Here is a 56,708-nt window from a genome sequence, read left to right as displayed (position 1 = left end):
GGCTCCTGCCTGTTCGGACCGGGGCCGCCGGTAGGCCAGGTAGAACCCCGCCGCCAGCGGGGTCTGATGACGCAAGCCAGCCTCCAATTTCAGGCGGTTGGTGCGGTTGTCGAGGATCGCGGATTTCTTCGTTCTGCCCATGCCGTTCCTGCTTGCGGCACGTGTCCCTCACGTGTCCAAAACATGTTCCCGGATGGGCTCGGACGGCTCAATACCGAATTCGTATTAATATCTTTATTTTCAATACATACGCACATTGTAAGTGCTGCAAAGTCGTGGAGAAACACCCCATGCCGGCTTTGACACGGTAGGGGTCGGTGGTTCGATTCCACTTGCGCCAATCAGCAAACAGAAAAAACAGGCCACTTCTGAGTGGCCTGTTTCTTTGTCTGGTGGTTTAAAAGCCTCCGTGTCCGCGACAATTCCAAAGGCCTCAGCCCCGTAGGATGATCCGATTCGCCTTTAGATCATGGCAGCGGTGTATGTGACGGCCGTCCGTCGCCGTTTCCTGGAAGAGGCCATCCAGGAAACCCGGTGCGTTTCCTCCACAGCAATGGACCAGCCTGGCGTAGGTGAAGCTCTCGTTTGTAACCGATTGTCGTGTTTTTTTGATAAAAAACTTGACATGCCTGACCTGCAAGCGAAACTGGGGCATGGCCGATCATGCCCCAACTCCCCAGGTCCCCCACGGGGCCAGCGCCTGCATCCGAGAACGGATCGAGTCAGGCGGTGAGCGTTTGTGGCGGATGGAAGACTTCAAGGACCTGCCCTTCGCCGCCGTCGCGCAGGCCTTGTCGCGCCTCACCCGGGAGGGTCTGATCGAACGGCTGAGCAAAGGCATCTATTACCGCCCGCGGCCCACCGCCCTGGGCGAGAGCCGACCCCAGCCCACCAAACTCCAGCAACTTGCAGCCGCCAAAGGACCGGTATTCCCTGCCGGGCTCGCGGCGGCCAACCTCCTCGGGTTTTCGACCCAGTCGGCTGGAAGGGCCGAGGTGGCCACCAGCAAGGGCAGCCTGCCACGCAAATTGTTAGGAAGGGGTGCGGTGGTCCATACCCGCAGGCCCGAGGCCTGGGCCCGTCTCTCGGAACGTGAGGCGGCCTTGTTGGATTTCCTTCGCAACGGCGGGAAGCATTCCGAACTCCCCCCCGCCAAGACGTGTGAGAAGGTGCTATTCCTCCTGAATGAACCCGGACGATTCGAAAAGCTCTTTGAAGTGGCCACCTCTGAGCCTCCCCGCATCCGCGCACTGCTGGGTGCACTCGGGGAGCGCCTTGGCAAATCCACGGAAATGCTCAACCTCTTACGAGATTCCCTGAACCCCTATTCCAGATACGATTTCGGCCTGCTGAGCGTTTTGCCCAATGCCAAGGCATGGCAGGCCAAGGAGCAACATTCATGAGACTTTGCCAGCATCCTGATTTCGACCAGGCCATCCTCCAGGCTGTAGACCATTTCCGCGATCGTGGCCTGCGGCCGGCCCTCATCGAGAAAGACTACTACGTCACCGAGGCCTTGCGGATCGTTGCCTCTACGCAGGTGGACGGTTTGATCTTCAAGGGCGGGACCAGCCTTTCCAAGGGCTGGAACCTCATCCAGAGGTTCTCCGAGGACATCGACCTGTTCCTGGATCCGGAGGCTTTCCAGCCCCCCCTGGGCACCCGAGCCATCGACCGGAAATTGAAGCGCCTGCGGGATGCCATCGCCGGGCATCCAGCGCTGACGCTGGAGCCGGGCGAAGGCCAGACCATCGGCGGCTTCGGCCGCAGCGACCGTTTCTCCTATCACCAGCGCTTTGGTGGCATCGGTGATGTGGCGAATCGAGTCCTGATCGAGGCCGGCACGGCCAGTGGCCGCCAACCGACCGAGACGGTGGAACTGGGATCCCTGGTCGGGGAATTTCTCGAAGTCAAAGGCGCGACCCTCGGCGCGACCGACGAGGGGCGGTTCCCCATGCGCCTGCTTCACTTCCGGCGGACCTTCGTCGAGAAGATGTTCGCGATCCACAGCAAAATCGAACTGTTCAAGCGTGATCGCCGCCCCCTGGGAACGTATGCCCGCCATTACTACGACCTCTACCAACTGGGCGGACGCGAGGAAGTCGTGGCCATGCTCAGGGATGCCGAGTATGGCGAGATCAAGGCGGACTACGACCAGATCAGCAGGGCACACTTCCCGCGCAGCTACTTCGCCCCGGAGGGAATGCGATTCGCCGCCAGCGACGCTTTGTTTCCTACGACAGCTTTGGCATCGATGATCCGCTCAGAATTTGAATCGCAGTGCCGACTGCTTTGCTATGGCCAGCCGCCGACCTGGGACCAGGTGCAGGGCCGGTTCGAGCAGCTCAAGGATCTCCTGTAAGCGCTGGTCGCTCCTGGGGTGAGTGTTGGCTCGGTGCTGGTATGTTCCCATCGTAAAAGGTCAAGGTTGCGGGGGATCGTCAGTTCCGATTCGCATTTCCCCCGAGTTCATGGCAGACTCTCCTGCTGGACCCGGAGGCCGAAGGCTGCGGGATCCCGGAGGAGCGAAATGATCAAGTAGGACCTGGAACCGGAACGTCGCCCACTGAATCGTTTCAGCCGTGGATGGTCCGGGAGGTTCCAGGCGGGGCCGCTCTGTTCGCACCGTCCCAGGACGGCACTGCCCCCAGGATCCGACCGCCATCGGAAAGGTCCTTGTGCATCTCTCTTTCTCGAATGTCTCCTACGCCTATGACGGCGTCCCCGAACCCGCCGTCCAGGGCCTGACCTTCACCCTTCGCCCAGGATGGACCGGGGTGGTCGGCGCCAACGGGAGCGGCAAGACGACCGTACTTCGCCTGGCCGCTGGCCTTCTGGGGCCGACCGCCGGCCACGCCTCCCTCCGGGGGATGAGCGTCCACTGCCCCCAGCGCACGGACGATCCCCCCGATGGCCTGGAAGCCTTCCTGGACGATCCCGGTTCCAGGGCTTGCCAATTGCGGCAGATCCTTGGCTTGGCCGCGGACTGGCCCCGGCGGTGGGGAACCCTCAGCCACGGGGAGCGAAAGCGCGCCCAGGTGGGCGCCGCCCTGTACCTCGCCCCGGAGGTGCTGGGAATGGATGAGCCCACCAACCACCTGGACCGGGAGACCCGGGATCGGGTGCTGCGGGCCTTGGAGTCCTTCCGCGGGATCGGTCTCCTCGTGAGCCACGACCGGGACCTGCTGGACCACCTGTGCGCACAGTGCCTCTTCCTACACGGAGGCGAAGGCGTGATGCGTCCCGGAGGCTACGGGGAGGGTTCCCGGGAGGAAGTCAAGGAACGCACCGCGCAGGTTCGGGCCCGGGACAAGGCCAGCCGGGAGGTGAAAAAGCTTCACCGGGAGCTGGATCAACGCCGGGAGCAGACCGCCAAGGGCGAACGGCAGCGGTCCAAGCGCGGCCTGGCCAAGGGCGACCGGGACGGGAAGGCCAAGGTGGACGCGGCCCGTTGCACAGACAGCGGCAGCGGCCAGCGCCTACGCCAGCTTGAAGGCCGGATGCGCCAGGCCCTGGAGCGTGAATCCGGCCTGAATGTGGCCCGGGACTTCACGCTAGGGCTGGGCATTGCGGGCCAGCGTTCCCCCCGGGACCTCCTCCTGGCCATCCCATCCGGAACCCTGGCGCTGGGCGGAGGGCGCCAACTGGAGGTGCCGGCCCTGGTGGTGCGCCCCGAGGACCGGATCGGCCTGGAAGGCCCCAATGGCACCGGCAAGAGCACCCTGGTCCGGCGGGTGGTGGAGGAGCTGCTTCGCACCGGGGTGCGGGTCTACGCCAATGGGGAAATGAAACCGCGCTGGACCGACACCTGCTATGTGCTATCCGGGCGGTCCCTGATCAAAGAACTGCCCAAGGAGGAAAGGTCGGATCGGGCCATCCAACTCCGGGCCTCCCTCCAGAAAGCAATCCTGAAAATCCTTACGGACCTTGAGGAGATACCGGGTTTTCCCGCTGGCACGCGGAAGCGTTTGAGCGGCGATGGCACCCTCAAGGAAATGATCAGGGCCGATGCCACGCATGGGTAGGTCTCAGGGCTGGGGCCAGCGGCCACCTCGCCTTGGACGTGGATGGGACTCCCCTGGACAACTCGCAGTCGAAGCAGGAGGGGATCGGCTACAGCTCCGCGTGAACGGTCAGTCACCCGCACGGATTCCGGTAATATAAGACATGGGTTAACTCTGTCCCGGATGATTTGTGGGGTCAAAGTTAAAGGTTTTCCTTTGCTGTAATTACAAATGATTCGGGTAATCAATTCTCCAAATAACACATCAATAACTGGTGAAGGCCATGAGAACTCTAAAGACCTCATTTTCAAAGCCCTCTGTATTGATTATGGGGATGATGTCGCTACTACCATGTGTATTTTACGGTCAAACAAACGAAAAGCCGATGGCGCTAAGTACTATTGCCTTGTTGGCAAATCCAGAAGCCTACCACGGAAAATTGGTGAGGGTTGTTGGCTTTATTAGCATTGAAAAGGAAGGCACAGCAATTTATTTTCACAAAGAGGACAGGGCTTTTTCGATTCGAAAAAATGCCTTCGCATTGCACTTGAGAAAGGAGGACTATGCGAATGCCATTAAGATAAATGACAAGTATGCCCTCGTTGATGGTGTTTTTGATGTAAACACAGGTCATATGGGACTATATTCTGGATCGATTCATTCTGTAATTCGTGTATCCCCTATGGGGAATCCGAATCGGATGAAAAGTCGCGACTAGAAACGAATGGCTGAAGGTTATTTCTGTTTTGAGTTTATATCATGCTAATCAGAGATGCTGCCATCTCGTCTCGATGGTGCGGTGGGCTCGCCCGTAACGATTGAAGCTCCTGGGTGTCCTTCCGGCGTTTCTGTCTGAAAGCAATTTGGTCGGCTTCCGAATTGGGCTGGGACATCATCACCCTGGACCCGATGGTTTGCCAGCGCGAGATTACCCTCGGAACCAACGCCAAGAAGGCCAACTACGTCCTGGCCGTCAATGGCAACCAACCCAGCCTCCTCAAGGCGATCCTGGGAGGCTTCCAGAAGCTCGACGCCGATCCGGAAAGCATGACCCACTTCACCAGCGGTTCCACGGAACGCCACCACAGCCGCATGGAGGCTCACAAGCCCTGCGGATTACCGGGCCTGGGCCAGGAGCCGCCGAAGGTAGTTGGCCTGTCCCAGGTGGTAGGCCAGGTGGATGGTGAGACGAAGTAGAAAAACCTCGGTGGTGAAACGCCTGCCATCCTTCGTGAAGGGAAACTCCTTCTGGAGAGCTTCGTCCGTGAGCGTTGGCAGAGCCGCCTCCACGACCTGGCGGGCCCGGTCCAGTTCGCGAATGACCTCCTGCCGGGTCCCGGATCGCCGGTTGAACTCCTCCTCCCGGTTCCTCTGGTACCCCGTGCCACCCAGCATGCCGCCCACGAAGAACTGCAGGTTGCCTGCAACATGCAGGGCCAGGTTGCCTGCGGAGTTGGCAACACCCTGGGGGGCCAGCCAGAGTCCGGCGTCGTCGGGAAATGCCTCGACTTCCCGGGCGAATGCCGCAAGGTCTTTCACGAGTCGCGATTGAACATGCTCGATCACTGGATTCATATGAGGGCTATCCAAGGAAGGTGGTACATGAACAAACCATCCGCATTGTCGCATCAAGCCAGGACAACCGTCCTGAAAAGGCCGATGCAGCTCCTTTGTCAGGCGTAGGCCACCCACCCCCGAAACGCGAAGCCCACATAGAAAAGACTGACGCGGCTGAACCCGGCGTCACGCATCATCCGCTCGTCCTCCTCGGGCGACAGGATCGGCAGTCGCTCGGAGATCATGGCCTTCCCTTTCTCCGCCTGGGACGCATCGACCCCGGAGGCTGCCGCAAAGGCGGCATACCGCGTCAGCCACAGGTCCCGCTCAGCCGCCCCGTTCGGAATGCTGAAATGGGCTGCCACAAAGGGTGCGCCGGGTTTCAAGCGACGCCGGACCTCCTTGAGCGTGCGCAACCTCTCCGTCCCTTCAACGAAATGGAGGGTCAAAATGGAGGTCGCCCCGTCGAAAGGTCCTTCCGGCGCACAGTCGATGAGCCCATGGTGAAGTCGAACCCGCGGACCCGGTGAACCAATGGTTCCCATCGCTAGATCCAGCATTTCCCGGGAGGGATCGACGCCGTCAAACCCCCAGCCGGGCTGCGCTTCGGCAAAGGCCTTGATCTCAAGTCCACCCCCGGCGCCAAGCACCAGGATCCGGGCGTCGACAGGCGCCCTCTCCGCGAGAAGCACCATGGCCATCCGATGCAACCCCGCGAAGCCGGGCACCAGACGCGGAGGGCCCTCGGCATAGCGTTCAACGGCATTGCGGTCGGAGAAGGCGTCCATGGCAAGACCTTATCACAGGGGAAGGAAGCAGCCGCGGGCACGGCCATGCTCAGGCCTAGCCTCGGTTTGATGGCAAAATACCAGGTTCTCAATGAAGAAGACTCGGTTGGGGAAGGCCCCTTCCCGGGTCACCCGCTGGACTTTTTCGTCCAGGGAAGGGGATGGGGCTCGGCCAAGGAACTTTGCCTGGGCCAGGGGGCATATGGGCGAGCGGTCGTGAAACGGCAGGGACGCTGCCTGGGGTGGGGATGTTCCTGGTCACGAGGTTTCCGCCAGGATCCAGCGGGCCTCTCCCGCTGGCTCAATGACCCATCGGCGGGTGGCGAGGCGGCGCAGGAATCGGGCGTCGTGGCTCACCATCACCATCGCCGCGGGAAAGTCGGCCAGCGCCTCTTCCAGGCATTCCACGGCTGCCACGTCCAGGTGGTTGGTCGGCTCATCCAGGACCAGGATGTGGGGAGGCGCGGGGTGGGAGGCCAGGAGCAGCTTGCGCAGCTCCCCAGGGCTCGGTTCGGCGCTCTGGAGCAGGCGCGAGGGGTCCGAACCCAGGCGGCGCAGGAGGGCCATGGCCCGGCCGAGCTGGTCCGGGGGAAGATCCAGGACGTTCTTCAGGATCCTCCGAGCGTCCGCCGCGGTGGTCTCCTGGGGCAGGTAGGCGAGCCGGTCTTCGAGGACCGCGGGCGCCGAGAAGGAACCGAACAGGGCGCTCCCCCCGATCCAGAAGGCGCTTTCTTCGAGCAGTTCGTATCCGCCATGGCCCACGGCCAGACGGGTATTGTGGACCAGCAGACCCGTGCCCACCCCCCAGGCCACGCCGGAGGCAATGCCGTAGACGATGTACTTGGTGCGGATCTCACCCAGGTCGGTCACCACGAGTTCCAGGCGGTAGGGTGCATCCGGCGTGACCGCGATTCCGCACGCCGTGGCTTCCGTCTTGAACGCGGATTCCAGCCACCGGCCATGGCCATCCAGGGCCTTGCGCCTGACCTCGGGCGTGTTGTCCACCGCGGGCCCCGTCTTCGTCAGGCGCTTGAGCTGTCGGCTGTGATCCTCGACCGCCACGGAGGTCAAGGCGATGGAAGGGCCGCCTTCGATGGGTTTCAATCGGGTCAGGGGGGACTTGCAGGCGAGGACAAGTAGAAGCAAGCAGAGAGGGATCAATCGATGCATCGTGCGCTTTCATCACAAGAACCGGATCCAACACGGTCTCGTACTGGGGACGGTTCGCCAAGCGCAATGGAGGGAGCCACAAGCGGGGTACCCCAGCGCCATCGAACAGCAGGCAGAATTGTCCAGGGGAACCCCGATTTCCGGCATGGTAGCCTACGAAGATCCCATGACAACCCCACCCACCGATGCCCCGCCCGAACGCGACCTGGACCTAGTGCAGCTCTATCATGTGGCTCTGGGGGACCCGCCAGGCACCGTGGACGAGGCCACCTGGCAGGACCTGGCCATGGACGAGGTCTTCCAGAAGATGGATCACACGGCCAGCTGGGCCGGGAGCCAGGTCCTCTACCGGTGGATGCGGGTGCTTGAACCTGAGGATCGGATCCTGGAGGGCCGGTCCCGGACTGCCGCGATCCTGGGGGGGCACCCGCTGTGGATGAAGCAGGCCAGGGCGGCCCTGAAGCCCCTTGGGGAACCCGGCAGCGCCTTCCTGGCACCCTTCCTTATCGTCGGGCTCCCGGATCAGCTCCCGCGCCCCTGGCTCTACCTCCTCTGCGCCCTGCTCCCCCTGCCCTGCTTCCTGGGGACGACCCAGGTTCCCTGGCTGTTCCTTCCCGGGCTCGCGTTTCTTTGCTTGAACATTCTCGTCAACGAACTCATGGGCCCGAAACTGGCCCCGTACTATCCGGCCTTCTCCAGGATCCACGCCCTGATCAAGGCGGGCGAATCGGTCGCGGCCCTGGGGGACGCGCCTCCCCTTCCGGAAATCGATCAACTGCGCCAATGCCGCCCGGCCATGGCACGGGTCAAGGCGCGCCTGAGCACGCTGTCCGTGGATCGCAGCCAGCTGTCGGAACTGGCCGCGGCGTTCTTCGGCTACCTGAACATGCTGTTCCTCATGGACATCATCTGCTTCCTCCGGGCGGTGCCGGCCCTGCGCCGGAACCGGGAGGAACTGCGGCTCCTCCTGGAAGCCCTGGGGGCCCTGGATGCGACCATGGGCCTGGTTCGCTACCTTGATGAGGTTCCTGGGGGCCATGCCGTTCCTGAATTCACGGCCAACCGGGATCTGGACATCGCGGGCGCCTGTCACCCCCTTCTTACCCGCCCGGTGCCCAATGATCTGACCCTCCAGGACCGGTCCTGCCTCATCACCGGTTCGAACATGGCCGGCAAGACCACCTTCATCAAGACCCTCGGGATCAACATCCTGCTCGGGCAGACCCTTCACTTCTGCCTGGCCCGCCGGGCGCGCCTTCCACGCCTGATGGTGCAATCCTCGATTCGGCGCAGTGACCACCTGGAGGCAGGCCAGAGCTACTACCTGGCCGAAGTGGACCGGCTGCGGCAGTTCGTCGCCGCCGGACCGGACGATCCGCCGCAGGTGCTGCTCATCGACGAGATCTTCCGGGGCACCAATACCCTGGAGCGCCTTGCGGCCGCCACCGCAGTCCTTGGGGATCTCCAGAAACGCCACCTGGTGGTGGTCACCACCCATGACCTTGAATTGGGCGATGCCCTCGCGGGCCGTTTCGACCTCTACCATTTCTCCGAACAGGTCGTTGATGGGACCTTCGGGTTCGATTTCAAGCTCCGCCCCGGGCCCGTCTATTCGCGCAATGCCATCCGCCTCCTGGAACTCCGCGGGTTCCCCGCAGCCATTACGGAGGAGGCGCGCAGCCTCATCAACGCGGGGCGATTTGGGATGGGCAGCAAGGTGCCATAGGGTGGCGGGCCTTGAAGGCCGTCATGTCCCCGTCATCGAGGCATTTCGAAATGAAAAGACTATCGCCGAGGCGCCGAAGCCGCCGAGGATCGCCGAAAAAGATCTTCTTTTTTCATCGGCGATCCTCGGCGTCTTCGGCGCCTTGGCGATAGGCCCTTCGATGGAGTTTGCAGGATTCACTGGGTAACAGGTCGGCAGCAGCAGACCTCAGGCATCTTGGGTTTGCCTACGGCTACCGGCACGAGGCCCACTTCTTTCTCAAGATCCGCCCGGCCTTCCCCGGAGTTCCGTGAAGAAACAAAATTTCTGTTCCCGTGGTTCTCCGGGCAATCCAAGCGCCGAGTACCGGCGTTGGGGTTGAATCGGAGGTGTACGTGGACCAGGGAGCCCAGAGCCAAGGTGCGGCGAGGCCCGCCTATCCCCTCACGTCCGCCTCGGTCACCTTCGGCCTCATCCACCTGGCGGCCCTGGGGACCCTGGCGTTCCCCTTCCGCCCCGCCCTGGCCTGGATGGCCCTTGCCCTCTACCTCATCCGCATGTTCGGGGTCACAGCGGGCTACCACCGCTACTTCAGCCACCGTTCGTACCGCCTGGGCCGGATCCCCCAGTTCCTCATGGCCTGCCTGGCCCAGGCGTCGGGGCAGAAAGGGGTGCTCTGGTGGGCGGCCCATCACCGCAACCATCACCGCACCTCCGACACGCCCCTGGACATCCACAGCCCCGTGCAGGCGTCCTTCTGGTGGAGCCACGTGGGCTGGATCCTGTCGAACCGCCATGACCGCACGAACCTCGCCAGGGTCCGGGATCTGGCGCGGTACCCGGAGCTTCGGTGGCTGGACCGCCATCACGGGGTCCCCGCCCTGACCCTGGCGCTGGGCGCCGCGGCCTGGGGCGGCCCGGCCGGACTGGCCTGGTGGGCCCTCTCCACCGTGGTCCTCTACCACGCCACGTTCTCCATCAACAGCCTGGCCCACCTCTGGGGCACCCGGCGCTTCGCGACTCCCGACCGCAGCCGAAACAACGCCCTCCTGGCCCTCCTCACCCTGGGGGAGGGCTGGCACAACAACCATCACGCCTTCCCCGGCGCGTGCTCGCCACGGCTGCGCTGGTGGGAGGCGGACCCCACCCAGGCCGGGCTCCAGGCCCTCCGGGTGCTCGGGGTCGTCCGGGACCTGCGGCCATGAAGGTCGCGGTCATCGGCGCCGGCATCTCGGGCCTGGGGGCCGCGCGCGCCCTGGCGCTGGGGGGCGCCGAGGTGCATGTCTTCGAGAAGGCGGCGCGCCTGGGCGGCCACACCCGCACCGAGGTGCTGCCGGACGGCACGGCGGTGGACACCGGCTTCATCGTGCACAACCGCCAGAACTATCCCAGGTTCGTCAAGCTGATGGAGGAGCTGGGCGTTCCCACCTGCCCTTCGGACATGAGCTTCGCCTTCGCCGGGCCCGAACTCTCCTGGTGCAGCCGCGGCCTGAATGGCCTTCTCGCGGAGCGCTCCAACGCCTTCCGTCCGCGCTACTGGCGCCTCTGGGCCGAAGTGGTCCGGTTCAACGCCTGGGGCAACGCCCTGGCCCTGGATTCCGCGGCCGTGGAGGTGCCCCTGGGCAAGGCCCTGGACGCGGCGGGGTTCGGCAGGGACTTCCGGCAGGCCTACCTGTATCCCATGGCCGGAGCCGTGTGGTCCACCCCGCCCGAAGCCATGGAACAGTTCCCGGCCCTGGCCCTCCTGCGGTTCTTCCGCAACCACGGCATGCTGGGCTTGGCCACCCAGCGGAAATGGCGGACCATCCCCGGCGGCACCTCCGGGTACCTCCATCCGCTGACGCTGCCCTTCGCACAGCGCATACGCACGGGCGCCTCCGTGCGGGGGGTGTGGGGGGACGGCGCCGGTGCGGAGGTGCTGGTGGAGGGGGAGGGGCGTCTGCGCTTCGACGCGGTTCTGCTGGCCTGCCACGGCGACCAGGCCCTGGCGCTGCTGGAAGGCCCGGATGACCTGGAACGGGAGGTGCTGGGCGCCTTCCGCCCCAACCCGAGCCCCGTCTGGCTGCACACCGACGCCTCCCTCCTGCCGCCCCGGAGGCGGGCCTGGGCCAGCTGGAACTTCCGAAGGGTCCCCGGGAGCCCCCTCCTCGTGACCTACCACATGAACCGCCTCCAGCCCCTGGTGGGCCGGAGGGACCTCTTCGTGACCCTCCACGGCGGGGGGCGCCTGGACGAGGCCCAGGTCCTCGCGAGGTACGACGACGAGCACCCGCGCTTTGACCTGGCCGCCATCAAGGCCCAGGCCCGGTGGCAGGAGGTGGACGGGAGGCGGAGCCTGCATTTCGCCGGCGCCTACTGGGCCAACGGCTTCCACGAGGATGGCCTCGCCAGCGGCCTGCGGGCGGCGGACGCCATCCTCGGGAGGCGCCCCTGAGCGCCGCGGCCGTTCTGCCGGACCGGTCCCTGGCCGCTTCACCCGGGGCCCCGGCGTGGTCTAAAGTGAGAGGGCGAAACGGCATTGCCATGACCCTCCCCCTCCCGAGCCCCCCTGACCTGGCCGGCTTTTCCGACGAGGGGCTGCTTGCCCGGATTGCGGCCCAGGAGCAGGAGGCCCTGGCGGAACTCTTCCGCCGTTACGGCGGCCGGGTCCTGGCCTACGTGCGCGCCATGGCCTCGCCGCCCTTCCCCCACGAGGACGCGGTCCAGGAGATCTTCCTCTCCCTCTGGCGAAAGGCGGGGCTCTACGCCCCGCAGGGCGAGGGGGCGGCCGGCTGGATCTTCACGGTGACGCGGCACAAGGTTTTCGACATCCAGCGGAGCCTGGGGCGCGTTAGGGAGACGGGCGATCTCGACCCGGACATCCTGGGCGGCGCCCCCGGGGAGGCGGATCCGACGCTGGCCCCGTCCATCCAGAAAGCCCTCGCCATGCTTCCCGACGACCAGCGCGTCCCCATCCGATTGGCCTACTACGGTGACTTGACCTACGACGAAACCGCCCGCAGGCTCGGGCTCCCGGTGGGTACCGTCAAGACCCGCATCCGCGCCGGACTCTCGGCGCTCAGGACCCTGCTCCAGCGAAGGGGAAACCCATGAACCCCCGGTTCCACCCCACCGAGGACCACTGGCTGGACTACGCCTCCGGCCAGATGGAAGGCGCCTCCCGAAACCTCCTGGAGGCCCACCTGGCCTTCTGCGAGACCTGCCGGCGGCAGGCCGCGCGGGACCTCGCCCCCGGCGGCCTCCTCCTGTCGGAGGTGCCGCCGGCTCCCGTGCCCACCGGCCTGCTCGGGGGGATCCTTGCCCGCCTCACCCCGCCGGAGCCCCCCCGGGTGGGCGCCGAGGTCCTTCCCCTGCCCCCCGACCTCTGGCCCCTCCTCCCCCCCCTCCGCGGCGCCTCCTGGCGGGGGGCCCTCACCCGGGGGTTCCGGTTCCTGGAAGCCTCCCCGGGACTCTTCCTCATCCACATGCGGAACGGCCGCCCCTTCCCCGAGCACATGCACCTGGGCCTGGAACGCTCCGTGATCCTGGCCGGGGGCCTGGAGGACGCCGGCACCATCCTCGGAGCGGGCGACTTTGACGAGGCGGACGGTTACCGGGTCCATGCCCCCGTGGCCCTTCCCGACGAGGACTGCTGGATCCTCGCGAGCCTCGCGGGCCCGATCCGCTTCACGGGCTGGCGGGGCGGCCTGCAACGTTTGGCCGGCGGCTGAAATCCAGACGGCGCTTTCCACCGTTGGGGTATGCGGAGGTTGATCCATGAAGCTGCCGCCGCTTCTGAAGTTGTCTGCCCGGGACCAGGTCCATAGATTCGAGACGATCATCCCCCTACCCCGGGCGGCGGTCTTCGGTTTCTTCTCGGATCCCGGGAACCTGGAGCTCATCACGCCACCCTGGCTCTCCTTCCGGATCCTGACGCCGCCGCCCCTGCCCCGGGGCCGGGGCGCCATCTACGACTACGCGCTCCGCGTCCACGGTCTATCCCTGGAATGGCGCACCGTCATCCGGCGGTGGGAGGAGGGGCGGCGCTTCGAGGACCTCCAGGTCCGGGGCCCCTATGCGAAGTGGCACCACGTGCACACCTTCGAGAACGCTCCGGGGGGCGGCACCCGCATGGTGGACGAGGTGAGGTGGAGGCTGCCCTTCGGCTGGGTGGGGGCCTTGGCCCTGCCTTTCGTGCGGCGCGACGTGGCGCGCATCTTCAGGCACCGCGCCCGCGTGCTGCGGGAACTTCTGTCCCGGATGCCGTCCCGGTGAACGCCCTGTACCTGGGCACGGTCCGCCACCGGCGCTTCGCCCCGAAGCGCCACGCGTTCACCTACCCGGTCTTCATGGCCTTCCTGGACCTGGACGGGCTGGAGCGGGCCATGGGGGTCTCCCGCCTCCTGGGCTTCAACCGCTTCGCCTGGGCCTCCTACGATGACCGGGACCACCTGGGCGGTCCGGGCCTCCCCCTGCGGGAGCGCCTCGCGGCCAGCGCGCGGGCCCAGGGGATGGATTTCCCCGCGGGCCGCGCGGCCATCCTCACGAACCTGCGCTTCCTCGGGTACGGCTTCAACCCCGTGAGCTACGTCTACGCCTGGGACAAGGACGGGCGCCTTTCCCTCATCGGCGCCGAGGTGACCAGCACACCCTGGAAGGAGCGGACCCTCTACTGGATGCGCCCCGGAGACGCGGCCCGGGGGTACGGTTTCGACGTGCCCAAGCGCATGCACGTATCGCCCTTCATGCCCATGGACCTCCGCTACCGCTGGACCTTCACCCCCCCGGGCGAGGATCTGCGGGTGCGCATGGCCCTCCACCGGGGCGCCGACTTCATCTTCGATGCCGACCTCCGCCTGGAGCGCCGGGACTGGACGGCCCCGGAGATCCGGAGGGCCCTCCTCGCTTTTCCTCTCCACGCATTCAAGGTCATCACGGCCATTCACTGGGAGGCACTGAAACTATGGCTCAAGCGCGTGCCGGTCTTCTCGAAACCGGGTCCCTCCGTCCCGGCCTCCTCGCCGCTGCGGCCCGGAGTCTGATGCTCAGGGCCCTGGGGGGCCTCCGGGATGGCTGCCTGGAACTGCACCTGCCCGACGGCGTCCGCGTCTTCGGGGATCCCGCCTCCGGCCTCCGGGCCCAGGTGGCCATCCTCGACCCGAGGACCTTCCTCAAGGGGGTCCTGGGGGGTGAGGTCGGCCTGGGGGAGGCCTACGTGGAGGGCTGGTGGAGCAGCCCCGACCCGGTCGCCGCGGTGCGGGTCGCCCTGCGCAACATGGCGGCCCTCGACGGCGGCCCCATGGCCCTGGCGGCCAAGGCCCTGGGCCGCATCCGGCACCGCCTGCGCGCCAACACCCGGCGCGGCGCCCGCGCCAACATCGCCGCCCACTACGACCTGGGCAACGCCTTCTACCAGCTCTGGCTGGACCCCACCATGGCCTACAGCTCGGCCTACTTCCCGGAGCCCGGAACCTCCCTGGAGGAGGCCCAGGAGGCCAAGTACCGAATGATCTGCGGCAAGCTGGACCTTGGCCCCGGGGACCGTCTCCTGGAGATCGGATCGGGCTGGGGCGGCCTGGCGATCCATGCCGCGCGGGTGCATGGGTGCCGGGTCACCACGACCACCGTCAGCCGGGAGCAGTTCGACCTGGCCCGGGAGCGCGTGCGGGAGGCGGGGCTCCAGGACCGGATCGAGGTGCTCCTGGAGGACTACCGGGACCTGCGGGGGACCTACACCAAGGCGGTTTCCATCGAGATGTTCGAGGCGGTGGGCCTCGGGAACTACGACGCCTACTTCGGCGCCGTGGACCGCCTCCTGGAGCCGGGCGGAACCTTCCTCATCCAGACGATCACCATGAACGAACCCCACTTCGAGGCCTACCGGCGGGGCGTCGACTTCATCCAGCAGCATGTCTTCCCGGGGTCGGAACTGGCGAGCCTCCTGGGGATCCACAGGAGCCTGGCCCGTGCCACCCGCCTGGCGGTGCGCGGCCAGGAGGACCTGGGCCTCCACTACGCGCGCACCCTGCGGGCCTGGCGCGAGCGGTTCCACCGGCGCCACGAGGACATGGCCGCCCTGGGCTTCGACGAACGCTTCCGCCGCTTCTGGGACTACTACCTCGCGAGCTGCGAGGGGGCCTTCCTGGAGCGGCACGTCAGCGTCGTCCAGTTGCTCCTGGAGAAGGACGGGGGGCGGCCATGACCCCCCTGGCGCTGGCGGTCCTGGCCCTGGCCCTGGGCCTGCCCTTCCTGGCCTGGCTCTGGTACCTCCGCACGGACCGCGCGGACTGGATCGACGTGGCCTGGGCCTTCAGCCTGGGGGGCCTCGCCCTGGTCTTCGGGGCCCTGGGCACGGGCGATCCGGTCCGCCGGACGATCCTGGCGGCCCTGGGGGGCGCCTGGGGCCTCCGGCTGGGTTCGCACCTGGCCCGCAGGCTGGTCCGGTCGAACCGGGAGGACGGCCGCTACCTCGCGCTGCGGGAGGCCTGGGGCGAGCGGCCCCAGGCGCGGTTCCTCGGCTTCTTCCTCCTCCAGGGGGTGCTCAACCTGGTCCTCTCCCTGCCGTTCCTGCTGGGATCCATGGACCCTGACCCCGGGCCCCCCATCTGGACCCTGGCCGGGGCGGCCGTCGTGCTCCTGGCGGTGGCCTTCGAGACGGCCGCGGACCAGCAACTCCAGGCGTTCCGGGCCCAGGCCGGGCCCGGCCAGGTCTGCCGGCGCGGCCTCTGGGGGTGGAGCAGGCATCCCAACTATTTCTTCGAATGGCTCGTCTGGGTGGGCTTCGCCGTGGCGTCCCAGGGCAGGCCCGCGGCCCTGGCCGCCTTCCTTTCGCCGGCCTTGATGTACCTCCTCCTGACCCGGATCACCGGCATCCCCCCCACCGAGGCGCAGGCGCTCCGGACCAAGGGCGATGCCTACCGGGAGTACCAGCGCGACGTCAGCGCCTTCCTGCCCCTTCCCCCCAGGCGCGGGAACCGGACCTAACGGGCTCGACACCCCGTATGATCAATCGGGAACCCGTGGAGACGTTCCACGGGACAGCGCATCCGGGAACGGAGGGGGATGTGAACCGAGCCTTCATTAAGGATCCCGACGACGCGGCCCGGCCGGAGGTGCCGCCGGAACGTCCCCAGAGCCCCCACCCCAACTACGTCACCCCCGCCGGGCTCCAGCGGCTGCGCGCCCAGGCGGCGGATTTGGCAGCCCGCCTGGACGAGGCCGGCCCCGCCATGGATCCATACGAACGGGCGCTCCTGCAGCGGGACCTGCGCTGGGTGGAGGGGCGGCTGCAGCGGGCCGTCCCGGTGGATCCGGCCGCCCAGGCGCCGGACCGGGTCCGGTTCGGAACCACCGTGGAGGTGCGCCACGAGGACGGAAGCACCGAATCGCTCACCATCGTGGGGGAGGACGAGGCCGATCCGGGCCGCGGCCGGATCAGTTGGCTGTCGCCCCTGGCGGAGGCGCTTCTGGGCGCGGAGCCCGGCGACGAGGTGGCCTGGCGGAGGCCCGCGGGGAAGACGCGCCTGGAGATCCTGGGGGTGCGAAGCTCCTGAGACTTCGCCCGGAGCACCTGGGCAACGGAGGTGTCCGGCGCGCCCGGCCCCGTCCCGGCCGGGGTGGAGTAGTGACTCTATATTCCTTGAAATACAAAGGAACCCGGACTAGAGTACGGCCGCTCCAATCAACAGTTTTTTGGCCTGCATGCTTTCTGGGAGGTGCCCATGGCCCGTCAGCGGCTCGGACTCCGGACGCGGTACGCCACGCTCGCCCTTATGGCGGCCCTCGCCGCCGGCTGCGGCGGCAGTTCGGGAGGGGGCCCGACGCCCCCCGCGGACCCGTCGATCACGGCCTTCTCCGCCACGCCGGCCCTGGTGACCCGCGGCGCCACCGTGGACCTGACGGCCACCTACCGCGACGGCACCGGCACCGTGGACCACGGCGTGGGCGCCCTGGCCAGCGCGGCCACCGCCCACGCGACGCCCCAGGAAACCACCACCTACACGCTGACGGTCACGGGCAACGGCAAATCCGTGACCCGCACGGCCCAGGTGGATGTGGCCGCGCCCCCGATCCAGCCGGTGGTGCAGGCCGCAGCCCAGGCCACCGAGGGCCAGATGGCCCTGGCCGCCTCCGTGCCGGCCCAGAGCGGGTGCACGTTCACCTGGACCCTGACCTCCGGCACCGTCACCGCCGGCCAGGGCACCGCGCAGATCACCTTCACCGCCGGCGTCCCCGGCAGCCTGGGGATCTCCTGCGTGGCCACCAACGCCGCCGGCACCGTCTCGGAGCCGGGCACCGCCACCTGCACGGTGGTCGCCGCGCCCCGGGTGACCTCCTTCCAGGCGTCGCCGGCCATCCTGACCCAGGGCGACACCTGCAGCCTCACCGCCACGTTCACGGGCGGCACGGCGGTGCTGCAGCCCGGGGCCGTCGCCCTGGTAAGCGGCCAGGCCGTCCAGGTGGCGCCCACCGCGGAGACCCACTTCACGGTGACCGTCACCAACCCGCTGGGCGTCAGCGCCGCCCTGGGACTGGATGTCCAGGTGGTGGCGCCGCCCGTAATCACCGCCTTCTCGGCGGCGGGGGACTGGCTCCCCATGGCCCAGGGCCTCACGCTCAACGCCACCTTCACCGGCGGCACGGCGGTGGTGCGGCCCGGAAACCGCACGATCGTGAGCGGCACGGCCCTGCCCTGGACGGGGCCGATGCCCGATCGCTTCGAACTGGCCGTCACCAATGCCGCCGGCCGGGTGGCCACCCTGCGCGCCCAGGCCCGGCCCCGCCGCGCAGTGGCCCTGGCCCGGAGTGGCTCGTGGATGCTCAAGGACGACGGGACCCTTTGGGTCTGCGGCCAGAACGCGACCCAGGTGCCCATGGGGTATCCGGACTGGACGCCGGACACCTCGGTGCCCACCCGGAACGACGCCCTGACCGGCGTGGTCAGCCTCGCCGGCAACAGTCTGGAAGCCCTGGCCCTGAAGGCGGACGGCACCCTCTGGCACGTGGCGGCCAACGGCACGTTCGCGCCGACCCGGATCCCGGACCTGCCCGCCATCACCTCCGTCGCCTCCACCTACTCGCACAACCTGGCCCTTGCCGCGGACGGCACGGTCTGGGCATGGGGAATCAATGCCGCCGGCCAATTGGGTGACGGCACCACCACGAATCGCGCCACCCCGGTCCGGGTGACGGGCCTTCCGGCCATCGTGGGCCTCCACGCCGGATACAACTGCAGCTTCGCGTTCGGAGCGGACGGCACGGTCTGGGGCTGGGGCAGCAACTACTACGGGCAATTGGCCCGGGCATCCTGGGCCAGTGAGCTCACCCCGGTCCAACTTCCGGGCCTGCCCTATCCAGCCTCCCTGGCCTCCACCCGCCTGGGCACCTTTGCCCTGGACTTCGAGGGGCGCCTTTGGGCCTGGGGCGCCTTCCCCGGCAGCACCAGCGACACGGCCGTCACCAGGCAGGCGGACATCCCCGGCGCCGTGCGCCTGGTCTCCGCATCCGCCATGACCGCCGTTCTGACCCTGGACGGCAGTCTGTGGACCTGGGGCGAAAATTTCTCGGGCTGTCTCGGCGCCGGGGACTTCACGGATCGGTCGTCCGCATTCAAGGTCGACCTGGGACCCGCCCTGGATCTGGCGACCGATGGCAGGTCCACCCTCGCGCTTCTCCAGGACGGCAGTTTCTACACCTGGGGCGGCAACACCGCCGGGCAGTTGGGCGACACCTTCCCCCTGGACCGCACCAGCCCGGTCGCCCTGAACGTCTCCAACCCCCTCATCACCCTGGCGGCCTCCACCCACTCCACCGCCGCCGTGACGGCGGATGGGGGTCTCCTGTTGTGGGGCCAGGATCTCCGGCTCCCGACCTATCCCATTCTGGCCGTGCCCACCACCGCCCCGGGTTTCGCGCCCCTGGCCAGGCTGGCCCTGGGCGAGCAGCAGGGCCTGGGCCTGCGCGCGGACGGCACCCTCTGGCGCTGGGGCTGGGGCAATCCGGTCACCGAGGGGGACGGCCCGTCCGCCCAGGCGCAGGTGACCGGACTCGGGCCCGTGGCCGACATCACCTCGGTCGGCTGGTCCACGTTCTTCGTGCTCCAGGACGGAACGCTCTGGGCTTACGGCAGCAACAGCACCGGGAACCTGGGCGACGGTTCCACCACCACCCGGACCACGCCCGTCCAGGTGACGGGGGTGACCAACGTGCGCAAGGTCGCGGCGAGCCCCTGGCACACCCTCGCCCTCGACGCCGCCGGCCAGGTCTGGTCCTGGGGCGACAACGCAAATGGCCAGTTGGGGGATGGAACGCTCACCCCCCGGACCTCCCCGGTCCCGGTCCCCGGCATGACCGGCGTGACCGCCCTCACCGCCGGGGCGACCTTCTCCGCGGCCGTGCGGGCCGACGGCATGGTCCTCGTCTGGGGCTGGCTGCCGCCCTTGGGCCAGACCCCACCCACCGTGCTCCCGGGATCGGCCAACACGACGGCCCTGGCCGCCGGCGAGCAGCACCTGCTGACGCTGCACGCGGACGGGACGGTGCGCTCCATCGGGTATGCCGTGAACGGGCAGACCGGCCAGGGCAACCGCGATGACCTGGCCGTACTGACCCCGATCCCGGGCCTCACCGGGGTTCTGGGCATCGCCTGCTCGGGCTACACGTCCTTCGCCTGGGGCGCCACCTTCGCCAAGGGCTGGGGCCAGGACGCGTGGGGCAACCTGGGCCTGGGCCGCATCGTCGAGCGGCCCGCACCCGCGCGCATGGAGGGACACACCGCCTGGTGAGGCCGGGGGACCCGAAGACCCTCCGGCCCGCCTCCACCCCCGGAATCCTTCCCCGGGGTAAGGGTGGTCTGCGCAACGCGGCCCACCGGGTTGCCCGGTCCAACCCGCCACCCCATCCTGGGTTCCACGGCCCGCCCCGGGCCCGGGAGGCTGCCATGCGGATCCTGATCGTAGGCCTCGGCGCCCTGGGTGGGGTCATCGCCACGCGCCTGACGGCCGCCGGGGTGCCGGTGCACCTCGCGGTGCGCAGCGCCGAGGCGGCGCACCGCCTGAAGGTCGCCGGGCTCAGGGTGACGGGCGCGGGCGGGGACGCCTCGGCCCCGGCGGCGCACGTGGCCACCCTGGACGGCGTCGCGGGGGCGGCGCCCTTCGACCTGATCCTCCTGGCCACCAAGGCCCAGGACGCGCTGGCCGCGGCGCCGGCCCTGCCCGGGGTGCTCGCCCGGGACGGTGTGATCCTGCCGATCCAGAACGGCTTCGTGCCCCGGATGATCGCGGACCGCCTCGGCGATTCCCAGGTGGTGGGCGGCCTTTCGAACCTGGGCGCCACCATGACGTCGCCGGGCGTCTACGAGCAGCGCAATGCCGGACACCTGCTCATCGGGGAACCGGCCGGTGGCGAGGGCAGCAGGGCCGCGCCCATCGCCGGGCTCCTGGGCAAAGGGATCGAGGTCCGCGTCACCGGCAACCTCCCGGGCGCCGTGTGGTCCAAGCTGCTCCTCAACTGCGCCGTCACGACCCTCGGCGCCATCGCGGGACTCACGATGCGCCAGTTCCTGGCCCTTCCCGGCGGCCGGGACCTGTTCATCCGCACCTACGACGAGGCCCTTGCCGTGGCCCTGGCCAGCGGGGACCGGCCGGAACGGATGGTGGTGGAGCCCCTGCCCCCCCGCTGGGAAGGACGCAGCCGGCCCGGCCCGGCCTTCGACGCCTGGCTGGGGGGGATCCTGGCCTTCTACGGCGACATCAAGCCCTCCATGCTCCAGGACTTCGAACAGGGCAGGCCCACCGAGATCGATTTCATCAACGGCCACGTCGTGGCCGTGGGCCGCCGGCAAGGGCTGGCGACGCCGGTCAACGGGGCGATCACTGACACCGTACGCGCCATCACGCGCGGAGAGGCGGTTCCCGGTCCCGGTCTGCTGGCCGGGATCGCGGCGGGAACCTCCGGGAGCTGAGCGCCTCTCAGGGCGCGGTCCAGGCCACACGGGTGCGCAGGCCGTCCTCCTCGAAGGTCATGTCCACCCGCACCTCCCGGACGCCCTCGAACAGGCCGAAGTCCTCGCCGGGCTTCCGCTCCGGGAGGAGGGGGCGCCAGGGCGTGCCGTAGCGCAGGTTGCGGGGCATGGAGCCGGGGCCCAGGTCGGCGGCGGGCAGCAGGGGGGCGCCGCCGAAGACCTGGCGGCTGCGGGCCTTGGCGGCCTCAATGTCCAGGCCGGAGGCGAGCCAGGGGGAAAGCCACCGCTGGTCGGCCCAGGCCCGGTCCGCCTGGCCTTCCACCGCCGCCTGCCAGGCGGAGGGAAGGCCCAGGTTCAGGTCGCAGGGCCGCAGGGACAGGGCGGCGTGGGAGGACGCGCCGGGGGCGGAGCCGGAAACCAGGGGGGCGGCCTGGGAGGTGTCGTTGCACACCACCAGCCAGTCGTCCTCCAGGTCCAGGGAGAACCGCAGGGTCACCAGGCCCAGGAGGGAGGCGCTGAGGATCAGGCGCCGGTCCGTCTCCTGGTGGACCCGCCATTCCAGTTCCCGCGGCAGGCCCTGGCGAAGGGCGGCGCTCTGGGCCAGGCGCCCGAAGCCCTCCCGGGCCGCGGCGGGGTCGCGCACGGGGATGGCCAGCGCCACGGGACGGGTGAGGGGGCCCAGGAGGAGCGGGGCCAGGAAGAGGAGCCCCCCCTGGGCGAGGCGGTCCTGGGAGGCCATGAGCCCTGCCGGAGAGCCGCCCCCCACCTGGAGCACGGGGGCCGCGTCCAGGAAGGCCAGATGCGCCTCCCCGCCCAGGGCCCCCAGCAGTTCCCGGGGCACGGGAACCGGGGACGTGCCCAGCAGGCCCGCCCAGTCCGCCGGCAGACTCAGGGTAGCCACCTGGGGCCGGGCCCACCGGGGGGCCACGGCCAGGGCCGGCGCGGGTCCCGGCTTCAGGAACCGGCGGAGCTGGCGGTAGGCGCTCTGGTCCAGCAGGGGGAGGATGAAGGTGTCCAGCCCGTAGGCGCCGTCCCGGGCCTCCAGGCGCAGGGCGATGGGGTCGAAGTAGCGGCTCCAGTACTGGCTGTAGTTCCGGCGGAAGGCCTCGTAGGCCTGGGCCTCCCAGGCCTCCACCTCCACGGGGGGCGCCTGGGGGCGCATGCGGTCCAGCCGGCCCCACACCCGGCTGGCCACCACGCCGTCCCGGACGGAGAGGCCGGACAGGTCCAGGCCGGGCTCCAGGTAGCCCAGCTTGCGCAGCCTGGGAAGGTCCAGGGGGCTGCCGGGCGCGTCCAGGCGCCGCAGTTCCACGGCGGCCGCCACCGCCTCCAGGTCGCGCCGGGCGGCGGCCTGGCGCAGCTGCCCGATGCGCTGGGCCGGGCCCACCAGGCGGCGGATGAAGGGGTCGGAAAGGTAGGCGTAGGCGCGGGTGGCTTCGGTGGGGGCCAATTTGGTGAGCATCACCTTGAACTCGTCCGAGGCGCCCAGGGACCCCTGCCCTCCCGACCGGTGGAGGGCCAAGGCCCGGTCCAGCTCCGCGCGGGAGGTGGACAGGAAGACCCGCCCGCCCTCCCGGGCGCGCCAGGCCTCGCCCCGGGGGGTCGCCACGGCCCGGGGCCCGCCGGCGCCGAACCGGGCGGCGGCCGCGGGGGTGAGTTCGGCCACCACGGTGAGGTCGGTGCCGCCCAGGAGGTTCAGGTCCGGCAGGAAGACCGCGGCCGCGGAGACCGCGCCCAGCAGGCTCCGGTCCACGCCCAGGTCCTCCAGGGCCCGGGCGATGAGGTCCCGGTCCAGGGTGCCCTGGCGGCCGAAGGCGCTCACCCGGGTCAGGAACGCCGCTCCGCCCCCCGCCAGGCCATCCAGGGCCGCCGCGGGTTCCGGCAGGTACAGGAAGGCCCGGTCCGGCGGCACGCACCGGGCCAGGGGTGGAACGGCGGGCTGGCGCCCGCCCAGCATCTCGGCCCAGGGGTGCGCGGCCACGTCGACCCCCGGGAGGGAGGCGAGGGGCACCCGGGGCGCGGCGGCGCCGGGGGCGCCCTCCAGCCCGCGGTCCAGTTGGAGCGTCTCCTCCACGGCGGCGCGGCCCCCCAGCAGGCTCAGGAGGCTGGGGCCCTCCTCCCGGCGGCGGGGGGCAGCGGGTTCGGGCTCCTTCCCTCCGAGGAAGAGCCGGTTCTGGATGGCCCGAAAACCCGCCACCAGGGGCGAGGGGTCGCCGGCCCCCTGCTCCCAGGCGCGGGCGCGGGCGCGGGCCCACTGCTCCAGCAGGGACCGGTCCCCCATCGCTCCCCCTTCCAGGTTCCAGGCCAGGACCCCCGGGGCCCCCTCGAGGCGGGCGGCCTTGGCGCCGGGCACGCGCAGGGCCAGCACGGTGACGGGCCGCGGACCCGGCCCGCCCTGGGCCGCGGGCACCAGGAAGACCTGCCGCACTCCCGCCACGGCCACCAGCTGGGGCCAGGGCTGGCCGGGCGCCAGAACGAGCTCGGCCTTCACCACCTCCAGGCCAAGCGCCGCGTCGCGGTAGCGGGCCACGGTGGCCAGCGGGACCTGGGCCGCCAGGGCCAGCGAAAGGAAGGGCACGGCCAGACGGAGCGGGTTCATGGGATCACCTCACCGCCACCCTACGCGAAACCCCGGTTTTTGCCAATCCGCCCGCTTCCGAGGCACGCGCTTCCCCTTGCGCAACCGGGGCCTTCCTGCTCTCATGTTCACACATCCAAGCGTGAACGCCATGTCCGATCCGTCCGGCAAGCCTGGCCCGAACCCGCGGCTCCTCGCCTGGGCCCTGCTGGCGGTCGTGGGCCTGGCGGGCGCCGGTTGGGCCTTGGCCGCGCGCCGCCCCGGACCCGGGTACCTGGGCCTGGGCCTGGCCCTGGCGGCCGGCGTGGGAATGGCGGCCAGCCTGGCCGCGGGCCGCAGGGACCTGGAGGCCCGCCAGGACCGGCTGCGGGAACTGAACCGGAGCCTGGACGAGCAGGTGCAGGGACGCACCGCGCGCCTCATGCAGACCATCGAGGACCTGGAGTCCTTCAACCGCATGGTCACCCACGACCTCAAGTCCCCCCTCACGGGACTGCTGCTGGGCATGGACAACCTGCAGGAGCGCCTGGGGGACGACCGGCCCGACCTCCTGCGCCACCTGGACCTGTTGCGCGCCGGCGCGGACCGCATGCAGCAGCTGCTGGACGGCCTCCAGGCGTTGGCCCTGATCTCCGGGCGTCTGCCCACGGTGCAGCGGGTGGACGTCTCCCACCACGCGCACCTGGTGTTCCTGAACCTGCAGGAGAAGGAACCGGAACGCAGCGTGCGCTGGGACATCGAGCCGGGGCTCACCGTGCTGGGCGACCCCAACCTGGTGCGCATCGCCCTGGAGAACCTCCTGGGCAACGCCTGGAAGTACACCCTGGGCCGCGCGCCCGCGGAGATCACGGTGCGCGGAGACGCCGGGCCCGGCACCGCCATCGAGATCCGCGACAACGGCATCGGCTTCGACACGGCCCAGGCCGAAGCCATGTTCCGGCCCTTCCAGCGGCTCCATTCGGATCCGCGCATTCCGGGCCACGGCATCGGCCTGTCCATCGTCAAGCGGGTCATGAGCAAGCACGGGGGCACGGTGACGGCCCAGGGCTGGCCCGGGCAGGGCGCCCTGTTCCGCCTGGATTTCAACGCCCCAGGCCCATCGTAGGCGACCCGGCTCAGGGGGTGTTGCCCGACTGGGTCACCCCCGAGGACCTCACGATGGCCAGGCCCGCGGTGCCGTTGCCCGTGAGGACGTTGCCGGTGAGCACGGGGCTGGTGCTCTGGTAGACGAACAGTCCGTACTTGGCATTGCCGGTTGAGGTGTTGGCGTTCACCGTGGTGGAGGTGTCGTTGTAGATCTCGATGCCCGCGCCGTCCCCGCCCGTGCCCGTCCCGGACACGGTGTTGCCCTGGACCAGCGTGCCGTTCATGCCGTCGTGGATGTAGATCCCGAACGCGGATTCCGAGCTGACGGTGTTGTTCACCACCCAGCTGCGGGTGGTGTTCTCGCCGTTCAGGCCCGATTGGTTGCCCGAGACCGTGTTGCCGATGACGAACACATCGCTGGTGCTGGCGTTCGCCGCCTTCAGGATGCCCCAGGCGAAGCCCGCGGACCGGTTGCCGGTGAACCGGTTGTTGGCGGCCAGCACCATCCGGATGGACTCGTTGGCGTTGGCCTCCACGTCCACGCCACAGCCGTTGACCATGGGCCCGCCGGCGGTTTCCACCGAACCGGTGGCCCCGTGGAAGGTGCTGTTGACGAGGTGGAACCCCTGGCCGGAGGTGATCGACATGCCGTGGCGCCGGTTGAACCGGCTCGTGATGCCGCAGACCGTGATGTTGGCGGAATCGTCCCCCACGTAGACGCCGTCGTTGAACGCGTTCTGCACCACGCACCCTTCCACCACCACGTTCCGGGAACCGACGATGTGGAGGCAGTCGCCGGCCTCCACCGTGGTGGGCGTGGGGATCGCGTTGTCGAGGTTGTTGCCGTTGAACGTGCCGCCGGAGATGTTGACGTTGGAACAGCCCGACACCGTGACCAGCGCGTAGTCCTGGGTGGACGTGGACCGGGCCTGCAGGACGGCCTGGGGATCCAGGAGCAGCGTCATGTTGCTGCCCAGGCGGATGCCTCCGGTCTGGTTGGCGGTGGGATCCACGAGGTAGGTGCCCGCGGGCAGGTACACCGCCTTGCCCGTGCCGGCGACGGCCTTGACCGCGGCCGAGATGGCCGCGGTGTCGTCCGTCACGCCGTCGCCCGCGGCGTTGTAGGGCGAACTGCGGACGTTGGCGCCGATGGGGATGCTGCCGGCCGGGACGAGGGTCGCGGTGACCGGGATCGTGAGGGTCGCGCTCCGGCCGGGGGCGGCCACGCTGGTGGCCGTCAACCGGTGGGAACCGGTGGCGGCCGGGGCCGTGTAGACGGCGGTCCCGCCCGAGGGCGGCGCGAACACGGTTCCCACGGAGGCGTTCCCGTTGGGCACGCCGTCCACGGTCCAGGTGACGGACGTGTCCGGATCGCCCGTGACCCCCGCCGTGACCAGCATGGACCCGGAGGGCACCATGGTGCCCGGGCCCACCGCGGCCAGCGTCACCACCACGCCCGACGGGGCAACCACCGAAACCGAGGCGGAGGCGCTCCGGGAGGTGTCCGCCGAACTGGTGGCCGTCACCGTGTGGGTCCCGGCGGTGGCCGGGGCGTTGTACACCACGCTGAGGCCGCTGCCGGTGATCGTCCCGGCCGAGGCGGAGCCCCCCGCGACGCCGTCCACGGACCAGGTCACCGCGGTGTTGGGGGTGCCCGACACCGCCGCCGTGAAGGAGACGGTGCCTGAGGTGTTGACCTGGGTGGATCCCGACGGGGTCAAGGCGATCGCCACGTCGGGGACCGTGACCGTCACGGTGGCCGAGGCCCGCTTGGCGGTGTCCGCGGCCGCGAAGGCCGTCACGGTGTGCGAACCGGCGGTGGCGGGCGCCGAGTAGGTGGCGCTGGCCCCGGTGCCCACCAGGGTGCCCACGGCGGCGCTGCCGTTGCTGACGCCGTCCACGAGCCAGCCCACGGAGGTGTTGCTGGACCCGGTCACGGTGGCGGTGAACATCTGGGTGCCCCCCGGACCGAGGCTGACGGTGCCCGAGGGGCTGAGGGCCAGGGCCACCACCACGGGCGCGGCCACGGTGACGGCGGCCGAGGCGCTCTTGGACGGGTCGGCCACGCTGGTGGCTGTCACGGTGTGGCCGCCGGCGGCCATGGGGGCCGTGTAGGTCCGGGTGGCGCCGGATCCGGACAGGGTCCCCGTGGCCGCGCTGCCCGCGGTGCCGTCCACCGTCCAGGTGAGGGAGGCATCGGTGGCGCCCGAGACGGTCGCCTGGAAGTCCAGGGTGGCGCCGGCCGCGAGGCTGGCCGATCCCGGCGCCAGGCTCACCCGCACGACTTCCGGGGCCGGCGCTTCCACGGTGAGGAGGGCGGTGGCCTTGACCGCCGCGTCCGAGGCGCTGGCGACGGTGACGGCGTGCTGGCCGGCCGCGGAAGGGGCCGTGTAGGTGACCGACGTTCCCGTGCCGCTGAGGGTGCCGGACGTGGAACTGCCGCCGGGCGTCCCGTCCACCGCCCACGCCAGCGTCGGCGCCGGGCTGCCCGTCACCTGGGCGGTGAGCGTCAGGCGGCTGCCCACCTGAAGGGTGGACGTGGCGGGCGTGACCTGGAGCGTGATGGGCTGCACCACCGGTGTCTGGACCACGGCCGTTTTGCCGCCACACCCCAGAAGCCAACCGGCAATCAGGAGGCCCGCCATCGCGAACCGGTTCGGCAGGGCGGCCCTGATCGCCATGGGATCCTCCTCAGGTGCCTGGGACTTCGATGGGTTTTTTCGGGTACGTCACATCGGGTAGGGCCCATTGTAGCCATCCCGCGGCGAACCGGATACCTTTGACCCGCAAGGATCCATAAGGAAAAAACCAATGAGAAGTAACTTATTTGCACCTTTTAGCGCAGCGCGGGCCGAAAGGACTGACTAAAGCTTCCCCAGCCGCCTTTCCAGGTCCGCCCGATGCCGCCTGCTGAGCACCACCTGGCTTCCGGTGCTCAGGTGCACCCGGAATTCCCCGTGCTCCAGCGGCTCCAGACTGGCGATGCGGGCGAGGTTCACGAGGGTGGAGCGGTGGATGCGGACGAAGCGGCCGGGATCCAGCCTGGCTTCCAGGGAGCCGAGGCTCTCCCGCAGGAGGTGGCTCGCGCCGCGGGCATGGACGCGCACGTAGTTGTCCTCGGCGGCGACCCAGTCCACGTCCTCCACCGGCAGCACGAGGATGCGGCCCCGCTGCCGGACCGTGATGTGGTCCGCGGGCGCGGACGTGCGCAGGAACGGCAGGGCGGCGTCCAAGCCGACGCTCCGGAGGGACATTCCCGCGCCGTTCCAGTGGGACCGGATCCGTCCGAGGCACCGGTCGAACCGTTCGTCGTCGAAGGGCTTGAGGAGGTAGTCCAGGGCCTGGGCCTCGAAGGCCTTGAGCGCGTGCGCGTCGTAGGCCGTCACGAACACGACCACCGGGGGGAGGTGGGCCGGGTCCAGCAGCCGCAGCACCTCGAAGCCGTCCAGGCCCGGCATGCGGATGTCCAGGAAGGCCACGTCGGGACGCAGGGTTTCCAGGGCGCGTAGAGCCTCCCTTCCGTGGCTGGCCTCCCCCACCACCTCCACGTCCGGCGCGCGGGTCAGGAGGCGGAGCAGGTAGTTCCGCGCCGGGGCCTCGTCGTCCGCGACCAGGGTGCGAAGCCGCGTCACGGCCCCTCCCCCAGGCACAGGGGCACCGTCACCGTGGCGCAGGCGCCGCCTTCGGGGCCCGGCTCCAGCGTGAACCGACCGCGGGGGCCATGGAGGTGGGCCAGGCGCCGCACGACGTTGCCCAGGCCGACGCCCAGCGCGGGATTGCGCACGAGGCCGCGGCCCGTGTCCTCCACCTGCAGGCGCAGGGTCTCCCCCTGGACCTGGGCCCGCAGGGTGATGCGCCCGCCCAGTTCCCGGGAGGCGAGGCCGTGGCGGAGGGCATTCTCCACCAGAGGCTGGAGGATGAAGTTGGGGACCTTCGCCTCCAGGAGGGCGGGATCCACCTCTTCCACCACCACCAGGCGCGGGCCGAAGCGCACCTGCTCGATGGCCAGGTAGTGGTGGAGGAAGGCCAGTTCCTGGCGCAGGGGTACCTCGGGCGCGCGGCTGCTTTCCAGGGTCAGGCGCAGGAAGTCGCCGAGCCGGGCCGTCATGCTGCGGGCCACCGCGGGCGCCTCGTCCACCAGCGACCCGATGGTGTGCAGAGTGTTGAAGAGGAAGTGGGGCTGAAGCTGCATCCTCAGGGCCGTGAGCTCCGCCTGGGCCAGTTGGGCCTCCAGGGCCGCCGCCCGGGACGCGGCCAGGGCCTGCTGGCGGCGGTGGTGCAGCACCAGCGCCACCGTCACGGTGACGCCGTAGACGAGGACGCCCATGTAGAGCTGGTCGCTGCCCAGCAGCTTCATGCCCAGGGGCAGGTCGCCCGGGCGCGGCAGCCGGCGCTGGTTGTAGGGAACGTAGAGGACCACCAGCAGGACCAGGTGCACCAGCCCCAGGGTTGCGGCCGCCAGCGCGTGCAGGCCCAGGGCGCGCAGCCTGCGGCCCGGCTCGAACCCGGCCCGGCCTGCCATGAAGAACATGGCCGGCGTGAGGAGCATCCACAGGTAGTAGTCGAACAGGGTGAACGAGACGACCATGCCCTCCGCCAGGGGGCACGTCTGCGCCCTGATGCTCCCGACCACGCTCAGGATCCGCACGAGACCCAGGAGCGTGAAGACCCCGAACGCCGCGCCCCAGAATTCCCACCCACGCCAGGATCCTCGGGTTGCGGGCGTTCGGGGCGGGGTGGAGGGAGGCATGGGCAGGGTCCAGGGGGGTGGCCGGAAGGGGCCGCGCGCCCCGAAAGCCTACACCATGCCATGGGCGGGCCGGATGCGCCACCGGTCCGGGGGCGGGCCTCCCGCCACGCCCGGGGCGCCGCTCACCCCTCCGGAACCGCCATTGGCGACATCGGCGGCGGGGGCCTCCCCCGGCCACCGTATCCTGCATGGACCCCCGGCGCCCCGCCGCCTTTTCTTCCGGTGACAGATGCACCCAGCGACGCCCGACCCCACCGATCCCCCGGCGGACGTGAAATCGAAGCTCGCGGCCCTGTGGACCTCCACGACGCTCTGCTACCTCTACTGCGACTACCTGGCCCTCTACGCCCCCGGAAAGCTCCAGGGCATGCTCCAGGGCCGGATGGGCCCCCTGGGCGCGACCACCCCCGGCGTCCTCCTGGGGACCTCCGCCCTCATGGCGATCCCGTGCGGGATGGTCGCGCTGTCCCTCCTGGCGCCCCCGCGCCTGAACCGCTGGGCCAACGTCGGGGCCGGCGCCGCGTTCACGGGGATCATGGCGCTGATCCTGCCCGGGCAATGGGCGTACTACCAGTTCTGGGCGGCCCTGGAGATGCTCCTCACCCTGACCGTCGTGGTGCTGGCGCTGCGTTGGCCCCAGGTACCCCGCGGGCGGGCCCGGAGCTGAAATGCGCGCCGCCCGGGCCGTCCCCCGCCCCCTTCCCGAGCGCCCGCCCGGAACCCCGGCGCCGGCCGGCCAGTATCTGTGCGCCGGCGGCCTCTACCTGCTGGTCATCGCCGCCGGGACGTTCAGCCTCGGCCACGTCCCCGCCCGTACCCTGGTGCCCGGCGACCCGGCCGCCACGGCCCGCCTGGTGGCCTCCGCCGAAGGACTCTTCCGCCTGGGCATGGTCTCGGACCTGGTGCTCGCCCTTTCCTTCCTGCTGCTGCCCCTGGCGCTGAAGCGGACCCTGGGCCCCCTTCGCCCCTCCGTGGGGCGCCTGATGGTGGTGCTGGCGATCCTGGGATTCCCGCTGGCCCTGGCGAACCTCGGCGTCAAGCTGGACCTGCTGGCCGCCGTCCGGGGCGGCGGCGGGTTCGGCCCCCTGGGCGGCGAAGCGCTGGAGGCCGCGGTGGCCCGGGCGATGCAGGCCCACCGGCATGGCCTCCTCGTGCAGCAGGTGTGCTGGGGCGCCTGGCTCATCCCCCTGGGCCGGCTCGTCGCCCTCGGAGGGCTGCGCCCCCGGGCCCTGGGTTATCTGCTCATGGCTGGAGGCGCCGGCTACCTGGTCCACGTGGCCGGAACCCTGGGCTGGGGCGCCTACGCGGCCAGTGCGCTTCCCAGGGTGGTGCGCCTGCCGGCGACCCTGGCGGAGATGGGAACCTGCGTGGCCCTCCTGGCCCACGGCCTTCCCCTGGAGCGGCTCCGCCGGCGCCGCCCCGGACGGGCCTGACCGCCGCGGCCCTGGGAACCCGCCACCACCGGGAACGCACTCTCGGGTGCGGGGGGATTGGCCCCGGCAGGTCCCGGACCCCCCCTGCCCGTCCAGGAGACCCCATGGCCGATCCAACCAAGGACCCTGATTTCTCGCAGGTGAACGCCGGTGCCTCTTCGGACGCCTCCTCGGCCCCCGCCGGGACGTACACCGTCGTCCGGGGCGACACGCTTTCCGGCATCGCCAAGCGCTTCTATGGCGACGCCGGGCTCTGGCCGCTCATCCAGGAAGCCAACGCCGACCTCATCCGGGACCCCGACCGCATCCAGGCCGGCTGGGTCCTGGCCATTCCCCCCAAGCCCTGAGCTGGAGTCAGCCATGCGCATCCAGGTCCTGTCATCCGTTCTCCTTCTCACCCTGGCCTGCGCCAGGAAGGAAGCCCCGCCCGCGCCGGCGCCAGCGCCCGCCCCCCTCACCGTGACGTCGGTGACCCTCGGCAAGGCTCTGGCCGCCGGCAAGCGCGTCGCCCAGCCCGCCGACACCTTCGGCCCCCGGGACACGATCTTCGCCAGCGTCGAGACGGCGGGAACCGCGGACAAGGCCAGCCTCAGGGCCCATTGGACCTTCCACGGCGCCAAGGGCCCCGTGGAGGTCCACAGGCACGCCCTGGACCTGGTCCGTGTCACGGCCCCGGCGGTGCACGAATTCCATCTGAGCAAACCCAACAATTGGCCCAAAGGAACTTACCAGATCGAGGTGTACGTGGACGGCGCCAGCGCCGCGAAGCGGGGCTTCACCGTCCGGTAGGCCGAGGATGGGGGAACGTGCCCTGCAGGGATGAACCATTACGCAATTCCGGCCGGTTTCCCCAGGCCCTGGCCGCCGGTGGGAACCGATGCGTCGCGGTCCGGTCCGTTGGGGCGGCGAAGGACCCCGCAGGGCCCCAGGCCATCATATGGATGTACATATTCATGCGGATATAACGGCGCTCCCACCCCCGCGGCGAGGGCTTCTGGGCAATAATACATTTATATGCAAAAAAATTACCCATCGGGTCGTCCGCCTGCATGTAAATATCCGCTAAAAATTTTGCGTTTACAATTGGGCATTCACGTGGTCAAATCATCCACACACCAGCTAATAAATTACATTTTCACCTCGATGGCGAGGTTCGACAAAAGAATGCGGTAGGGTCGATTTTTTCGATTCCACCCATGGAAATCAATGTGCATAAACATGAGGACCCCCGTCCCATTGGGCAATCCATGCGTTATTGTTCGCAATGCCATGCGGTGTTCGATTTCGAAACTATTGCAAATATTGCAATTAACATCAATCCAAAGGAGAATCCGTCAGGATTCATGAATCATGACCATTTATGATCGTAAACATGCATTATCGACTCTGGAAGATCGAAAAGAGGGGGCTGCCGAATCCGGTCTGAGCCCCTGGTTTTCAGAAAACGGCACCCCCCCCTCCGCCCAGGAAACGCCCGTGCCCCCCGGTGTGCCCCAGGCCGGGGAGGCCCGGGTCATCAAAGTGGCCGCGGAGAAGCTGGACAAGCTCGTGGACCTGGTGGGCGAGCTGGTCATCGCCTCGGCCTCCGCCCACGTGCGCGCCTCGGCGAGCCGCGATCCGGGCGTCGGGGAGGCCACCGCCCAGGTCAACAAGCTGGTGGAGGAGATCCGGGACAACGCCATGAGCCTGCGTATGGAGCAGATCGGCGACACTTTCGGGCAGCTCCGCCGCGTGGTCCAGGACGTCTCCCTCGAACTGGGAAAGGAGATCGACCTGGAAATCCGCGGCGGCGAAACCGAACTGGACACGTCCATCGTCGAGAAGATTGGCGATCCCCTGGCGCACCTGGTGCTCAACGCCCTGGACCACGGCTTCGAGCGCCCGGAGGCGCGCCGGGCCCGGGGCAAGGCGGAGCGGGGCTCCCTCCTGCTCAACGCCTTCCACGAATCCGGCAGCATCGTCATCGAGGTGGCCGACGACGGCGGTGGCCTGGACCGGGCCGGAATCCGGGCCAAGGCCGTCGAAGGGGGCCTCGTTCCGCCCGACGCGGCCCTGACGGACGCGGAGGTCACCGGCCTCATCTTCGAACCCGGATTCTCCACCGCCGCCCAGGTCGGGGACCTTTCCGGAAGCGGCATCGGCCTGGATCTGGTGCGCCGCACCCTCGATGAGCTCCACGGCACCGTGGAGGTGGAAAGCCGCGAGGGCGCGGGCACCGTGATCCGGATCCGCCTGCCCCTGACGCTGGCCATCATCGACGGCTTCCAGGTGGAGGCCGGGGGCACCTGCTACGTCCTTCCCCTGCACGCGGTCATCGAGTGCCTGGACCTGGGCCCCTTCCTGGAATCGGAGGAGAACCACCTCATCAATCTCCGGGGCGAGGTGCTGCCCTTCCTGCGGCTCCGGGAGGTCTTCTCCCTGGGCGGGGCGGCTCCGGACAAGGAGCGGGTGGTGGTCGTCCAGGCCGGGGAGGCCCGGGCGGGCGTTGTCGTGGACCGCCTCCTCGGCGAGTTCCAGACGGTGATCAAGCCCCTCGGCGAGCTGTTCCGCAACGTGCGGGGCCTGGGCGGTTCCACGATCCTGGGCACCGGGGAGGTGGCGCTGGTCCTGGACGTCGCCCAACTCCTGGCCCTCGCCGACGGCCCCCCACCCCGCCCCTGAACCCGCGCCACCCGTTCCCTCTCTTTATCAAGGAGTCCTCAATGGTCAAGAGCATGAAAGTTTCGGCCCGGCTGGGCCTCGCCTTCGGAATCGTGTTTCTCGTGGTGCTGGGCATGGCCCTGGGCAACCACTTCGGCATGAGCAGCGTCAGCAGGCAGCTCAACGACATCAATCGCATGAACACGCCCAAGATGAACGCCGCGACCAACGCGGCCATGGCCAGCTACGGGATCCGGACCGCCTACCGGGATCTCTTCCTGGCCACCAACGGGGCGGAGTACGCAAAAGCCAAGGATGGCATCAAGGCGGCCCAGGCCAAGTACATGGACGAAGCCCAGAAGACATACAAGGTCTTCGATTCCTTCCAGGGTCTCACCAGCGACAAGGAGAAGGAGTTCCTCAGGGACGCGCGGGAGCCCCGGGAGAAGGCCTTCGCGGGGATCGAGAAGATGCTCGAATTCCTGGATCGCGGCAAGAAGGCCGAGGCCGACCAGGTGCGCATGGAGGTGGTCATGCCGTCCATGCTCACCATCGCCTCCAAGCTCGGCGAGCTGACCCAGTACGAAATGGCGGCGAGCATCAAGGCCGGAGACGAGGCGGAGGCCACGCTGGCCGCGGCCCAGCGCACGGGGTTCCTGCTCCTGGCCCTGGTGGCCGCCATCGGCGTGACGGCAAGCCTCCTGGTAACCCGGAGCATCACGAAGGAGCTGGGCGGCGAGCCCGCCTATGCCGCCGAAGTGGTGCGCCTCATCGCGGCGGGCGACCTCACCGTGGACGTGCAGACCGCCCCGGGCGACGCGTCCAGCATGATCGCCGCCATCAAGGGCATGGCCGCCAAGCTCCAGGAGATCATGGGGCAGGTCCAAGAAGCCTCGGGCCTCCTGGTGGGGGCCTCCGAGCAGCTGAGCTCCACCGCCCAATCCCTGAGCCAGGGCGCCAGCGAGCAGGCCGCGAGCGTGGAGGAGACCAGCGCCTCCATGGAGGAGATGAGCGCCTCCATCGCCCAGAACAACGAGAACGCCAAGGTCACCGGCGACATGGCCGCCCGCACCGCCAAGGACACGGTGGAAGGGGGCGCGGCGGTGAAGGAGACGGTGGGCGCCATGAAGCAGATCGCCCAGAAGATCGCCATCATCGACGACATCGCCTACCAGACCAACCTGCTGGCCCTGAACGCCGCCATCGAGGCGGGGCGCGCCGGCGAGCACGGCAAGGGCTTCGCGGTGGTGGCGGCCGAGGTCCGGAAGCTGGCCGAGCGCAGCCAGGTGGCGGCCGAGGAGATCAGCACCCTCGCCACGGGCAGCGTGGACCTCGCCGAGAAGGCCGGAAAGCTCCTGGACACCATCGTTCCGGCCATCCAGAAGACCTCCGACCTGGTGATGGAGATCGCCGCGGCCTCCAGCGAGCAGAACTCGGGCGTCGGCCAGATCAACGGCGCCATCGGCCAGATCAGCCAGGCCGTGGCCCAGAACGCCGCGGCCTCCGAGGAACTGGCGTCCACCTCCGAGGAAGTCAGCAGCCAGGCCGAGGAGCTCCAGTCCACCATCAGCTTCTTCAAGCTGTCCAGGACGGCCCAGGCCTCGGCCCGGCGTTCCGGCCGGGGAAGCGCGTCCCTACGGACGAGCCGTCCAGCTATCCACCGGGACGTGGATGAACAGGCGTTCACGAAATTCTAGGGGGCGACCATGAACGAACGTCTCCAACTGCAGGAGCGCTCCCCCCGGAACGCGCTCGCCGACCGCGCGGAGGCGCGCCGGCAATACCTCACCTTCCGGCTCGGCGCCGAGACCTTCGCCCTGGAAGTGGCGACGGTCAAGGAGGTCATCCCCTTCACGGGCCTGACGGAAATCCCCCTGGTCCCCGAGGTCATCCGGGGCGTCATCAACCTGCGCGGGGCCGTGGTCCCGGTGGTGGACCCCCTGGTCCGCTTCGGACGCGCCCGCATGGACGCGGACCGCCGCACCTGCATCATCGTGCTGGACGCCCAGGGGTCCGAGGGGGGCCTGGAACTGGGGCTGATGGTCGACAGCGTCAGCGCGGTGCTGGAACTGGGCGCCTCCGACATCGAGCCCCCGCCCCGGTTCGGCACCTCGATCCGTTCGGAATTCATCGCCGGGGTGGGGAAGGTGGATGGCCAATTCATCATTCTCCTGGATGAGACCCAGGTGCTTTCCCCGGAGGAACTGGCGGCGGTGGACACGAACATGGCGTTGACGGAAGACCCGCCCCAGGACCTGTAGCCCCGCGCACCGGAGGATCGGAAAGGCCCCTTGCCGTCCAAGGCAGGGGGCCTTTCACCGCCGTCAGCCCCGCCTCAGGAAGAGCGCCAATTCCATGTCTTCCGACTGGAGATGGGTGCGCACCCCGTCCTCCATGGCGTCCAGTCGCGCGGGCGTCAGGGACGCGTCCCCCGCCTTCAGCCAGCCTTCCACATTCCGGAACGCGCGCATGATGCGCGCGTGGGCGGCCACGTGGGAGCGGCGGAACGGGTAGTCCCCGGCGGCCATGGTCTCCTCCTCGGCGCGGAAGTGGCTGCCCATGAGCTCGAGCAGCGGCTCCAGGGACGATGCGGCCCCGCCCGGGACCAGGCGGCTGAACGCCTCCCCCAGCTGGCGGTGCTGCGTGTCCAGCACCCCGTTGCCGGTCTGGAGGGCCTCGGCCCAGCTCTTGAGGTCGCGGGAGTACGGGATCCGCTCCCGGGGGGATACCCCCTCCAGCACGTCCCGCACCGCCGCCACCAGGCTTTCCAGCCGGTACGGCTTCTGCAGGAACCCGGCCAGGGCGGTGTCCGCCAGGCGGCCCCGGGCCTCCTCGGGGCCGAAGCCGCTGGCCAGGATGATGGGGGCGATGGACCCGGCCCGGCGCAGGCCCCGGCAGGCGTCCTCCCCGCCCATGTGGGGCATGGTGAGGTCCATGAGGATGAGACGGATCCGTTCGCCCTCGGCCTCGAAGAGCAGGAGGGCCTCCAGGCCGTCCCGGGCTTCGAGGGTCGTGAAGCCCAGGTGCTGGAGGGCCCGGGCGGCCACGGTGCGGATGGCGTCCTCGTCATCCACCACCAGGACGAGGCCCGTGCCCCGGAACCCTTCCACCCCCGTGGACGCGGGGACCCCCTGGAGCTCCTGCCCGGGCAGCGCCGGGAAGACCACCTTGAACGTGGACCCGCTGCCCTCCTCGCTGGACACCTGGATGCCCCCCTGGTGGCTGCGGAGGATCCCCTGCACCGCCGAGAGCCCGAGGCCCCGGCCGGCGAACTTGGTGGTGAAGAAGGGGTCGAAGATCCGTTCCTGGAGTTCGGGCGCCATGCCCGGGCCGGTGTCCGCCACTTCCAGGACCACGTAGGGGCCCGGGTTCAGGGAATCGCCCAGCCCGAACCGGTCCAGGGCGGCTTCGGTGAAGTCCTCGTGGGCCGTCCGCAGGGTGATGACGCCCCCGAAGGGGTCCATGGCCTCGGCGGCGTTCATGACCAGGTTGATGATCACCTGCTGCACCTGCCCCACGTCGCCCTGCATGGGCGGCAGGGCGGGCGCGGGGAACCAGCGCAGGATGGCGCGCCCTTGCAGCGGGGTGCGCAGGATGGCCAGCACCTCCTCCACGTGGTGGTTGAGGTCCAGGGCCTGGGCGCGGAACGTCCCCTTGCCCGCGTACGCCAGCATCTGGGCCACCAGGCCCGAGGACCGCGTGATGAGGTCCTCCAGGGTCCGGAGGTGTTCCATGGGACCGCGTTCCAGGGTCTCCAGCTCCACCACGCCCAGCATGGCGCCCAGGAGGTTGTTGAAGTCGTGGGCGATGCCTCCGGCCAGCAGGCCCAGGGACTCCAGTTTCTGGCGCTGGAGATGGGCCTGCTCGCCCCGCTTGCGCTCCGTGACGTTGGTGGCGATGATCCCCAGGCCCCGGCACTGCTCCCGGGCGTCCACGATGGGGAACTTCTGGATGAGGTATTCCCGGGTGCTGCCGCTGGGCAAGGTGATCGTCTCCTCCACGTGCACCACCTCCTTGCGGCGCACCACCCGCTCGTCCTGGGCGGCGCCCTGCGCCACCTGTCCCGCGGCGAAGAGCCGCGCCCCGGCCTCGGCGGGGGTCAGGGCCTGGCAGACGCCCATGAGGGCCTCGGCCCGCTTGTTGAGGATCACCAGCCGGCCATCCGCGTCCTTCACGGCCATGGCCGCCGGCGCGTACCGGAACACGGCCTGGAGCCGGGCCTCGGTCTCCCGCAGGTCCCCCTCCAGGGCCTCCGCCCGCACCTCCAGCGCACGCACCTGCGCTTCCCGGCGGCGGCGGTACCGCCGGAAGCCCGACGCCGCGAGGAGCACCAGCATCCCGAAGGCGGCCAACGCGCCGAAAGCCCCGACGCCGGGTTGGATACGAGCGAGCATGGGCACCCCCTGAAACCATCACCCGTGGGTGTTCCGAATGGGCCCGGGGTTCGCACCCGCCCCCGGGAATCCTCGCCCCACCCGGGGCACCCTCCTTGGGGAGGCCCGCCATGGACGCACACCTGCCCTTCGGACCCGCGAACACCGTCGCCGACTGGACGAGGGCCCTGCTGGCCACGGGGGCCACCCTGGGCCTCCTCTACCTCCTGAAGGCCCTGGCCACCCGCACGGCCCACCGGGGCGTCGTCCCCGGCGGGCCCCGCGCGTGCCTGGCCGAGGCCATGGACGCCACCCGGTTCCCGCTGATGCTCGCCCTGGCGCTCTGGGTGGGCTCCCGGTTCCTGGACCTGCCCCGGCCCCTGGCGGCGGCCCTCATCCATGTCGCCCTGCTGGCCGCGCTCCTCCAGGCCGGGCTCTGGGCCAACCGCGTGGTGGGCTGCTACCTGCGGGATTTCCTGGAGCGCCGGGAGGCCCACGGCGAAGGCACGGCCATGGCGGCCCCGGTGCTGGGCCTCATGGCGCGCACCGCCCTGTGGTCCCTGGTGCTGCTCCTGGTCCTGGACAGCTTCGACGTGAACATCTCCACCCTCGTGGCCGGCGTGGGGGTGGGCGGCGTGGCGGTGGCCCTGGCGGTGCAGAACGTCCTGGGGGACATCTTCGCGTCGCTGTCCATCGCCCTGGACAAGCCCTTCGCCCTGGGCGACTTCATCATCGTGGGCGACGTGCTGGGCACCGTGGACCGCATCGGCCTGAAGTCCACCCGCATCCAGAGCCTGTCGGGCGAGCAGATCATCCTCACCAACGCCGACCTGCTCAAGAGCCGCATCCGCAATTTCAAGCGCATGCGCGAACGGCGGGTGCTCTTCACCTTCGCCGTGACCTACCGGGCCCCGGGCGAAATCCTGGCCGCCCTGCCCGCCCTGCTGCGGGACCTCATCCAGGCCCAGCCCGGCACCCGCTTCGACCGGGCGCACCTGCGGGAATTCGGGGACTCCGGGCTGATCTTCGAGGTGGTGTACTACCTCGCGGACGGGGACTACAACGTCTACATGGACACCCAGCAGGCCATCAATCTCGGGCTGCTGGCGGCGCTGCGGGAGCGGGGTGTGGCCTTCGCCCATCCGGTGCGGGTGATGCTCCCGCCCCCCGAAACCGCCGGCGCCGCCCCCCGGGCGGCCCCGTGACCGCCGGGCCCCCGCGCATCGCGTCGAGCGCGGCGGTAGGATGGTCCCCAGGGAGGGAACCATGCACGTCCTCATCGCCGGGTGCGGTTGGCTGGGACTGGCCGCGGCGCGGGCCCTGGCCGCGCGGGGCGACCGGGTGACGGGGGTGCGGTCCTCGCCCGCCGGGGCCGCGCAGCTTCGCGCCGCGGGCGTGGAGCCCCTGGAGCTCGACCTGGCCGACCCGGCCTCGGCCGCGCGGATCCCCGCCGACGTGGACGCCATCCTGGCCCTGCAGGCCGCCCGCGGCGGGGGCGAGGCCGCCTACCAGAGGGCGTACCTGGACGCCAACGCCACGCTCCTGGCGGCCCGCGCCCGGGTGCGGGCCTTCGTGTACACCGGGTCCACGGGGGTCTTCGGCCAGCGGGACGGATCCGACGTGGACGAGGCCACGCCGCCGGCGCCCACGACCCCCGAAGGCCTGGTGCTCGCCGAGGCCGAGCGCAGGCTCCGGGCCGCCGACGCGCGGGTGCTCCGCCTGTCCGGCCTGTACGGCCCCGGGCGGCTGTGGGTGCTCGACGGCGTGGCCTCGGGCCGCATGGGCCTGGGCCCCGGGGACGGCGCGTGGCTGAATTCCTGCCACCAGGACGACGCGGTGACCGCGCTGCTGGCGGTGCTGGACCGGGGACGGGACGGGGCGGTGTACCACGGCAGCGACGCCTGGCCCCTGCGCCGCCGGGAGGTGGTCACCTTCGTGGCCGGGCGCCTGGGCCGGACCCCCGCGACCACCCCCGCCCCCCCGGGCCCGGACCGCCGGGTCCTGGCCACCCGCACCCGGGAGGAGCTGGGGTTCCGCCTGCGCTGGCCCTCGCTGCTGGAAGGGCTGGCCCCCTACCTCACCTGATCGACGCGGCGGGTCAGCGCGTTTCGGGACGGTCCCCATCGAGCCCCAGGCGGCGTTCCACCACGGGCACAAGGTCCCCGTAGGACTCGCGGCGCTCGTGGATGTGGCAGGCCCCCAGGGCCTCGGCCACGTCCCAGGCGTAGGGGTTGCGGTACTCGGCCACGAGGATGACGGGTGTGTCCACCAGCAGGCCCTGGCCGCGCAGGTGGCGCATCATGTCCTTGGCCCAGTGGCCGCCCATGGTGTTGTCCAGGAGCACCAGGTCCACGCGCTGGGCCGCAGCCAGGGCCCGGGCCTCGGCGAAGGACCGGGTTTCGGCCACGTGGCGGAAGCCGTCCTGCCGGAAGGCCTCGGCCAGGGCCTGGGTGGAGCCGCCGGCGGACAGGACCAGGATGCGCTTGGAGGCCCTGCGCAGGAGCGCCGCGGCGCGGGTGGGTGGCGGGGGCAGCGGCTCGGGCGCGGGCCGTTCCAGCACCCGCTCCACCACCTCCGCGGGCCGGGGCTTCACGCGGGTGGGGGTGGGGGCCCCGGGACGGTCGGCGGGGTCGGTCCGGGGCTTCCGGGCGGGAAAGCCCAGGCCGAAGCTCGGGGGGATGCGCGGCGCCAGGATGCGGTCCAGGTTGCCCCGGTCGGTTTCCGTCAGCCCTTCCAGGACCATGCCCCCCGCCAGGCCCGTGAGGTGCGCCAGGGTACCGCGGCACTGGATGGGCGGCATGTGGGGCAGCCCCGAAATCCGCACGCCCGCGAAGCGGTCCCCGGGCCTGAGCTCCACCACCGGGCCGTCCAGGGCGTCGAATTCGTCCAGGGACAGGCGCAGGCCCTGGGCGCTAAGGTCCAGGAGGCGGCCCTGCAGGGTCCGCCCGCCCGGAAAGGTCCCGTCGAGCCGCTCGATGGCGTAGACCTCCACCCTTTCGCCGCGCCCGAAGGGTGCCCGGGCCACGGCCCTGCGCTCCCCGCCGGCGACGCTGGAGGGGATCCGGAACACCCCGGTGCCCTCGGCCCGGGTCAGGGCGGTGAGGCGCTGGGCGTCCAGCATGAAGGCCATGCGCAGCGTCCGGCCCGGCTCCAGCGTGGGCGTGGTGGTTGTGGAGAAGGTCTCCCGCCCCACGTGCTCCAGGGAGGTCTCGAAGGGCAGCGCCCCGGGCACCGGCAGCCACAGCTGCACCGGGGTCTTCAGGCGCGCCAGCTCCTCCAGGTAGGCCCGGATGGTCCCTTCGTCGCGAAGCTCGGGGCGGTGGTCGAATGAGGTCAATCCGGATCCGTTATCCCCTCAAAGGAGAGGACTTCCAGTATATGGATAAATGACCGGGTTTGTTCCTTGACAGGATATAAATGCGCAACCGAGATGGTTACAGAACGGGTTTCCCATGACCGCCAGCTCCCGCACCACCATCGCCATCCACATCCTCACCCTCCTCGCCTTCTGCGGGCCGGAGCCCCTCACGTCCGAGTTCATCGCCGGGAGCGTCAACACCAACCCCGTGGTCATCCGCCGCCTCCTGGCCCGGCTGCGGGAGGCGGGCCTGGTGGCTTCCCAGGGCGGGCCCGGGGGCGGCTGGCAGCTGCTGCGGGCGCCCGGCAAGGTGACCCTCCGGGACATCCACCGGGCGGTGGACGGCGCGTCCCCCTTCGCCCTGCACAGTTCCACCCCCAGCCCGCAGTGCCCCGTGGGCCGGAACATCCAGGCAGCCCTCGCCGACATCTACGCGTCCGCCCAGGCCGCCCTGGAGGACGATCTGGCCCGCACCACCCTCGCGGACCTGGTGAAGGACGTGAACAGCCTCGCGTCCTGACCCTTTTTTTAACCCGATTCGTAACCATGATGGTTACAAGGAGAATGCCATGATCGCCATTACCGGTGCCTCCGGCCAACTGGGCCGCCTCGTCATCCACGAACTGCTCCGGAAGGTCCCCGCCTCCCGGGTGGTCGCCCTGGCCCGCAAGCCGGAGACCGTCCAGGACCTGGGCGTGGAGGTCCGCCTGGCCGACTACGAGCGGCCCGAAACCCTGGCCGCCGCCCTGGTGGGGGTCGAAAAGCTCCTCCTCATCTCCTCCAACGAGATGGGACGCCGGGCGCCCCAGCACCGGGCGGTCATCGACGCGGCCCGGGCGGCGGGCGTCAAGCTCCTGGCCTACACCAGTGTTCTCCATGCGGACCGGTCGTCCCTGGGCCTGGCCCCCGAGCACGCCGCGACCGAGGCCCACCTGAAGGCCTCCGGCATCCCCCACGTGATCCTGCGCAACGGGTGGTACACCGAGAACTACACGGCGAGCATCCCGTCGGCCCTGGCCCACGGCGCCCTCCTGGGCAGCGCGGGCGAGGGGCGCATCGCCTCGGCGGCCCGGGCCGACTACGCCGCGGCCGCCGCGGCGGTCCTGGTCCTGGACGGGCAGGCCGGCAAGACCTACGAACTGGCCGGGGACACCTCGTACACCCTCACGGACCTGGCGGCCGAGATCGCCCGGCAATCCGGCCAGCCCGTGATCTACAAGGACCTGCCCGAAGCCGAGTTCAAGGCCGTCCTGGCGGGCGCGGGCCTTCCCGAGGGCCTGGCCGCACTGCTATCGGACTCCGACGCGGGCGCCGCCAAGGGCGCCCTGCAGGACGAGGGGCGCCAGCTGAGCCGGCTCATCGGGCGCGCCACCACGCCCCTGGCGGAATCGGTGGCGGCGGCCCTCAAGGGCTGACGCCGGGGGCGGGCCGGATCCTGCTACGCTGGGTTATCCCCCAACGCTCAGGACACTGGAGTTGCCTTCCATGACCCGCCTATCTGGAGAAAAAATCGGCCCCTACCGGGTCCTCGACCTGCTGGGCCAGGGCGGCATGGGGGACGTGTACGCGGGGGTGGACGAACGCCTGGACCGGCGGGTGGCCCTCAAGGTCCTGCGGTCCGACCTGCATCCCGGGCCGGAGACCCAGCAGCGCTTCCTGCGGGAGGCCCGGGTGCTTTCGCAGGTGGCCCACCCCAACATCTGCCAGATCTTCGACTACCTGTCCGCCGGCGGGCGGGAGGTGCTGGTGCTGGAGCTCATCGAGGGCCAGAGCCTGGGCAAGGCCATGAAGCACGGCCTGCCCCACCGGCAGAAGCTTGCCATCGCCCTGCAGGTGGCCGAAGCCCTCCTGGCCGCCCACGAGAAGGGCATCATCCACCGCGACCTGAAGCCCGACAACATCCTCCTCACGCCCGCGAACCATGTGAAGGTCCTGGACTTCGGCATCTCCCGGCTGCGGTCGGACGACACCGACCTGCCCCGCCCCGCCGCCGGCGTCCAGCCCCCCCTGCCCGGCCTGGAAGACGGCGCCACGCTGGCGATTCCGGCGCCCGGTCCGGAAGCGGACGAACTCACCGCCGTCAAGGGGTCCCACCCCAGCGCCTCTGCCAGCTTGACCTCCCAGGGGTCGATCATCGGCACCCTGGCCTACATGAGCCCTGAGCAGGCCCGGGGCGAGCTGGCCCAGGCGGCCAGCGATCTCTATGCGCTGGGCCTCCTGCTGCAGGAGCTCTTCACCGGCCGGAGGGCCCATCCCAAGGGCCTCGACCCGGCCGAGCTGCTGGAACGGGCCCGGCAGGGGGAGACCAGCCCGGTGGAAGGCATCGACGCGGACGTGGCCGCGCTCATCCGCCGCCTGACCTCCCCGGCGCCGGCCGCACGGCCCTCCTCGGCGGACACGGTGGAACGGCTCCGCTGGATCCAGGCCAAGCCCGGGCGGCGGCGCCGGAAGGCCCTCCTGGCCGCCTCCCTGGCGGTGATGGCCCTGTTCAGCGCGGGCATGACCGTGCAGACCGTGCGGGCCCGGCGGGCCGAACGGCGCGCCCGGGAGGAGGCCGAGACCGCCCGCCGGGTGTCGGGTTTCCTCACGGGGCTTTTCAAGGTCTCGGACCCCGGGGAGGCCCGGGGCAACTCCGTCACCGCGAGGGAGTTGCTGGACAAGGGCGCCCGGACCATCGCCGGCGAGCTGGGCGGCCAGCCCCAGGTCCGCGCCCAGCTCATGGACACCATGGGGATGGTGTACTACGAGATGGGCCTCTACCCCCAGGCCCGGCCCCTCCTCCAGGAGGCCCTCGCCATCCGGGAGCGGACCCTGGGCCCCATGCAGCTGAAGGTGGCCGAAAGCCTGAACGACCTGGCCATGCTGGACCTCAAGGAAGGCCGCAACGACGAGGCCGGTGCGGCCTTCCAGCGGGCCCTGGACATCCGCGTCCGCCTGCAGGGGGAAGGCTCCGCGGAGGTGGCCGCCACCCGGGGCAACCTGGGCGGCGTCTACTACAACCAGGGGAAGTACGCCCTGGCCGAGCCCCTGTTCCGCCAGAGCCTCCAGGCCCGCGAGCGCCTGCTGGGCCCCAACCACGAGGACGTGGCCACGGGCCTCAACAACCTCGCCAGCCTCTACTGGCAGCAAGGCAAGTTCGAGGAGGCCGAGCCCCTCTTCCGGCGCAGCCTGGCGATCACGGAAGCGCGGCTGGGCCCCGACCACCCGGACGTGGCCCTGGCCCTCACGAACCTGGGCATCCTGTGCCGGAAGCAGAAGAAATACCCGGAGGCCGAAGCCTGCTTCCGCCGGAGCCTCGCGGTGGGCGAGAAGGTCCAGGGCCCCGGCCACCCTGGCGTGGCCGCCACCCTCTCCAGCCTCGGGACCACCCTCGTCGAGGCGGGCCGCAACGCCGAGGCCGAACCCCTCATGCTGCGGGCCCTGGCCATCGAGGAGGCCGCCCTGGGCCCCGCCCACCCGGAGGTGGCCCGCACCCTCAGCAGCCTGGGCACCCTCTACCACGCCATGGGCCGGGACCCGGAGGCCATCGCCCGCTACCGCAGGAGCATCGCCGTGGGGGAGAAGGCCCTGGGGCCGGCGCATCCCAGCATCGCCGGGCCGCTCACCCACCTGGGCGAGCTGTACATGGACCGGGGCGACTTCGCCGCGGCCGAGCCGCTGTTCCTGCGGGGCCTGGCCAACACGGAACCCGTGCTGGGCGCCCGGCATCCCGGGGTCGCGGGGATCCTGTACGGCCTGGCCTGCATCGAGGCGGAACTGGGCAAGCGGAAGGAGGCGCTGGGCCACCTGGCGCGGGCTGTCCAGGTGGACGGCAAGCCGTCCTGGCTGGGCGCGCTGCGGCAGGAAAAGCAGCTGCGGTCCCTCCGGGGGAACCCGGATTTCGAGCGCATCGCCGCCGAGGTGGACCGGCGCGCCGGGGCCCGGCCCAGCTGAGCCTCCATCGCCGGCGGACCCGCTACCGCATGGCCCGCCCGTACCGCAGCGCCATGGTGACCCGCCGCCGGGCCTCGCGGCCGTCCAGGGGCTTGGTGACCCAGTCGTCGATGGGGATCCCCGCCTCGGGTTCCTCGCCCTTGCCCGCCACCACCAGCACCGGCACACCGGCCCAGGTGGGCTGGCTGCGCACGCTGGCGGCCACGTCCTTGAGGGCCCCGTTGGCCAGGGCGGCGTCCAGCACCAGCAGGGCCGGAGGCGGGCCGTCCAGGTTGTCCAGCACTTCGCCGGCGCCGGCGCAGGTGTCCACCTGGATGCCGGCGGGCGCCAGCTGCAGGGTGAGCTGGGACAGCAGGAGCGGCGATTCGGAGGCGGCCAGCACCCGGGAGCCGGCGAAGGCCTCCAGGGGTTCGGCCATGTCTGCGCCCCGGCCGGCGATGTCCAGCAGCATCCTCACCCGCAGACGCAGGAGGTCCTCGCTGCCCCGCTTCAGGAAGAAGTCGTCGGCGCCCACCTGCAGGCTGCGCTCGCCCACGTTCTGGGACAGGGACGTGATGATGGCGAAGGGCAGGTCCCGCGTGGCGGGGTCGTCCTTGATGCGCTTGCAGAACTGGAAGCCGTCGGTCACGGGCATGACCGCGTCGCACAGGATGAGGTCGGGCCGGCGGTCCGAAATGATGTCCAGGGCGTTCTCAGCGTTGGCGGCGGTCTGGATTTCCACGCCCAGGGATTCGAGGACCTCAGGGAAGAGTTTCCGCTGAAGCCTGTCGTCATCGATGAAGAGCAGGAAAGGCTTAGATATTTCCGTGTGCAATGAACCGTCCTCTGAGAAATCATACCTTGGCCACGGCCAGGCGCACGCTATTTTCCCCCGTCCAGGACCTCCCTGAGGTGCTCCAGCAGCTCCCGCCGGCTGAAGGGTTTCTGGAGGAACCGCGCGGAGGGCGGCAGCGTTCCCAGGCCGCGGGTGCCTTCCATGGGGTAGCCCGACATGAAGAGCACCTTGGTTCCGGGGCGCTGGTGCAGCAGGGCGCGGCTGAGGTCCACGCCGCCCATGCCGGGCATCACCAGATCCGTGACCAGGGCGTGGATCCCCTGGCCCTCCCGGGCCAGGAACGCCAGCGCCTGCACGGGCCGGGAAAAGGCATGCACCCGGTAGCCCGCGTCCTCCAGGAGGGTGCGGCCCAGGTCCAGGAGGGCCTCCTCGTCCTCCACCAGCAGGATGGTCTCGGTGCCGCCGGGAATGGGGGCTTCGGGGACCTCCGGCCGGTCGCCGCCGCCCGGGTACTGGAAGCGCGGCAGGTGCAGGCGGAAGGTGGAGCCCCGGCCCGGGGCGGATTCCACGGACACGAAGCCGCCGTTCTGGCGGAGGATCCCGTACACCATGGCGAGCCCCAGCCCGGTGCCCTTGCCCACGTCCTTGGTGGTGAAGAACGGTTCGAAGATGTGGCTGAGCACCTCCGGATCCATGCCCCGCCCCGTGTCCGTGACCGACAGCACCACGTAGTCCCCGGGCCGGGCGTCCAGGTGGCGCTGGGCGAAGGTTTCGTCCACGGTCTGGTTGAAGGTCTCCAGGAGGATCGTGCCGGCGCCGGGGAGGGCGTCCCGGGCGTTGACCACGAGGTTCACCAGCGTCTGGCTCACCTGGGAAGGGTCGATCCACACCATCCACAGGGACGTGGCGGGCTTCCACACCAGGGAGTGGTTCTCGCCGATGAGCCTGCGGAGCATGGCCTGGGTTTCGTCCACCAGCGAGTTCAGGTCCACGGGGCGGGGCTCGATGGCCTGCTTGCGCGCGAAGGCCAGGAGCTGGCGCGTGAGGTCGCCGGAATGGGTGGCGGCCTTGCGGATCTGTTCCAGGTGCTGGCGGGGCGGTCCGTCCGCGAAGGCCGGATCCTCCAGGAGCAGGTCCGCGTACCCGATGATGACGCTCAGCATGTTGTTGGTGTCGTGGGCCACGCCCCCGGCGAGCTGCCCGAGGGAATCCAGCTTCTGGGCCTGGCGGAGGATCCCCTCGGCCTGCTTGCGCCCGGTGATGTCGCGGACCACCGCGGCCACCACGTCCTGGCCGTACCAGGTGGCCGGCTTGACCGCCACCTCCACGTCGAAGGGAGCTCTGCCGTCCGCATGCACGGCCTTCAATTCGAAGACCGCGAACCCTTCCTGGTCCAGGTGGGCCATGAGGCCCTGCAGCACCGCGTCGGGCTCGCCCCGGGCCGCATCCGGGATGCTGAGGGTGGACACCTGGCGGCCCAGCAGCGCTTCCCGGGGGAGGCCGAACATGACGGTGGCCGGCTCGTTGGCCTCCAGCACGAGGCCCTTCCGATCGTGGATGAGGATGGCATCGTGGATGCCGTTGAAGACGGAAAGGAGGTTCTCCTGGGAGACCCGCAGGCGCTCGCGCACCTCCTCCAGCTGCTGGAGGCGCTGCTGGAGCTCGGGGTAGAAGCTCTTGCGGCCGGACTCCTCGCCCAGGCCGATGATCCGTTCCCGCATGGCCTCGCGGCCCAGGCGGGCGGGCATCAGAGGGCCTCGAGGAAAAGGGCTTCCAGGTCGGCCACGGAGGGCTCCCGGGGGTTGGTGGCGTTGCAGGGGTCGTCGAAGGCCTTGGCCGCCAGCCGCCCGGCATCCGAGGCGGCGATCCCCCGGGAGGCCAGGCCGCCGGCGATGCCGCAGGCGCCGCGCAGGGCCACCACGTGGTCCACCAGGGCGGAGCGCACCCGCGCATCCGGGAGCCCCTCCACAGGGCATCCCAGGGCTTCCGCCACCCGGCGGAAGCGTTCGGGTGCGGCGGGGAAGTTGAAGTCGAGGACGTGGGGCAAGAGGAGGGCGTTGCACTCCCCGTGGGGCAGGTCCCGGAACCCCCCCAGGCTGTGGGCCATGGCGTGCACCGACCCCAGGCTCGCGTTGGAGAAGGCCAGGCCCGCGTGGAGGCTGGCCTGCATGATCCGGGCGCGCAGCTCCAGGTCGCCGGGATCCCGCACGGATGCGGCCAGGTGGCCCGCCACGAGCCGCATGGCCTCCAGGGCGTGCACGTCCGTGACGGCGGAGTGGGCGTTGGAGACGTAGGCCTCCACCGCGTGCACCAGGGCGTCCAGGCCCGTGCAGGCGGTGAGGAAGGGGCCCAGGGTCACCAGGGTGCCGGGGTCGATGAGCGCCACGTCGGGCACCACCGCCTTGCTGATGATGGCGATCTTCACCTGGGCGGCCAGGTCGTTGATGATGGCGAACTGGGACACGTCCGCCGAGGAGCCGGCGGTGGTGGGCACGCAGATCAGGGGCGGCATGGGCGCGCGCACCTCGTCCACGCCCTCGTACTCCAGGATGGATCCGCCGTTGGTGGCCACGATGCCGATGCCCTTGGCGCAGTCGATGACGCTGCCGCCGCCCACGGCCACGATGAGGTCGCTGCCGCTGGACCGGTACACCCCGACGCCTTCGGCCACTTCCCCGGACCGGGGGTTGGGGGAGACGCCCAGGAAGCGCGTGACCTCCAGGTCCTCCGCCTGGAGGAAGCGGGCCGCCTCGTCGGTCCATCCGGCTCCGTCCACCCCGGCGTCCGACACCAGGAGGACCCGGCGCGCCCCGAGGTTCCGGGCGTAGCGCCCCAGGAGCGTACGCGCGTCCAGCCCGAAAAGGAATTCAGGCGCGACGAACTTGCGCAGTTGAGACAGCACCGGATTGCCCAAAAATCACCCTCGTGGTGTGGATGGACACACCCTACCACGGGCGCCGCGGGCGCAAAGCTGAATTTTGGCGCGCGGGTCAGACCAGGCGCCGGAGGGCCTGGATCTCCTCCTTGACCAGGCGGATGCGCTCATGGGCCAGTTCCACTTCCTCCACCGAGAGGTGCCGGGCCACCAGGTCCTTGTGCTCGGCCGCGAACCGCGCGCCGTTTTCCGCGGCGAGCGATATCCACACGTAGGCCTCGGCCTGGTCCAGGGGGATGCGTTCGTCCTCGTCGAAGCACAGGCCGTGGTGGTGGCTGTAGCCCAGGTGGAACTGGGCCTCGGGATCCCCCCACAGGGCCGCGCGCCGGTACCATGCGGCCGACCCGGGCGCGTCCCCGCCGGTGTAGTGGTCGCCCCAGGGGTTCTGGATGTCCAGGACCACCTGGGCCGCGCTGCAGCCGCCGTGGGCCGACAGCTGGAAGAGCTCCTGGGCCGCCGCCTCGTCCAGGGGCATGCCCAGGCCGCGCAGGTAGCACACGCCCAGGTAGTACGTGGCCAGGGGATCCCCGGCGTCCGCCGCCGCCCGGAAGCGCAGGGCGGCCTCCCGCTCGTCCCGGGCCACGCCGATGCCGTTCTTGAAATAGAAGGCGGTGACCAGCTGGGCCTTCCGGCTGCCCCAGTCCGCGGCGATGCGGTACCAGCGCACGGACTCCCCCAGGTCCCGGGGGATCAGGTCCCCCTCCTCGTACAGGCGGGCCAGCCGCAGCTGGGCGCGCTCGTCCCCGTTCTCCCCTGCCTTGCGCAGCCACCGGATGGCCTGGGCGAAGTCCCGGGGCACGCCGTCGCCCTCCTCGAAGATGCGGGCCAGCTGGAGCTGGGCCTCCACACTGCCGTGCTCGCCGGCCTTGTGGAACCAGGCCAGCGCCTGGGCGGGATCCCGGGGGCAGAATTCCCCCACGCTGGCGCAGTGGCCCAGGAGGTACTGGGCCTCCTGGGACCCCAGGTCCGCGGCCCGCCGCCACCACCGGAGCGCTTCGGCCCCGTCCCTGGGAACCCCGGAGCCGGTGGCGTAGTGCCGGCCCAGGGTCACCTGGGCCGAGGCCAGCCCCAGTTCGGCCTGGGCCCGCAGATCCGGTGTGGGTTCAGTCATTCGCGTGGCCTCGGGGAGGGGGTTGGCTTATTGGGTTGATACGCACCGATTCTAATATTTATTTACAATAATCGGGCCTGGGAAAGGGGAATAATTTGGCTTACGGCCAAGGTTAACATCGTATTATGATGGCTCATTCCCCGAGGCTCCCCATGCGAACGCCCCTGCTCGTTGCCGCTGTGTCCCTCTGCGCCCAGGCCCAGACGGCCAACCCCTTCTTCGCCGAGTGGAAGACGCCCTTCGGCGTGCCGCCCTTCGGGGAGATCAAGGAGGCGCACATGCTGCCCGCCTTCAAGGAGGGCATGGCCCGCCACAAGGCGGAGGTCGAAGCCATCGCCTCCAGCGCGGAAGCGCCCACCTTCGCCAACACCGTGGAGGCCCTGGAGTGCTCGGGGCAGCTCCTGGAGCGGGTGTCCCTGGTGTTCGGGGCGCTCTCGGGCGCTGAAACCACCCCGGCGCTCCAGGCCATCAACCGCGAGCTGGCGCCCCTGCGGTCGGCGCACTACGACGGGATCAACCTGGATCCCCGGCTGTGGCGGCGGGTGAAGGCGGTGTGGGAGCACCGCGAAGGCCTGGCGCCCGAGCAGCTGCGGCTGCTGGAGGACCGGCGCCGCGGGTTCCTGCGCGCCGGCGCGGACCTGGACGAGGCCGGCAAGACCCGCATGCGCGCCCTCAACACCGAGCTCTCGCGCCTGGGCGTCCAGTTCGGCGATCGAATGCTCAAGGCCACCAAGGACTTCAAGCTCACGCTGCACAAGCCCGAGGACCTGGCGGGCCTGCCCCAGGGGGTGCGCGACGCCGCGGCCCGGGGCGGCGCCTGGGTCTTCACCCTGGACGGGCCCAGCATCTGGCCGTTCCTGCAGTACGCCGAGAACCGCGACCTGCGCCGCCAGCTCCTCACCGGCTACCTGGAGCGCTGCCGCGCCGGGGAGACCGACACCCGCGGCCTGGTGAGCCGGATGGCCTCGCTGCGCGTGCTGAAGGCCAAGCTGCTGGGCTACGCCACCTGGGCCGACTACATCCTCGAGGAGAACATGGCCCGGACGCCCGCGGGGGCCTATGGGCTCATGAAGCCCGTGTGGAACGCCTCCCTGGCCAAGGCCCGGGAGGAGCGCGCCGAGCTGCAGGCCGCCATGGCCAAGGACCTGCCCGGCGCCAAGCTCGAGGCCTGGGACTGGCGGTACTACCAGGAGAAGGTGCGCCGCGCGAAGTACGACCTGGACGAGGCGGCCCTCAAGCCCTACTTCAGCCTGGACGCCGTGCGCACGGGCGCCTTCGGGCTGGCCACGCGCCTCTACGGTGTGACGTTCACCGAGGTGAAGGACGTGCCCGTCTACCACCCCGAGGTGCGGGTCTTCGAGGTGAAGGAGAAGGACGGCCGCCATCTGGGCCTGCTCTACACCGACTACCATCCGCGCCCCGGCAAGCGCGGCGGCGCCTGGTGCGGAAGCCTGCGCCCCGGACGCGACCGCCACAAGGTCCCCGCCATCGCCACCAACGTGGCCAACCTCTCCCGGCCCTCCGGGGGCGCCCCCGCGATGCTCACGCCCGACGAGGTGCGCACCCTCTTCCACGAGTTCGGCCACGCCCTGCACGGGCTGTTCTACGCGGGCCAGTACCGCGGCCTGGGCGGCGCGCCCCGGGACTTCGTGGAGCTGCCCAGCCAGATCATGGAGAACTGGGCCATGGAGCCTGAGGTGCTCAAGACCTACGCGCGCCACTGGAAGACCGGCGAGCCGATCCCCGCCGCCCTGGGCGACCGCATCAAGAAGTCCCGCACCTTCGGGGAGGGCTTCGCCACCACCGAATACATGGCGGCCGCCCTGCTGGACATGGACTGGCACACCCTCGCCGACGACGCGCCCCGGGACGCGGACGCGTTCGAGAAGGCGAGCATGGAGAAATGGGGGCTGCTGCCCGAGATCCCGCTGCGGTACCGCACGGCGTTCTTCAACCACATCTGGGGCGGGGGCAACGGGTACAGCGCGGGCTACTACGCCTACATCTGGAGCGCGGTGCTGGACAGCGACGCGTTCCTCGCCTTCAAGGAGAAGGGCGACCTGTACGACGCCGCCACGGCCGCGGCCTTCCGGGCCAAGGTGCTGGAAAAGGGGCAGACGGCGGATCCGGCGCAGCTTTACCGGGATTTCAGGGGGCGGGATCCCAAGGTGGACGCGCTGCTCGAAAAGCGGGGACTCAAGTAGGAGGGTTTTCGCCTTGCGCGGGGGCAGGATGGGCGGGCCCAATTGAGTGAAGACCTCGACCCACACTCACGTTGGCCTTCTTTTGGAAAGGGCCTTGGGACGGGTGGTCGAAGGCCGTCCTGATCCCGTCATCGAGGCAGTTCGAAACGAAAGGACTATCGCCGAGGCGCCGAAAACGCCGAGGTTCGCCGAGAAAAGATCTTGTTTTTTCATCGGCGATCCTCGGCGTCTTCGGCGCCTCGGCGACAAGGCCCTTCGATGGAATTCGCCGGATTCACCGGGTAACCGGTCGGCAGCAGCAGGCTCCAGGCATCTTGGATTTGTCGAGGACACGAAATGAAGTAGCGCCGGGCCGGGCTGGACTGTGGAATCCCGGCTCAGGGAACCTGGGGGGCTCAAAAGTCATTAATAGCCTACGGCGGACCGCCTAGGAGAGCCCATGAGCCAGCAGAACGCCGCCCCGGCGGCGGTGCCAACCCTTGTCCTCAAGGGGCCGCCCAGCGCGGTCCAGGGGGCCAGTGCCCTGGTGCGGGTGGAGGTCCGGGGGGCGTTGCCGGGCCAGTGCGTGGCCCTGCGCGGATGGGTCAATGGGCATAAGGTCTTCGAGGCCCACCGGCTCCTGGAGGGGGCGGATTCCTTCGAGACGGCCATCCCGGTGCCCGTCTTCGGGGAGGTGCAGACGCTGGTGGTTCAGGCCTGCTGCCAGGGCGCCCGGTCCCAGGCCCACGCCGTCCCCCTGCGCCTCAGGACTCCAGGACTTCCCTGACCTTCCCCAGGAGATCCTTGATCCGGAAGGGCTTCTGCAGGAAGTGGGTCTCCTCGCGCATGAGGCCCCGCTTGGCCAGGATGTCCCCGGTGTAGCCGGAGATGAAGAGGACCTTGAACCCCGTGCGGGCCTCCAGGAGGCGGTGCTGGAGCTCCTTCCCGTTCATGCCGGGCATGACCACGTCGGTGATAAGGAGGTGGATCGGCCCTTCGTGACGGGCGGCCAGCAGGACCGTGTCGATGGGATTGGACGCGGCGAGCACCTTGTAGCCCTTCCCTTCCAGGACCAGCCGCATGACGTCCAGCATGGGCTGCTCGTCCTCGGCGATGAGAATGGTCTCGTCGCCTCCCCGCGCGGAGGGCTCCGCGGCCGGGTCCCCCAGGGCGTCCTGGGAATCGTAGGCGGGCAGGTAGATCTTGAAGGACGTCCCCAGGCCCAGGTTGCTGTAGACCGAGACGGCGCCGCCGTTCTGCTTGATGATGCCGTAGACCATGGAAAGGCCGAGCCCGGTGCCCTTGCCTTCGCCCTTGGTGGTGAAGAAGGGTTCGAAGATGTGCGCGAGGGTGAAGGTGTCCATGCCGCAGCCCGTGTCGCTCACCGTGAGCTGCACGTAGTTCCCGGGCGCCAGGCCCCCGAAGATCAGGGCCGAGGTGTCCTCCACCTGGACGTTCTGGGTCTCGATGCTGATGGACCCGGCGCCCGGCAGGGCGTCCCGGGAATTGACCACCAGGTTCGTGAGCAGCTGGCTCACCTGGGAGGGGTCGATGAAAACCTCCCGCAGGCCCGGCCCGGGATGCACGATCAGCTCGATGTCGCGTTCGATCATCCGCTTGAGCATCTTCCGGTTCTCCTCCACGGCCTCGTTGAGGTCCAGGCGCCTGGGCTGGGCCGCCTGCTTGCGGGAGAAGGCCAGGAGCTGCCGGGTGAGGTCCGCGGATCGTTCCGCCGCGGCCTTGATCTCCAGGAGGCGCCTCCGGGCGGGTTCCGGGAGGCCGGGGGTATCGAGGGAGATCTCGGAATTGATGAGGATGACGTTGAGCATGTTGTTGAAATCGTGGGCGACTCCGCCCGCGAGCCGCCCCAGGGCTTCCATCTTCTGGGACTGGAGCAGCTCGGACTCGATGCGCCGCTGCTCGGTGATGTCCTGCATGATGCCGATGAAGTGGGTGATGGCCCCGCCTTCGCCCCGCACCGGCGAGATGGCCGTCTGGAAGAGCCGTTGCATGCCGTTCTTGTGGCGGTCCTGGATTTCGCCCCGCCACACCTGGCCCGAAGCCTGCGGGTCCCACATCGCCCGGGTATCCCCGTCCTTGCGGGTTCCGGATTCCAGGAAGCGGGGCCTGGAGCCGAGGATCTCCCGCCTTTCGAACCCCGTGAGCTCCAGGTAGGCCTGGTTGGCCCATTCGACGATCCCCTGGCGGTCCATGATCAGGATGCCGTTGGCCGCCGCGTCCAGCGCGAAGCTCCGGAGCCGGAGCCGGGCCTCGGCCCGCTGCAGCTCCTCCACCTGCCGGGCCAGGGTCTGGGAGCGCTGGTCCAGCTTCTGGATGAGGCGCTCGTTGTAGAGCTTGAGGAACGAGCCCTCGTCGGTGGGGGCGGGATCCTGCGGCCGGATCTCGCCGGCCTGGGTGCGCGCGACCACGTCCTTCACCTGGCGCAGGAAGGCGTCAGGCTCCATGGGCTTGCGGAGGAAGGCGGCGGCCCCCAGGGAAAGGGCGAAGGCCTCGTCCTCGTCGGACTGGTAGGTGGCCGTGTAGAAGATGAAGGGGATCCTCGCCAGGGCCCCGTCCTCCATCCACGCGCGGCACAGGGAATAGCCGTCCAGCACGGGCATGAGGATATCGGAGATGATCAGGTCGGGCGCCTCCCGGCGGGCCGCCTCCAGGGCCTCCTGGCCGTTGAGGGCCCGGCGCGTGGAATGGCCCTGGCTGCCCAGGACGATTTCCAGGAGCTTGAGGTTCGAAGCGATGTCGTCGACCAGGAGGATCTTCATGTTCGGCTCCCCGGGTTGCGGGTCAGATGAACGAAGCGACGGTGCCCGTGAAGGTCTCGGGGTTGATGGGCTTCTCGATGTATTCGGTGAAGCCTTCCAGCAGGGCCCGCTCCCGGTCCCCGGTCATGGCGTAGCTGGTGATGGCCATGATGGGAGTGCCGGCGGTGCCGGGCAGCGCCCGCAGGGCCTTGACCACCTGGTACCCGTCCATGCCCGGCAGCTGGATGTCCAGGAGGATGAGGTCGAAGGCCTCCGCCCGGGCGAGGGCGATGCCCGAAGGCCCGTCCGTGGCCTCCACCAGGTGCACCTTCAGGGAGCTCAGGAGCATGCGCACCAGCAGGAGGTTGTCCGGGTTGTCTTCGATGACCAGGATGCGTTTCATGATTCCCCTCTAGGCAGGGACAGCGTGAAGGTGGCGCCCCGGCCGGCCTCGCTTTCGGCCAGGATATCGCCGTTCATGAGGCGGGCCAGCCGCCGGCTGAGGGCCAGGCCCAGGCCGGTGCCCTCGTTGCGCCGGGCCAACCCCTCGTCCAGTTGCTCGAATTCCCGGAACAGGCGGTGGAGATCCTGGGCGGCGATGCCGGGCCCCGTGTCCTGGACCCGCACATCCACGCCGGCCTCCCGGAGGTGGATGCCCACGGTGACGCGTCCGGTTTCCGTGAACTTCACGGCGTTGGAGAGCAGGTTCAGGAAGATCTGGGACACCCGCCGCCGGTCGCCGGTCATGGGCAGCGCCCCGGGGAAGGCGTCCTGGACCAGGTCCAGGCCCTTGGCCGCCGCGGCGGGGGCCAGGGTCTCCATGGACTCCCGCAGCGTCTGCACCAGATCGTAGGGCTGGGAGGCCAGGCGCATTTCCGCAGCTTCGATCTTGGAGAGATCCAGCACGTCGTTGATAAGGTCCAGCAGGTGCCGGCCGTTGCGCTGGACGATGCGCAGGGGTTCCTCCTGCTGGGGCTGCAGGGGGCCGGCCATGCCCCCCAGCAGGACGCCCGTGAAGCCGATGACGGAGTTGAGCGGGGTGCGCAATTCGTGGGACATGGCCGACAGGAAGGCGGACTTGGCGCGGTCCGCGGCCTGGGCGCGCTCCACGGCCAGGGCCAGGTCCTCGTTGGCCTCCCGCAGGAGGGCCGTGCGTTCCTCGACGCTGCGCTCCAGCCCGGCGGCATGGGCCTTCAGGCGCTCGTGGAGCAGCGCGTTCTGGAGGCCCGTGGACACCTGCGCCGCCAGCGTCTCCAGGAACGTGGCCTCGGCCCCGTACGCCCGGGGGCTGCCCGAGCCCAGGACGAGCCGGCCCAGGTCCTGGCCCGCCTTCATCAGGGGGAGGATCGCCAGGGACGCCAGGCCCGGGGCCCTGAACCGCGGATCCGCCGCGGCGTCCTCCACGTAGACGGCCCGGCCGTCCAGGGGGCCCAGGGCGCCGGTGCCCAGATCCCCCGCCTCGTCCAAGGCCGCCGCGCCCGGGGCCTGGACGCTGTCCAGGAGCTGGAGCGCGGCCCCCTCCCGCAGGTAGAGCGCCGCCAGGTCCGACCCCGTGGCCGCCAGGGTGCCCTGGAGGGCGGCCTGGGAGCAGGCGGCCACATCCAGCGTCGTGGTGAGGCGGATGCCCAG

The 56,708-nt window shown here is 69.9% G+C and carries 50 protein-coding genes (2 of these 50 only partly in view); 33 read left to right on the top strand and 17 right to left on the bottom strand.

Annotation, left to right across the window (positions count from 1 at the left end; translation table 11 throughout):
- Window positions 1-75 carry the beginning of a tyrosine-type recombinase/integrase gene (locus tag ACZ5LB_RS01495; RefSeq protein ID WP_464604397.1) on the bottom strand. The gene continues 1,224 nt to the left of window position 1, outside the view, so the window shows 75 of its 1,299 coding nt (coding positions 1-75); its start codon is at window positions 73-75; its stop codon lies off the left edge, out of view.
- 578 nt (window positions 76-653) lie between these two features.
- Here ACZ5LB_RS01495 and ACZ5LB_RS01490 point away from each other — a divergent pair.
- The 5 genes from ACZ5LB_RS01490 (at window position 654) to ACZ5LB_RS01470 (ending at window position 5,201) form a co-directional block, all read left to right on the top strand.
- Complete coding sequence (locus ACZ5LB_RS01490) at window positions 654-1,403, top strand: DUF6088 family protein (RefSeq protein ID WP_464604396.1); 750 nt, start codon at window positions 654-656, stop codon at window positions 1,401-1,403.
- Window positions 1,400-2,362: a nucleotidyl transferase AbiEii/AbiGii toxin family protein gene (locus ACZ5LB_RS01485; protein WP_464604395.1), complete on the top strand. Its 963-nt coding sequence runs from the start codon at window positions 1,400-1,402 to the stop codon at window positions 2,360-2,362. The genes ACZ5LB_RS01490 and ACZ5LB_RS01485 overlap by 4 nt, the downstream gene beginning before the upstream one ends.
- Window positions 2,363-2,678: 316 nt before the next feature.
- Window positions 2,679-4,025 (top strand): ATP-binding cassette domain-containing protein, encoded by a 1,347-nt coding sequence (locus tag ACZ5LB_RS01480; RefSeq protein ID WP_464604394.1) that lies wholly within the window; start codon window positions 2,679-2,681, stop codon window positions 4,023-4,025.
- 262 nt (window positions 4,026-4,287) lie between these two features.
- Entirely contained in the window at window positions 4,288-4,722 is a 435-nt protein-coding gene (locus tag ACZ5LB_RS01475; protein ID WP_464604393.1) for a hypothetical protein, read from the top strand.
- A 113-nt stretch (window positions 4,723-4,835) separates the two neighbouring features.
- Window positions 4,836-5,201 (top strand): hypothetical protein, encoded by a 366-nt coding sequence (locus tag ACZ5LB_RS01470; protein WP_464604392.1) that lies wholly within the window; start codon window positions 4,836-4,838, stop codon window positions 5,199-5,201.
- Here the strand turns inward: ACZ5LB_RS01470 and ACZ5LB_RS01465 are convergent.
- The 3 genes from ACZ5LB_RS01465 to ACZ5LB_RS01455 all read right to left on the bottom strand — a co-directional run bounded on the left by ACZ5LB_RS01465 (window position 5,121) and on the right by ACZ5LB_RS01455 (window position 7,453).
- Entirely contained in the window at window positions 5,121-5,543 is a 423-nt protein-coding gene (locus ACZ5LB_RS01465; protein WP_464604391.1) for a DinB family protein, read from the bottom strand. The genes ACZ5LB_RS01470 and ACZ5LB_RS01465 overlap by 81 nt on opposite strands.
- A 134-nt stretch (window positions 5,544-5,677) precedes the next feature.
- Window positions 5,678-6,349, bottom strand: coding sequence for a class I SAM-dependent methyltransferase (locus ACZ5LB_RS01460; protein ID WP_464604390.1), 672 nt, complete (start codon window positions 6,347-6,349; stop codon window positions 5,678-5,680).
- Between the two features lie 258 nt (window positions 6,350-6,607).
- Window positions 6,608-7,453 (bottom strand): hypothetical protein, encoded by an 846-nt coding sequence (locus ACZ5LB_RS01455; protein WP_464604389.1) that lies wholly within the window; start codon window positions 7,451-7,453, stop codon window positions 6,608-6,610.
- 232 nt (window positions 7,454-7,685) lie between these two features.
- On the opposite strand from ACZ5LB_RS01455, the gene ACZ5LB_RS01450 reads away from it, so the two are divergent.
- The 13 genes from ACZ5LB_RS01450 to ACZ5LB_RS01390 all read left to right on the top strand — a co-directional run bounded on the left by ACZ5LB_RS01450 (window position 7,686) and on the right by ACZ5LB_RS01390 (window position 21,165).
- Entirely contained in the window at window positions 7,686-9,245 is a 1,560-nt protein-coding gene (locus ACZ5LB_RS01450; RefSeq protein ID WP_464604388.1) for a MutS-related protein, read from the top strand.
- A 1-nt stretch (window position 9,246) separates the two neighbouring features.
- On the top strand, window positions 9,247-9,432 hold the full coding sequence (locus ACZ5LB_RS01445) for a hypothetical protein (RefSeq protein ID WP_464604387.1): 186 nt from the start codon (window positions 9,247-9,249) through the stop codon (window positions 9,430-9,432).
- Window positions 9,433-9,619: 187 nt separating this feature from the next.
- Entirely contained in the window at window positions 9,620-10,429 is an 810-nt protein-coding gene (locus ACZ5LB_RS01440) for an acyl-CoA desaturase (RefSeq protein WP_464604386.1), read from the top strand.
- Window positions 10,426-11,658, top strand: a complete 1,233-nt coding sequence (locus tag ACZ5LB_RS01435) for an NAD(P)/FAD-dependent oxidoreductase (protein ID WP_464604385.1) — start codon at window positions 10,426-10,428, stop codon at window positions 11,656-11,658. Before ACZ5LB_RS01440 ends, ACZ5LB_RS01435 begins: the two co-directional genes overlap by 4 nt.
- Before the next feature lie 89 nt (window positions 11,659-11,747).
- Window positions 11,748-12,317: an RNA polymerase sigma factor gene (locus ACZ5LB_RS01430; protein WP_464604384.1), complete on the top strand. Its 570-nt coding sequence runs from the start codon at window positions 11,748-11,750 to the stop codon at window positions 12,315-12,317.
- On the top strand, window positions 12,314-12,934 hold the full coding sequence (locus ACZ5LB_RS01425) for a cupin domain-containing protein (protein ID WP_464604383.1): 621 nt from the start codon (window positions 12,314-12,316) through the stop codon (window positions 12,932-12,934). The genes ACZ5LB_RS01430 and ACZ5LB_RS01425 overlap by 4 nt, the downstream gene beginning before the upstream one ends.
- 46 nt (window positions 12,935-12,980) lie before the next feature.
- A complete protein-coding gene (locus ACZ5LB_RS01420) occupies window positions 12,981-13,478 on the top strand; it encodes an SRPBCC family protein (RefSeq protein WP_464604382.1) in 498 nt (165 codons plus the stop codon).
- Window positions 13,475-14,245 (top strand): DUF1365 domain-containing protein, encoded by a 771-nt coding sequence (locus tag ACZ5LB_RS01415; RefSeq protein ID WP_464604381.1) that lies wholly within the window; start codon window positions 13,475-13,477, stop codon window positions 14,243-14,245. Before ACZ5LB_RS01420 ends, ACZ5LB_RS01415 begins: the two co-directional genes overlap by 4 nt.
- Window positions 14,245-15,405, top strand: a complete 1,161-nt coding sequence (locus tag ACZ5LB_RS01410; RefSeq protein WP_464604380.1) for a class I SAM-dependent methyltransferase — start codon at window positions 14,245-14,247, stop codon at window positions 15,403-15,405. Before ACZ5LB_RS01415 ends, ACZ5LB_RS01410 begins: the two co-directional genes overlap by 1 nt.
- Complete coding sequence (locus ACZ5LB_RS01405; protein ID WP_464604379.1) at window positions 15,402-16,187, top strand: DUF1295 domain-containing protein; 786 nt, start codon at window positions 15,402-15,404, stop codon at window positions 16,185-16,187. The genes ACZ5LB_RS01410 and ACZ5LB_RS01405 overlap by 4 nt, the downstream gene beginning before the upstream one ends.
- Window positions 16,188-16,267: 80 nt before the next feature.
- Window positions 16,268-16,756, top strand: a complete 489-nt coding sequence (locus ACZ5LB_RS01400) for a GreA/GreB family elongation factor (protein WP_464604378.1) — start codon at window positions 16,268-16,270, stop codon at window positions 16,754-16,756.
- A 168-nt stretch (window positions 16,757-16,924) separates the two neighbouring features.
- Complete coding sequence (locus ACZ5LB_RS01395; protein ID WP_464604377.1) at window positions 16,925-19,987, top strand: RCC1 domain-containing protein; 3,063 nt, start codon at window positions 16,925-16,927, stop codon at window positions 19,985-19,987.
- 155 nt (window positions 19,988-20,142) lie between these two features.
- Window positions 20,143-21,165, top strand: a complete 1,023-nt coding sequence (locus tag ACZ5LB_RS01390) for a ketopantoate reductase family protein (protein WP_464604376.1) — start codon at window positions 20,143-20,145, stop codon at window positions 21,163-21,165.
- A 7-nt stretch (window positions 21,166-21,172) separates the two neighbouring features.
- On the opposite strand, the gene ACZ5LB_RS01385 is transcribed toward ACZ5LB_RS01390, so the two are convergent.
- Window positions 21,173-23,764 (bottom strand): hypothetical protein, encoded by a 2,592-nt coding sequence (locus ACZ5LB_RS01385; protein ID WP_464604375.1) that lies wholly within the window; start codon window positions 23,762-23,764, stop codon window positions 21,173-21,175.
- 130 nt (window positions 23,765-23,894) lie between these two features.
- On the opposite strand from ACZ5LB_RS01385, the gene ACZ5LB_RS01380 reads away from it, so the two are divergent.
- Window positions 23,895-24,848, top strand: a complete 954-nt coding sequence (locus ACZ5LB_RS01380) for a sensor histidine kinase (RefSeq protein WP_464604374.1) — start codon at window positions 23,895-23,897, stop codon at window positions 24,846-24,848.
- A gap of 10 nt (window positions 24,849-24,858) precedes the next feature.
- Here the strand turns inward: ACZ5LB_RS01380 and ACZ5LB_RS01375 are convergent, their stop codons facing one another.
- From ACZ5LB_RS01375 to ACZ5LB_RS01365, 3 genes are all read right to left on the bottom strand, one after another.
- On the bottom strand, window positions 24,859-27,510 hold the full coding sequence (locus ACZ5LB_RS01375; RefSeq protein ID WP_464604373.1) for a right-handed parallel beta-helix repeat-containing protein: 2,652 nt from the start codon (window positions 27,508-27,510) through the stop codon (window positions 24,859-24,861).
- Between the two features lie 183 nt (window positions 27,511-27,693).
- Entirely contained in the window at window positions 27,694-28,461 is a 768-nt protein-coding gene (locus ACZ5LB_RS01370; RefSeq protein ID WP_464604372.1) for a LytR/AlgR family response regulator transcription factor, read from the bottom strand.
- The gene (locus tag ACZ5LB_RS01365) at window positions 28,458-29,579 is read right to left on the bottom strand and encodes a sensor histidine kinase (RefSeq protein ID WP_464604371.1); all 1,122 of its coding nucleotides are present in this window, start codon (window positions 29,577-29,579) and stop codon (window positions 28,458-28,460) included. Before ACZ5LB_RS01365 ends, ACZ5LB_RS01370 begins: the two co-directional genes overlap by 4 nt.
- A gap of 229 nt (window positions 29,580-29,808) precedes the next feature.
- Here ACZ5LB_RS01365 and ACZ5LB_RS01360 point away from each other — a divergent pair, with 229 nt between their 5' ends.
- The 7 genes from ACZ5LB_RS01360 (at window position 29,809) to ACZ5LB_RS01330 (ending at window position 35,913) form a co-directional block, all read left to right on the top strand.
- Complete coding sequence (locus ACZ5LB_RS01360) at window positions 29,809-30,246, top strand: DUF6326 family protein (protein WP_464604370.1); 438 nt, start codon at window positions 29,809-29,811, stop codon at window positions 30,244-30,246.
- 1 nt (window position 30,247) lies between these two features.
- Window positions 30,248-31,012, top strand: coding sequence for a DUF4386 domain-containing protein (locus tag ACZ5LB_RS01355; protein ID WP_464604369.1), 765 nt, complete (start codon window positions 30,248-30,250; stop codon window positions 31,010-31,012).
- A gap of 104 nt (window positions 31,013-31,116) precedes the next feature.
- A complete protein-coding gene (locus ACZ5LB_RS01350) occupies window positions 31,117-31,359 on the top strand; it encodes a LysM peptidoglycan-binding domain-containing protein (RefSeq protein WP_464604368.1) in 243 nt (80 codons plus the stop codon).
- A 13-nt stretch (window positions 31,360-31,372) separates the two neighbouring features.
- Entirely contained in the window at window positions 31,373-31,801 is a 429-nt protein-coding gene (locus ACZ5LB_RS01345; protein ID WP_464604367.1) for a hypothetical protein, read from the top strand.
- 687 nt (window positions 31,802-32,488) lie between these two features.
- A complete protein-coding gene (locus tag ACZ5LB_RS01340) occupies window positions 32,489-33,673 on the top strand; it encodes a chemotaxis protein CheA (protein WP_464604366.1) in 1,185 nt (394 codons plus the stop codon).
- 41 nt (window positions 33,674-33,714) lie between these two features.
- Window positions 33,715-35,349, top strand: coding sequence for a methyl-accepting chemotaxis protein (locus ACZ5LB_RS01335; RefSeq protein ID WP_464604365.1), 1,635 nt, complete (start codon window positions 33,715-33,717; stop codon window positions 35,347-35,349).
- Between the two features lie 9 nt (window positions 35,350-35,358).
- Entirely contained in the window at window positions 35,359-35,913 is a 555-nt protein-coding gene (locus ACZ5LB_RS01330; protein WP_464604364.1) for a chemotaxis protein CheW, read from the top strand.
- Window positions 35,914-35,976: 63 nt separating this feature from the next.
- On the opposite strand, the gene ACZ5LB_RS01325 is transcribed toward ACZ5LB_RS01330, so the two are convergent.
- Entirely contained in the window at window positions 35,977-38,046 is a 2,070-nt protein-coding gene (locus ACZ5LB_RS01325) for an ATP-binding protein (RefSeq protein WP_464604363.1), read from the bottom strand.
- Window positions 38,047-38,156: 110 nt separating this feature from the next.
- On the opposite strand from ACZ5LB_RS01325, the gene ACZ5LB_RS01320 reads away from it, so the two are divergent.
- On the top strand, window positions 38,157-39,230 hold the full coding sequence (locus tag ACZ5LB_RS01320) for a mechanosensitive ion channel family protein (RefSeq protein ID WP_464604362.1): 1,074 nt from the start codon (window positions 38,157-38,159) through the stop codon (window positions 39,228-39,230).
- A 61-nt stretch (window positions 39,231-39,291) separates the two neighbouring features.
- Window positions 39,292-40,110 carry an NAD-dependent epimerase/dehydratase family protein gene (locus ACZ5LB_RS01315; RefSeq protein ID WP_464604361.1) on the top strand — a complete coding sequence of 273 codons (819 nt, stop codon included), beginning with the start codon at window positions 39,292-39,294 and terminating at the stop codon, window positions 40,108-40,110.
- Between the two features lie 13 nt (window positions 40,111-40,123).
- Here the strand turns inward: ACZ5LB_RS01315 and ACZ5LB_RS01310 are convergent, their stop codons facing one another.
- Complete coding sequence (locus ACZ5LB_RS01310) at window positions 40,124-41,362, bottom strand: response regulator (protein ID WP_464604360.1); 1,239 nt, start codon at window positions 41,360-41,362, stop codon at window positions 40,124-40,126.
- 115 nt (window positions 41,363-41,477) lie between these two features.
- Between ACZ5LB_RS01310 and ACZ5LB_RS01305 the strand changes: the two genes are divergently transcribed.
- From ACZ5LB_RS01305 to ACZ5LB_RS01295, 3 genes are all read left to right on the top strand, one after another.
- Entirely contained in the window at window positions 41,478-41,903 is a 426-nt protein-coding gene (locus ACZ5LB_RS01305) for an Rrf2 family transcriptional regulator (RefSeq protein ID WP_464604359.1), read from the top strand.
- 49 nt (window positions 41,904-41,952) lie between these two features.
- A complete protein-coding gene (locus ACZ5LB_RS01300) occupies window positions 41,953-42,798 on the top strand; it encodes an SDR family oxidoreductase (RefSeq protein WP_464604358.1) in 846 nt (281 codons plus the stop codon).
- Window positions 42,799-42,868: 70 nt separating this feature from the next.
- The gene (locus ACZ5LB_RS01295) at window positions 42,869-45,316 is read left to right on the top strand and encodes a serine/threonine-protein kinase (protein ID WP_464604357.1); all 2,448 of its coding nucleotides are present in this window, start codon (window positions 42,869-42,871) and stop codon (window positions 45,314-45,316) included.
- 22 nt (window positions 45,317-45,338) lie between these two features.
- On the opposite strand, the gene ACZ5LB_RS01290 is transcribed toward ACZ5LB_RS01295, so the two are convergent.
- The 4 genes from ACZ5LB_RS01290 to ACZ5LB_RS01275 all read right to left on the bottom strand — a co-directional run bounded on the left by ACZ5LB_RS01290 (window position 45,339) and on the right by ACZ5LB_RS01275 (window position 50,137).
- Entirely contained in the window at window positions 45,339-46,130 is a 792-nt protein-coding gene (locus tag ACZ5LB_RS01290) for a response regulator (protein ID WP_464604356.1), read from the bottom strand.
- Window positions 46,131-46,177: 47 nt separating this feature from the next.
- Complete coding sequence (locus ACZ5LB_RS01285; RefSeq protein WP_464604355.1) at window positions 46,178-47,839, bottom strand: hybrid sensor histidine kinase/response regulator; 1,662 nt, start codon at window positions 47,837-47,839, stop codon at window positions 46,178-46,180.
- Entirely contained in the window at window positions 47,839-49,005 is a 1,167-nt protein-coding gene (gene ercA / locus ACZ5LB_RS01280; protein WP_464604354.1) for an alcohol dehydrogenase-like regulatory protein ErcA, read from the bottom strand. Before ercA ends, ACZ5LB_RS01285 begins: the two co-directional genes overlap by 1 nt.
- A 76-nt stretch (window positions 49,006-49,081) precedes the next feature.
- Window positions 49,082-50,137 (bottom strand): SEL1-like repeat protein, encoded by a 1,056-nt coding sequence (locus ACZ5LB_RS01275; protein ID WP_464604353.1) that lies wholly within the window; start codon window positions 50,135-50,137, stop codon window positions 49,082-49,084.
- A gap of 152 nt (window positions 50,138-50,289) precedes the next feature.
- Between ACZ5LB_RS01275 and ACZ5LB_RS01270 the strand changes: the two genes are divergently transcribed.
- Together ACZ5LB_RS01270 and ACZ5LB_RS01265 are read left to right on the top strand one after the other, a co-directional pair.
- The gene (locus ACZ5LB_RS01270; RefSeq protein ID WP_464604352.1) at window positions 50,290-52,341 is read left to right on the top strand and encodes a M3 family metallopeptidase; all 2,052 of its coding nucleotides are present in this window, start codon (window positions 50,290-50,292) and stop codon (window positions 52,339-52,341) included.
- A gap of 439 nt (window positions 52,342-52,780) precedes the next feature.
- Complete coding sequence (locus ACZ5LB_RS01265) at window positions 52,781-53,107, top strand: hypothetical protein (RefSeq protein WP_464604351.1); 327 nt, start codon at window positions 52,781-52,783, stop codon at window positions 53,105-53,107.
- Here the strand turns inward: ACZ5LB_RS01265 and ACZ5LB_RS01260 are convergent.
- The 3 genes in view from ACZ5LB_RS01260 to ACZ5LB_RS01250 are tightly spaced (at most 22 nt apart) and all read right to left on the bottom strand, a layout consistent with a single transcriptional unit that may run on beyond the window.
- A complete protein-coding gene (locus tag ACZ5LB_RS01260; protein ID WP_464604350.1) occupies window positions 53,085-55,100 on the bottom strand; it encodes a response regulator in 2,016 nt (671 codons plus the stop codon). The genes ACZ5LB_RS01265 and ACZ5LB_RS01260 overlap by 23 nt on opposite strands.
- 22 nt (window positions 55,101-55,122) lie before the next feature.
- Window positions 55,123-55,482 carry a response regulator gene (locus ACZ5LB_RS01255; RefSeq protein ID WP_464604349.1) on the bottom strand — a complete coding sequence of 120 codons (360 nt, stop codon included), beginning with the start codon at window positions 55,480-55,482 and terminating at the stop codon, window positions 55,123-55,125.
- A protein-coding gene (locus tag ACZ5LB_RS01250) for an MASE1 domain-containing protein (RefSeq protein ID WP_464604348.1) crosses the window boundary here: on the bottom strand, window positions 55,479-56,708 show its 3' end. The gene runs 1,752 nt beyond the window's last position; the window shows 1,230 of its 2,982 coding nt (coding positions 1,753-2,982); the start codon falls outside the window, past its right edge — the gene reads right to left on this strand; it ends in the stop codon at window positions 55,479-55,481. Before ACZ5LB_RS01250 ends, ACZ5LB_RS01255 begins: the two co-directional genes overlap by 4 nt.

It is taken from the genome of Mesoterricola sp. MK458 (genome assembly GCF_055384935.1).
This window is presented reverse-complemented; position numbering and strand designations above follow the sequence as displayed.

Bases quoted from the DNA above. Each gene is read 5' to 3' on its own strand.
- ACZ5LB_RS01490 (WP_464604396.1), top strand. From the start codon at position 654: ATGGCCGATCATGCCCCAACTCCCCAGGTCCCCCACGGGGCCAGCGCC.
- ACZ5LB_RS01485 (WP_464604395.1), top strand. From the start codon at position 1,400: ATGAGACTTTGCCAGCATCCTGATTTCGACCAGGCCATCCTCCAGGCT.
- ACZ5LB_RS01475 (WP_464604393.1), top strand. From the start codon at position 4,288: ATGAGAACTCTAAAGACCTCATTTTCAAAGCCCTCTGTATTGATTATG.
- ACZ5LB_RS01460 (WP_464604390.1), bottom strand. From the start codon at position 6,349: ATGGACGCCTTCTCCGACCGCAATGCCGTTGAACGCTATGCCGAGGGC.
- ACZ5LB_RS01450 (WP_464604388.1), top strand. From the start codon at position 7,686: ATGACAACCCCACCCACCGATGCCCCGCCCGAACGCGACCTGGACCTA.
- ACZ5LB_RS01435 (WP_464604385.1), top strand. From the start codon at position 10,426: ATGAAGGTCGCGGTCATCGGCGCCGGCATCTCGGGCCTGGGGGCCGCG.
- ACZ5LB_RS01430 (WP_464604384.1), top strand. From the start codon at position 11,748: ATGACCCTCCCCCTCCCGAGCCCCCCTGACCTGGCCGGCTTTTCCGAC.
- ACZ5LB_RS01425 (WP_464604383.1), top strand. From the start codon at position 12,314: ATGAACCCCCGGTTCCACCCCACCGAGGACCACTGGCTGGACTACGCC.
- ACZ5LB_RS01420 (WP_464604382.1), top strand. From the start codon at position 12,981: ATGAAGCTGCCGCCGCTTCTGAAGTTGTCTGCCCGGGACCAGGTCCAT.
- ACZ5LB_RS01410 (WP_464604380.1), top strand. From the start codon at position 14,245: ATGCTCAGGGCCCTGGGGGGCCTCCGGGATGGCTGCCTGGAACTGCAC.
- ACZ5LB_RS01405 (WP_464604379.1), top strand. From the start codon at position 15,402: ATGACCCCCCTGGCGCTGGCGGTCCTGGCCCTGGCCCTGGGCCTGCCC.
- ACZ5LB_RS01395 (WP_464604377.1), top strand. From the start codon at position 16,925: ATGGCCCGTCAGCGGCTCGGACTCCGGACGCGGTACGCCACGCTCGCC.
- ACZ5LB_RS01390 (WP_464604376.1), top strand. From the start codon at position 20,143: ATGCGGATCCTGATCGTAGGCCTCGGCGCCCTGGGTGGGGTCATCGCC.
- ACZ5LB_RS01385 (WP_464604375.1), bottom strand. From the start codon at position 23,764: ATGAACCCGCTCCGTCTGGCCGTGCCCTTCCTTTCGCTGGCCCTGGCG.
- ACZ5LB_RS01380 (WP_464604374.1), top strand. From the start codon at position 23,895: ATGTCCGATCCGTCCGGCAAGCCTGGCCCGAACCCGCGGCTCCTCGCC.
- ACZ5LB_RS01375 (WP_464604373.1), bottom strand. From the start codon at position 27,510: ATGGCGATCAGGGCCGCCCTGCCGAACCGGTTCGCGATGGCGGGCCTC.
- ACZ5LB_RS01365 (WP_464604371.1), bottom strand. From the start codon at position 29,579: ATGCCTCCCTCCACCCCGCCCCGAACGCCCGCAACCCGAGGATCCTGG.
- ACZ5LB_RS01360 (WP_464604370.1), top strand. From the start codon at position 29,809: ATGCACCCAGCGACGCCCGACCCCACCGATCCCCCGGCGGACGTGAAA.
- ACZ5LB_RS01355 (WP_464604369.1), top strand. From the start codon at position 30,248: ATGCGCGCCGCCCGGGCCGTCCCCCGCCCCCTTCCCGAGCGCCCGCCC.
- ACZ5LB_RS01350 (WP_464604368.1), top strand. From the start codon at position 31,117: ATGGCCGATCCAACCAAGGACCCTGATTTCTCGCAGGTGAACGCCGGT.
- ACZ5LB_RS01345 (WP_464604367.1), top strand. From the start codon at position 31,373: ATGCGCATCCAGGTCCTGTCATCCGTTCTCCTTCTCACCCTGGCCTGC.
- ACZ5LB_RS01335 (WP_464604365.1), top strand. From the start codon at position 33,715: ATGGTCAAGAGCATGAAAGTTTCGGCCCGGCTGGGCCTCGCCTTCGGA.
- ACZ5LB_RS01330 (WP_464604364.1), top strand. From the start codon at position 35,359: ATGAACGAACGTCTCCAACTGCAGGAGCGCTCCCCCCGGAACGCGCTC.
- ACZ5LB_RS01325 (WP_464604363.1), bottom strand. From the start codon at position 38,046: ATGCTCGCTCGTATCCAACCCGGCGTCGGGGCTTTCGGCGCGTTGGCC.
- ACZ5LB_RS01320 (WP_464604362.1), top strand. From the start codon at position 38,157: ATGGACGCACACCTGCCCTTCGGACCCGCGAACACCGTCGCCGACTGG.
- ACZ5LB_RS01315 (WP_464604361.1), top strand. From the start codon at position 39,292: ATGCACGTCCTCATCGCCGGGTGCGGTTGGCTGGGACTGGCCGCGGCG.
- ACZ5LB_RS01305 (WP_464604359.1), top strand. From the start codon at position 41,478: ATGACCGCCAGCTCCCGCACCACCATCGCCATCCACATCCTCACCCTC.
- ACZ5LB_RS01300 (WP_464604358.1), top strand. From the start codon at position 41,953: ATGATCGCCATTACCGGTGCCTCCGGCCAACTGGGCCGCCTCGTCATC.
- ACZ5LB_RS01295 (WP_464604357.1), top strand. From the start codon at position 42,869: ATGACCCGCCTATCTGGAGAAAAAATCGGCCCCTACCGGGTCCTCGAC.
- ACZ5LB_RS01285 (WP_464604355.1), bottom strand. From the start codon at position 47,839: ATGCCCGCCCGCCTGGGCCGCGAGGCCATGCGGGAACGGATCATCGGC.
- ACZ5LB_RS01275 (WP_464604353.1), bottom strand. From the start codon at position 50,137: ATGACTGAACCCACACCGGATCTGCGGGCCCAGGCCGAACTGGGGCTG.
- ACZ5LB_RS01270 (WP_464604352.1), top strand. From the start codon at position 50,290: ATGCGAACGCCCCTGCTCGTTGCCGCTGTGTCCCTCTGCGCCCAGGCC.
- ACZ5LB_RS01265 (WP_464604351.1), top strand. From the start codon at position 52,781: ATGAGCCAGCAGAACGCCGCCCCGGCGGCGGTGCCAACCCTTGTCCTC.
- ACZ5LB_RS01260 (WP_464604350.1), bottom strand. From the start codon at position 55,100: ATGAAGATCCTCCTGGTCGACGACATCGCTTCGAACCTCAAGCTCCTG.
- ACZ5LB_RS01255 (WP_464604349.1), bottom strand. From the start codon at position 55,482: ATGAAACGCATCCTGGTCATCGAAGACAACCCGGACAACCTCCTGCTG.